The 57671-nt window shown below is 41.4% G+C and carries 54 protein-coding genes, 1 tRNA gene, 1 other RNA gene and 3 pseudogenes (2 of these 59 running past the window's edge); 44 read left to right on the top strand and 15 right to left on the bottom strand.

The features are described 5' to 3' along the window. The 8 genes from hisIE to MUO15_RS19530 all read left to right on the top strand — a co-directional run. On the top strand, positions 1 to 214 hold the final stretch of the coding sequence (gene hisIE / locus MUO15_RS19495; RefSeq protein ID WP_245031963.1) for a bifunctional phosphoribosyl-AMP cyclohydrolase/phosphoribosyl-ATP diphosphatase HisIE. The gene continues 416 nt to the left of window position 1, outside the view; 214 of the gene's 630 nt are visible here — the last part of the coding sequence; its start codon lies beyond the left edge, outside the window; its stop codon occupies positions 212 to 214. A 333-nt stretch (positions 215 to 547) separates the two neighbouring features. Continuing rightward, a complete protein-coding gene (locus MUO15_RS19500; protein WP_245031965.1) occupies positions 548 to 1564 on the top strand; it encodes a tetratricopeptide repeat protein in 1017 nt (338 codons plus the stop codon). Positions 1565 to 1645: 81 nt separating this feature from the next. Then, positions 1646 to 2596: a thioredoxin-disulfide reductase gene (trxB, locus tag MUO15_RS19505; protein WP_245036105.1), complete on the top strand. Its 951-nt coding sequence runs from the start codon at positions 1646 to 1648 to the stop codon at positions 2594 to 2596. Between the two features lie 273 nt (positions 2597 to 2869). Continuing rightward, positions 2870 to 3337: an 8-oxo-dGTP diphosphatase gene (locus MUO15_RS19510; protein WP_245031968.1), complete on the top strand. Its 468-nt coding sequence runs from the start codon at positions 2870 to 2872 to the stop codon at positions 3335 to 3337. Positions 3338 to 3353: 16 nt separating this feature from the next. Further along, positions 3354 to 4238: an RNase adapter RapZ gene (gene rapZ, locus MUO15_RS19515; protein ID WP_245031970.1), complete on the top strand. Its 885-nt coding sequence runs from the start codon at positions 3354 to 3356 to the stop codon at positions 4236 to 4238. 3 nt (positions 4239 to 4241) lie between these two features. Continuing rightward, positions 4242 to 5195 (top strand): gluconeogenesis factor YvcK family protein, encoded by a 954-nt coding sequence (locus tag MUO15_RS19520; RefSeq protein WP_245031973.1) that lies wholly within the window; start codon positions 4242 to 4244, stop codon positions 5193 to 5195. Positions 5196 to 5484: 289 nt separating this feature from the next. Next, positions 5485 to 6441 carry a DNA-binding protein WhiA gene (gene whiA, locus MUO15_RS19525; RefSeq protein WP_245031975.1) on the top strand — a complete coding sequence of 319 codons (957 nt, stop codon included), beginning with the start codon at positions 5485 to 5487 and terminating at the stop codon, positions 6439 to 6441. A gap of 136 nt (positions 6442 to 6577) precedes the next feature. Beyond that, positions 6578 to 6829: an HPr family phosphocarrier protein gene (locus tag MUO15_RS19530; RefSeq protein ID WP_245031977.1), complete on the top strand. Its 252-nt coding sequence runs from the start codon at positions 6578 to 6580 to the stop codon at positions 6827 to 6829. Between the two features lie 132 nt (positions 6830 to 6961). Here the strand turns inward: MUO15_RS19530 and clpP are convergent, their stop codons facing one another. Beyond that, a complete protein-coding gene (clpP, locus tag MUO15_RS19535; RefSeq protein ID WP_245031979.1) occupies positions 6962 to 7552 on the bottom strand; it encodes an ATP-dependent Clp endopeptidase proteolytic subunit ClpP in 591 nt (196 codons plus the stop codon). Positions 7553 to 7838: 286 nt separating this feature from the next. Between clpP and MUO15_RS19540 the strand changes: the two genes are divergently transcribed. The 11 genes from MUO15_RS19540 to MUO15_RS19590 all read left to right on the top strand — a co-directional run bounded on the left by MUO15_RS19540 (position 7839) and on the right by MUO15_RS19590 (position 17372). Next, positions 7839 to 7912: transfer RNA gene (locus tag MUO15_RS19540), tRNA-Arg, on the top strand. Positions 7913 to 8072: 160 nt separating this feature from the next. Next, entirely contained in the window at positions 8073 to 8300 is a 228-nt protein-coding gene (locus tag MUO15_RS19545; protein ID WP_245031981.1) for a hypothetical protein, read from the top strand. Between the two features lie 228 nt (positions 8301 to 8528). Next, a complete protein-coding gene (locus MUO15_RS19550) occupies positions 8529 to 8762 on the top strand; it encodes a glutaredoxin family protein (RefSeq protein ID WP_245031983.1) in 234 nt (77 codons plus the stop codon). Positions 8763 to 8905: 143 nt separating this feature from the next. After that, positions 8906 to 9934: a sugar-binding transcriptional regulator gene (locus tag MUO15_RS19555; protein WP_245031985.1), complete on the top strand. Its 1029-nt coding sequence runs from the start codon at positions 8906 to 8908 to the stop codon at positions 9932 to 9934. 35 nt (positions 9935 to 9969) lie between these two features. After that, positions 9970 to 10977 carry a type I glyceraldehyde-3-phosphate dehydrogenase gene (gene gap / locus MUO15_RS19560; RefSeq protein ID WP_245031987.1) on the top strand — a complete coding sequence of 336 codons (1008 nt, stop codon included), beginning with the start codon at positions 9970 to 9972 and terminating at the stop codon, positions 10975 to 10977. A 176-nt stretch (positions 10978 to 11153) separates the two neighbouring features. Beyond that, the gene (locus tag MUO15_RS19565; protein ID WP_245031989.1) at positions 11154 to 12335 is read left to right on the top strand and encodes a phosphoglycerate kinase; all 1182 of its coding nucleotides are present in this window, start codon (positions 11154 to 11156) and stop codon (positions 12333 to 12335) included. A 20-nt stretch (positions 12336 to 12355) separates the two neighbouring features. Further along, on the top strand, positions 12356 to 13117 hold the full coding sequence (gene tpiA / locus MUO15_RS19570) for a triose-phosphate isomerase (protein ID WP_245031991.1): 762 nt from the start codon (positions 12356 to 12358) through the stop codon (positions 13115 to 13117). After that, positions 13110 to 14645 carry a 2,3-bisphosphoglycerate-independent phosphoglycerate mutase gene (gpmI, locus tag MUO15_RS19575; RefSeq protein ID WP_245031993.1) on the top strand — a complete coding sequence of 512 codons (1536 nt, stop codon included), beginning with the start codon at positions 13110 to 13112 and terminating at the stop codon, positions 14643 to 14645. The genes tpiA and gpmI overlap by 8 nt, the downstream gene beginning before the upstream one ends. A gap of 16 nt (positions 14646 to 14661) precedes the next feature. Further along, a complete protein-coding gene (gene eno, locus MUO15_RS19580) occupies positions 14662 to 15948 on the top strand; it encodes a phosphopyruvate hydratase (protein ID WP_245031995.1) in 1287 nt (428 codons plus the stop codon). Positions 15949 to 16186: 238 nt separating this feature from the next. Then, complete coding sequence (locus MUO15_RS19585; RefSeq protein ID WP_245031997.1) at positions 16187 to 16768, top strand: YdcF family protein; 582 nt, start codon at positions 16187 to 16189, stop codon at positions 16766 to 16768. A gap of 13 nt (positions 16769 to 16781) precedes the next feature. Next, the gene (locus MUO15_RS19590; RefSeq protein WP_245031999.1) at positions 16782 to 17372 is read left to right on the top strand and encodes a nitroreductase family protein; all 591 of its coding nucleotides are present in this window, start codon (positions 16782 to 16784) and stop codon (positions 17370 to 17372) included. An 8-nt stretch (positions 17373 to 17380) separates the two neighbouring features. Here the strand turns inward: MUO15_RS19590 and ytzI are convergent, their stop codons facing one another. From ytzI to MUO15_RS19620, 6 genes are all read right to left on the bottom strand, one after another. Beyond that, on the bottom strand, positions 17381 to 17545 hold the full coding sequence (gene ytzI / locus MUO15_RS19595; protein ID WP_245032001.1) for a YtzI protein: 165 nt from the start codon (positions 17543 to 17545) through the stop codon (positions 17381 to 17383). Positions 17546 to 17620: 75 nt separating this feature from the next. Then, positions 17621 to 19339, bottom strand: coding sequence for a phosphoenolpyruvate--protein phosphotransferase (gene ptsP / locus MUO15_RS19600; RefSeq protein ID WP_245032003.1), 1719 nt, complete (start codon positions 19337 to 19339; stop codon positions 17621 to 17623). A 4-nt stretch (positions 19340 to 19343) separates the two neighbouring features. Next, positions 19344 to 19610, bottom strand: coding sequence for a phosphocarrier protein HPr (locus MUO15_RS19605; protein WP_245032005.1), 267 nt, complete (start codon positions 19608 to 19610; stop codon positions 19344 to 19346). Between the two features lie 57 nt (positions 19611 to 19667). Then, on the bottom strand, positions 19668 to 21557 hold the full coding sequence (locus tag MUO15_RS19610; RefSeq protein WP_245032007.1) for a PTS fructose transporter subunit IIABC: 1890 nt from the start codon (positions 21555 to 21557) through the stop codon (positions 19668 to 19670). Beyond that, positions 21544 to 22485, bottom strand: coding sequence for a 1-phosphofructokinase (gene pfkB / locus MUO15_RS19615; RefSeq protein WP_245032009.1), 942 nt, complete (start codon positions 22483 to 22485; stop codon positions 21544 to 21546). Before pfkB ends, MUO15_RS19610 begins: the two co-directional genes overlap by 14 nt. Further along, complete coding sequence (locus MUO15_RS19620; protein WP_245032011.1) at positions 22482 to 23231, bottom strand: DeoR/GlpR family DNA-binding transcription regulator; 750 nt, start codon at positions 23229 to 23231, stop codon at positions 22482 to 22484. Before MUO15_RS19620 ends, pfkB begins: the two co-directional genes overlap by 4 nt. Before the next feature lie 324 nt (positions 23232 to 23555). On the opposite strand from MUO15_RS19620, the gene secG reads away from it, so the two are divergent. From secG to rnr, 3 genes are all read left to right on the top strand, one after another. Further along, positions 23556 to 23789 (top strand): preprotein translocase subunit SecG, encoded by a 234-nt coding sequence (gene secG / locus MUO15_RS19625; protein ID WP_245032013.1) that lies wholly within the window; start codon positions 23556 to 23558, stop codon positions 23787 to 23789. A gap of 480 nt (positions 23790 to 24269) precedes the next feature. Further along, a complete protein-coding gene (locus tag MUO15_RS19630; protein ID WP_245032015.1) occupies positions 24270 to 25013 on the top strand; it encodes an alpha/beta hydrolase in 744 nt (247 codons plus the stop codon). A 40-nt stretch (positions 25014 to 25053) separates the two neighbouring features. Next, the gene (rnr, locus tag MUO15_RS19635; protein ID WP_245032017.1) at positions 25054 to 27342 is read left to right on the top strand and encodes a ribonuclease R; all 2289 of its coding nucleotides are present in this window, start codon (positions 25054 to 25056) and stop codon (positions 27340 to 27342) included. Positions 27343 to 27377: 35 nt separating this feature from the next. On the opposite strand, the gene MUO15_RS19640 is transcribed toward rnr, so the two are convergent. Beyond that, a complete protein-coding gene (locus MUO15_RS19640; RefSeq protein ID WP_245032019.1) occupies positions 27378 to 27767 on the bottom strand; it encodes a hypothetical protein in 390 nt (129 codons plus the stop codon). A 41-nt stretch (positions 27768 to 27808) separates the two neighbouring features. Then, positions 27809 to 28240 (bottom strand): GNAT family N-acetyltransferase, encoded by a 432-nt coding sequence (locus tag MUO15_RS19645; protein WP_245032021.1) that lies wholly within the window; start codon positions 28238 to 28240, stop codon positions 27809 to 27811. A gap of 155 nt (positions 28241 to 28395) precedes the next feature. Here MUO15_RS19645 and smpB point away from each other — a divergent pair, with 155 nt between their 5' ends. The 7 genes from smpB (at position 28396) to MUO15_RS21760 (ending at position 34410) form a co-directional block, all read left to right on the top strand. Further along, positions 28396 to 28860 (top strand): SsrA-binding protein SmpB, encoded by a 465-nt coding sequence (gene smpB, locus MUO15_RS19650; RefSeq protein ID WP_245032023.1) that lies wholly within the window; start codon positions 28396 to 28398, stop codon positions 28858 to 28860. 91 nt (positions 28861 to 28951) lie between these two features. Beyond that, positions 28952 to 29313, top strand: a transfer-messenger RNA (tmRNA) gene (ssrA, locus tag MUO15_RS19655). 236 nt (positions 29314 to 29549) lie between these two features. Beyond that, complete coding sequence (locus MUO15_RS19660; RefSeq protein WP_245032025.1) at positions 29550 to 30344, top strand: DUF2935 domain-containing protein; 795 nt, start codon at positions 29550 to 29552, stop codon at positions 30342 to 30344. Between the two features lie 230 nt (positions 30345 to 30574). Next, positions 30575 to 33568, top strand: a complete 2994-nt coding sequence (fdhF, locus tag MUO15_RS19665) for a formate dehydrogenase subunit alpha (protein ID WP_245036107.1) — start codon at positions 30575 to 30577, stop codon at positions 33566 to 33568. Then, complete coding sequence (locus tag MUO15_RS19670) at positions 33543 to 34034, top strand: helical membrane plugin domain-containing protein (RefSeq protein WP_245032027.1); 492 nt, start codon at positions 33543 to 33545, stop codon at positions 34032 to 34034. The genes fdhF and MUO15_RS19670 overlap by 26 nt, the downstream gene beginning before the upstream one ends. Before the next feature lie 21 nt (positions 34035 to 34055). Beyond that, a complete protein-coding gene (locus MUO15_RS19675; protein ID WP_245032029.1) occupies positions 34056 to 34292 on the top strand; it encodes a heavy-metal-associated domain-containing protein in 237 nt (78 codons plus the stop codon). Then, positions 34285 to 34410: a hypothetical protein gene (locus MUO15_RS21760; RefSeq protein ID WP_256464151.1), complete on the top strand. Its 126-nt coding sequence runs from the start codon at positions 34285 to 34287 to the stop codon at positions 34408 to 34410. The genes MUO15_RS19675 and MUO15_RS21760 overlap by 8 nt, the downstream gene beginning before the upstream one ends. Before the next feature lie 301 nt (positions 34411 to 34711). On the opposite strand, the gene MUO15_RS19680 is transcribed toward MUO15_RS21760, so the two are convergent. From MUO15_RS19680 to MUO15_RS19690, 3 genes are all read right to left on the bottom strand, one after another. Next, the gene (locus MUO15_RS19680) at positions 34712 to 35071 is read right to left on the bottom strand and encodes a DUF2512 family protein (RefSeq protein ID WP_245032031.1); all 360 of its coding nucleotides are present in this window, start codon (positions 35069 to 35071) and stop codon (positions 34712 to 34714) included. 4 nt (positions 35072 to 35075) lie between these two features. Beyond that, positions 35076 to 35588, bottom strand: a complete 513-nt coding sequence (locus tag MUO15_RS19685) for a DUF3231 family protein (RefSeq protein WP_245032033.1) — start codon at positions 35586 to 35588, stop codon at positions 35076 to 35078. 133 nt (positions 35589 to 35721) lie between these two features. Next, positions 35722 to 35883: a spore coat protein gene (locus tag MUO15_RS19690; RefSeq protein WP_245032035.1), complete on the bottom strand. Its 162-nt coding sequence runs from the start codon at positions 35881 to 35883 to the stop codon at positions 35722 to 35724. Between the two features lie 624 nt (positions 35884 to 36507). Between MUO15_RS19690 and MUO15_RS19695 the strand changes: the two genes are divergently transcribed. Continuing rightward, positions 36508 to 37344: a manganese catalase gene (locus tag MUO15_RS19695; protein WP_245032037.1), complete on the top strand. Its 837-nt coding sequence runs from the start codon at positions 36508 to 36510 to the stop codon at positions 37342 to 37344. Positions 37345 to 37423: 79 nt separating this feature from the next. On the opposite strand, the gene murB is transcribed toward MUO15_RS19695, so the two are convergent. Further along, the gene (gene murB, locus MUO15_RS19700) at positions 37424 to 38344 is read right to left on the bottom strand and encodes a UDP-N-acetylmuramate dehydrogenase (RefSeq protein WP_245032039.1); all 921 of its coding nucleotides are present in this window, start codon (positions 38342 to 38344) and stop codon (positions 37424 to 37426) included. Between the two features lie 335 nt (positions 38345 to 38679). Between murB and MUO15_RS19705 the strand changes: the two genes are divergently transcribed. The 14 genes and pseudogenes from MUO15_RS19705 to hpaB all read left to right on the top strand — a co-directional run bounded on the left by MUO15_RS19705 (position 38680) and on the right by hpaB (position 56777). Further along, a complete protein-coding gene (locus MUO15_RS19705; protein ID WP_245032041.1) occupies positions 38680 to 39510 on the top strand; it encodes an MIP/aquaporin family protein in 831 nt (276 codons plus the stop codon). Positions 39511 to 39583: 73 nt separating this feature from the next. After that, entirely contained in the window at positions 39584 to 41077 is a 1494-nt protein-coding gene (gene glpK, locus MUO15_RS19710; protein WP_245032043.1) for a glycerol kinase GlpK, read from the top strand. A 230-nt stretch (positions 41078 to 41307) separates the two neighbouring features. Beyond that, a complete protein-coding gene (gene ilvD / locus MUO15_RS19715; RefSeq protein ID WP_245032045.1) occupies positions 41308 to 43002 on the top strand; it encodes a dihydroxy-acid dehydratase in 1695 nt (564 codons plus the stop codon). A 69-nt stretch (positions 43003 to 43071) separates the two neighbouring features. Then, entirely contained in the window at positions 43072 to 43647 is a 576-nt protein-coding gene (locus tag MUO15_RS19720) for a histidine phosphatase family protein (RefSeq protein WP_245032047.1), read from the top strand. Positions 43648 to 43932: 285 nt separating this feature from the next. Continuing rightward, positions 43933 to 45285 carry an aspartate aminotransferase family protein gene (locus tag MUO15_RS19725; RefSeq protein ID WP_245032049.1) on the top strand — a complete coding sequence of 451 codons (1353 nt, stop codon included), beginning with the start codon at positions 43933 to 43935 and terminating at the stop codon, positions 45283 to 45285. Positions 45286 to 45290: 5 nt separating this feature from the next. Further along, on the top strand, positions 45291 to 46814 hold the full coding sequence (locus MUO15_RS19730; protein ID WP_245032051.1) for a pyridoxal phosphate-dependent decarboxylase family protein: 1524 nt from the start codon (positions 45291 to 45293) through the stop codon (positions 46812 to 46814). Then, complete coding sequence (locus MUO15_RS19735) at positions 46811 to 48610, top strand: IucA/IucC family protein (protein WP_245032053.1); 1800 nt, start codon at positions 46811 to 46813, stop codon at positions 48608 to 48610. Before MUO15_RS19730 ends, MUO15_RS19735 begins: the two co-directional genes overlap by 4 nt. Positions 48611 to 48626: 16 nt before the next feature. Next, positions 48627 to 49165 (top strand): annotated as a pseudogene (locus tag MUO15_RS19740) (GNAT family N-acetyltransferase). Next, a pseudogene (locus tag MUO15_RS19745) lies at positions 49152 to 50506 on the top strand (lysine N(6)-hydroxylase/L-ornithine N(5)-oxygenase family protein). Before MUO15_RS19740 ends, MUO15_RS19745 begins: the two co-directional pseudogenes overlap by 14 nt. Next, positions 50485 to 52284: an IucA/IucC family protein gene (locus MUO15_RS19750; protein WP_245032055.1), complete on the top strand. Its 1800-nt coding sequence runs from the start codon at positions 50485 to 50487 to the stop codon at positions 52282 to 52284. The pseudogene MUO15_RS19745 and the gene MUO15_RS19750 overlap by 22 nt, the downstream one beginning before the upstream one ends. Positions 52285 to 52360: 76 nt before the next feature. After that, positions 52361 to 53293 carry an aldo/keto reductase gene (locus MUO15_RS19755; protein WP_245032057.1) on the top strand — a complete coding sequence of 311 codons (933 nt, stop codon included), beginning with the start codon at positions 52361 to 52363 and terminating at the stop codon, positions 53291 to 53293. 342 nt (positions 53294 to 53635) lie between these two features. Next, positions 53636 to 53764, top strand: a complete 129-nt coding sequence (locus tag MUO15_RS21765) for a hypothetical protein (protein WP_256464152.1) — start codon at positions 53636 to 53638, stop codon at positions 53762 to 53764. Positions 53765 to 53904: 140 nt separating this feature from the next. Continuing rightward, positions 53905 to 55199 (top strand): annotated as a pseudogene (gene aceA / locus MUO15_RS19760) (isocitrate lyase). 132 nt (positions 55200 to 55331) lie between these two features. Next, the gene (hpaB, locus tag MUO15_RS19765; RefSeq protein ID WP_245032059.1) at positions 55332 to 56777 is read left to right on the top strand and encodes a 4-hydroxyphenylacetate 3-monooxygenase, oxygenase component; all 1446 of its coding nucleotides are present in this window, start codon (positions 55332 to 55334) and stop codon (positions 56775 to 56777) included. Positions 56778 to 56792: 15 nt separating this feature from the next. On the opposite strand, the gene MUO15_RS21770 is transcribed toward hpaB, so the two are convergent. Together MUO15_RS21770 and MUO15_RS19770 are read right to left on the bottom strand one after the other, a co-directional pair. Next, a complete protein-coding gene (locus tag MUO15_RS21770; protein WP_256464153.1) occupies positions 56793 to 56927 on the bottom strand; it encodes a hypothetical protein in 135 nt (44 codons plus the stop codon). A gap of 61 nt (positions 56928 to 56988) precedes the next feature. Then, positions 56989 to 57671: the 3' portion of a zinc-dependent alcohol dehydrogenase gene (locus tag MUO15_RS19770; protein ID WP_245032061.1), read on the bottom strand. It continues 454 nt past the right edge of the window; only the last 683 of its 1137 coding nucleotides appear in the window; its start codon lies off the right edge, out of view; the stop codon is at positions 56989 to 56991.

Here is a 57671-nt window from a genome sequence, read left to right on the forward strand (position 1 = left end):
CACATCACAGCTTTTTCAGGAAGGTGTGGACCGGATTGCCAAAAAGATTGGGGAAGAAGCAGGAGAGGTAATCATTGCAGCGAAAAACGATGATCCAGAAGAACTTTCAATGGAATCAGCTGATTTATTATTCCACCTGTTGATGCTGTTGACGGATCGAGGAGTAAGCCTGGATCAAGTCTTAGCTGTGTTAGAAAAGCGTCATCAATCATAGATACAGGCAGGTTGGTCATCCCTAACTAATTTTGTAGTTAGGGATATTTTTGTCCTGAGTAGAGGAAAACTTATTCTGCCCAACTGCTTCGTAATTCTTTCCAAAATTGATAGGATTCTCCCCGAAATTCTACAATTCTATCGAAACTCTTAAGTATTCTATCCAAATCTCAAAGAATTCTCACCAAACTCCAAATGATTCTTCCCATCAAATAATTCTGCAGAAATTTCTCCATTAATCTACGAAAAAACAAAAAATTCTTCTATTTCATCAAGCCTTTCTATGTTATACTGCTTAATTAGTGAGAATGGACGCTGAAATAGGGGGACAGTCATGACGACATCAACGAATCCTACTGCAAGGAATGAAAAGACAAATGTGATCCCTTTTTTACCAACAGGGAATTTTTACTTTTCTCATGGGATCCATGCCTTTAAAAAGCGGCGGTTTAATGCTGCCGTTAAATGGTTAAGAAAAGCCATTGAGATGAGTCCGGATGAACCACTTTACTCCTGTCAACTCTCAGTCGTCTATACTGAAATTGGCTCTTATCATGCTGCAAATCAGCTGTTAAGTGAAGTGATTATTAATTTCGGGGACCAATATACGGATTGCTATTATCTTATGGCCAACAACTATGCACATCTTGGCCTATTGAATGATGCAAAAAAATATGCTGAAAAATATTTGGAACGAACGGATGACGGAGACTTTGAAGAAGCTGCTGAACAACTTCTTGGTATGCTTAATTCCTTAGAAGAGGAAGATGATGAAGATGAGTTTGCCTTCGATGATGAAGATGAACTTCTTATATACCAGGAAACGGCTTTTTATCATTTAGAGCATGAGGAATGGGACCAAGCTTTGCCTGTTTTGCAGGAAATGATGGAGCTGTTTCCGGAATTCAACCTTGCTAAGCACAAGTATGCTTATGCCTTGTTTTATAGCGGGGAAGAAGATGAAGCCATTGAATTGGAAAAAGCGTGGCTAAAGAAAGACGAAAAAAATATTCACAGTCTTGTGAATCTAGCCTGCTTTTATCTTGCCAATCAACAGGATGAGCAAGCGAAACTGTTAATTGATCCATTAAGAAATGTATTTCCAATGCATGAACAACAAAAGCTGGCTATAGCTGAAACGTTGGCACGTGCCGGGCAATATAATGAAGCAGTGGAGCGTTTCCGTGCCTTAAAGAATAAACAAGTAGTCGGTAGAAGAAACTACTATAAATGGTTTAGTATTTCGTGTTATCACACAGGAAATCCTGCCCGCGCGCTTCAACTTTGGGAAAAGGGCTGTAAGCAGTTCCCGAAGCTAAGTGAAGAGGGCGGGCCTTGGATTCGCTCTTAAGCACATTAATGGACGGTTTTGAATAGATTTACTATGATGTTTACAGGATAAGCTAGAGTGAAACAAGGAGTTGATGATTCAATGACGGAAGAACGAATTTATGATGTCATTATTGCAGGCGCCGGACCAGCCGGGATGACTGCAGCCGTATATACATCAAGGGCGAACCTTGATACTTTGATGATTGAACGTGGTATTCCAGGCGGTCAAATGGCGAATACGGAAGATGTTGAAAACTATCCTGGTTTTGATCATATTCTGGGGCCGGATCTCTCAAATAAAATGTTTGATCATGCCAAAAAGTTCGGAGCAGAGTATGCTTATGGCGATATTAAAGAAGTAATTGAAGGAAAAGAATATAAAACGGTTATTGCCGGTAATAAACAGTATAAAACACGGTCATTAATCATCACGACAGGTGCTCAATACAAAGCGCTAGGCGTGGATGGTGAAAAAGAGTTAGGTGGACGTGGTGTATCCTATTGTGCAGTTTGTGATGGGGCATTTTTCCGTGATAAAGAACTTGTCGTCGTAGGCGGCGGAGATTCAGCCGTTGAAGAAGGGGTTTATCTTACACGCTTCGCCAGCAAAGTAACGATTGTTCACCGTCGTGATGAACTCCGTGCCCAGAAGATTCTTCAAGACCGTGCTTTTGACAATGATAAGATTGATTTCATTTGGGACACGGTCGTGAAAACGATCAATGATAAAGACGGAAAAGTGGGCAGTGTTACACTTTATAATAATAAAACAAACGAAGAGTATGAATTTGAAACAGATGGCGCCTTTATTTATATCGGTATGATTCCGCTCAGTAAACCGTTTGTAAGCCTTGGAGTTACAAACGAACAAGGCTATATTGAAACAGATGAAAAAATGGAAACTAAAGTACCAGGTGTTTTTGCAGCAGGAGATATTCGTGAAAAAGAGTTACGCCAAATCGTAACAGCGACAGGTGATGGCAGTATTGCTGCCCAGTCTGCTCAGCATTATATTGAGAACTTGTTAGAGGAGCTAAAAGCAGTTAAATAAAAAGTAACTCCATCTTAACTCTCCTGTAACACGCATGAAACATTGATGGGGTACAATATAAGTGATTAATTGACCCCCTTTTAATAGATAAATCTCTATTAAGACACAGGTGTTTATCACCTGTGTCTTTTTTTTGTGTGCTTTTTGATGAGCTGAATTCAACATACCAAGCAAGCACGTGTTTTTTCAAAGAGGCATAACATTGTAGCGATAGACGTATTCATTGTATAATAGACAAAGAATGCCCTCTAGAGAAAAATGAGGTGACAAGACGTGCAACGTGTTGCAAATTGTATATTACGAATAGATAACCAAGTTTTAATGTTAAAGAAGCCGAGGCGTGGATGGTATGTCGCTCCTGGCGGTAAAATGGAAGCAGGAGAGAATATCAAAGACTCCGTCGTACGTGAATTTAAAGAAGAAACTGGATTGCAAATTAAAGATCCCAAGCTAAAAGGGTCATTCACCTTTATCATGAGGGAACAGGATAAAACGGTTCAAGAATGGATGATGTTTACCTTCCATACTACGGATTATCAAGGAGAGCTTTTAGAAGTGAGTGAAGAGGGTCAGCTTGAATGGGTAGCTGTAGAAGAGGTGCTTAATAAGCCAATGGCAGAAGGGGATCGTTATATTTTCAAACACATTTTATCAAGTGAAGAACAAGTGTATGGAACATTTGTGTATACGACAGATTTTAAACTGATAGATCAAGACCTTGATCCGTCTCGACCTATGTAGTAAGGAGCGAAGGCTAATGGCAGAAAAAGAAAATAATACCCAACTCGTTATCATTACTGGAATGTCTGGCGCAGGAAAAACCGTTGCGATACAAAGCTTCGAGGATTTAGGCTTTTTTTGTGTAGATAATCTGCCGCCGGCTCTTTTACCTAAATTTCTGGATTTAATGAAAGATTCAACAAATAATATCAAAAACGTGGCTCTTGTAATGGATTTAAGAGGACGTGAATTTTTTGATGCGTTATTTGATGCATTAGACCGTTTGGGCAAAGAAGAATGGCTGGATAGTCACATTCTTTTCCTGGATGCAGAGGATCAATCGCTCGTTTCCCGTTATAAGGAAACGAGACGTTCGCATCCATTAGCTCAAGATGGACTTCCGCTAGAAGGCATTCGTCAGGAGCGGAAGATGCTGGATGAACTCAGGGGTCGCGCACAAACGCTTATTAATACATCAAGCTTGAAACCAAAGGAATTAAGAGAACGAATTCTCGACCGTTATAAGGCCCAAAAGCATCAAGTGTTTTCCGTGCAGATGGTTTCTTTTGGATTTAAGTATGGTGTCCCAATTGATGCAGACTTAATGTTTGATGTACGCTTTTTGCCTAACCCGCATTACGTTGAAAATATGCGTCCGCTGACAGGACTGAATACAGAAGTATCCTCGTACGTATTCAAGTGGTCAGATACTCAGAAGTTTCTTGAAAAGCTTAAGGATCTGCTGCAGTTCATGCTTCCACAGTATAAACGAGAAGGGAAGAGCCAACTCGTAGTAGCGATTGGGTGTACGGGTGGACAACACCGCTCCGTTGCATTAGCTGAGTATCTCTCTAACTATTTTTCAAGTGACTTTGTGACACATGTTACGCATCGAGACATCGACAAAAGAAAGGGTTTGTAAACCATGGATCGTCTTAAAAAGCCCAGGGTTGTAGTCATTGGCGGAGGAACGGGGATGCCTGTTTTATTAAGGGGGCTTAAATACTTCCCTATTGATTTATCTGCCATTGTGACCGTTGCAGATGATGGGGGGAGCTCAGGGAGATTAAGAGATGAACTTTCCATCCCTGCACCCGGCGATATAAGAAACGTTCTGGCGGCCTTGTCGGATGCAGAACCTATGCTGCTTGATTTATTTCAACATCGTTTTGCAAACGGTAATGGACTGTCCGGCCACTCGATGGGAAACCTGCTATTAGCTGCTATGACGTCAATGACGGGCGACTTTTACCACGGTGTTAAAGAAATTTCACGTGTGTTAAATGTGAAAGGGAATATCTATCCGATTGCCAATCACTCTATGAACCTTCATGCAGAAATGGAAGATGGTACTCTTGTGACAGGTGAATCAAACATTCCTAAAGTGAATAAGCGCATCAAACGCGTGTATGTCAGTCCTTTACCTATTCAACCTCTCCCAGAAGCAATGGAGGCAATAGCATCGGCTGATTTAATCGTTATTGCACCAGGAAGCTTGTACACAAGCATATTACCAAATATTATTATTCCTGAGATTGGTCAGGCGCTAAGGGAAACAAACGCGAAGGTGACATACGTTTGCAATGTGATGACACAAGCGGGAGAAACATCAGGTTACACAGCGGCTGATCATGTGAAAACCTTACATGATCATGTAGGAGAAGGCTGTATCCATTCAGTTATTGTTCATAATAAACCGATTGGGCAAAATATGAGAAAAGTTTACGCTGAAGAAAATGCAGAGCCAGTCCATTATGATATGGATCGTATTAAAGCAATGGGGTTGAGAATTATTGAAGAAGACATCATTGATAGAAGTCAGTCAACGATCCGTCATGATACAAATAAACTAGCTCATTTGCTTCATTCATTATTATAGATTTTCTTTTGTAAAAGTAAAAAGTCTGCGTGTTGTGGTTTTAATGACCCTTCACGCTTTTCAAATGTATAGCCTAGAGGCACAAAGACCTTCTAGGTATAAGCGATTCAACCGTAGCTCTACAAGGTGTGTTAAGTAGGGGCGGTATGTTTTTGTGGGGACAGACCTTACACAACATAGGGCCGTTTGTGTTGAAACATCTCCGACACACGCGCCCATCTTAGTCGAACTTTCATAAAACGTGTCTACAAGGTCGCTTGCAATTTTCTTAAATAGGGGGTGTACATCCGTGTCGTTTGCATCAGAGATTAAAAAGGAATTAACGAACGTTGAAGCAGATGAGAGCAGTAATGAATCAGAATTGGCAGCTCTTGTCCGTATGAATGGGACATTTTCATTATCAAATCAGTCCTACTTGTTGGATATCCAAACAGAGAACGCCGCCATTGCCAGGCGTATTTATACATTGTTGAAAAAGTTGTATCCATACCCAGTCGAACTCTTAGTCCGTAAAAAAATGCGTTTGAAGAAGAATAATGTGTATATTGTTAGAATGAAGGATAATGCGGAAAAGGTATTAAAGGATTTAGAAATCTTGAATGGACCTCTTTCCATCAATCCAGAAATTCCGAAGAAATATTTAAAATCAACTGGCGGTAAGCGTGCTTACTTGCGTGGAGCCTTTCTGGCCGGAGGATCAGTCAATAATCCTGAGACTTCTTCTTATCATTTAGAAATTTACTCGTCTGATGAATCCCATAATGAAGCATTATGTGAGCTAATGAACGGTTTTGATCTACATGCAAGGACATTGGAGAGAAAAAAAGGTTTTATTACTTATTTAAAGGAAGCAGAGAAAATTACAGAACTAATTAGTAATATTGGGGCTCACCAGGCTTTATTCAAATTTGAAGATGTACGTATTGTTCGGGATATGCGTAATTCAGTAAACCGCCTCGTCAATTGTGAAACAGCTAATTTAAATAAAACAATCGGTGCAGCATTTAGACAAGTAGAAAATATCAGGTTTATTAAAAAGTCCGTTGGTTTAGATGCATTGCCTGACAAACTTCAAGAAATCGCCACTTTACGCCTGCAGCATCAAGAGGTATCACTAAAAGAGTTAGGTGAGTTGGTCTCAGGAGCACCGATAAGTAAGTCAGGTATTAACCATCGTCTACGAAAAATTGACGATTTTGCGAACAAAGTTAGGCGTGGAGAAGTGAAGGAAAGTAATCAAAACTAATGTAATCTTAAATATTTCATGCTATAATGATTTAAAATTAAGGAACGCTTTCAACCGGGGAGCGTTCTTTATTTAAAGGGATTGTATGCGCTTTCTGAAAATAATCGAAGTGACAATAGAGAGAGGAGAATGATTGGTGATTGAACAGTCGATAACCATTGAACTAGAAACAGGATTACAAGCGAGACCTGCTGCACAATTTGTACAACAGGCTAACCGCTTTTCATCCCACATATTTATTGAGAAGGATAAAAAGCGTGTGAACGCTAAGAGTATCATGGGTCTTATGAGTTTGGCAGTAGGTCATGGTGAAGAAATTACACTAATAGCAGATGGTACCGATGAAGAACACGCTGTAAATCAGTTAGCTGATTTTGTTAAAGAATAGTAGACATTTTCATGTGAATATATGAACAATTTGTGAATGATAAGACATAAGGGAACGTTCTCATATGATGTACTTCGATAAAAGCAATAGTAAAAGCCCGCTGGTTCCGCCAGCGGGCTTTTACTAAATAAATTATTTATCGCTCGTCTTTTCCATGACTTTATCAATTAAACCGTACTCAACGGCTTCGTGTGCAGACATGAAGTTATCACGATCAGTATCGCGCTCAATTACTTCAAGAGGTTGACCTGTGCGTTCAGAGAGGATCTGGTTAAGTTTCTCGCGCATCTTAATAATGCGCTTCGCATGAATTTCGATATCGGATGCTTGGCCTTGTGTACCGCCAAGTGGTTGGTGAATCATAACTTCACTGTTAGGTAATGCATAACGTTTTCCTTTTGCACCAGCGTTAAGAAGGAAAGCACCCATGGAAGCTGCCATACCTGTGCAGATTGTAGATACGTTAGGTCCAATAAACTGCATCGTGTCATAGATGGCCATACCAGATGTAATGGATCCACCCGGAGAGTTGATATAAAGTGAAATGTCTTTCTCAGGATCCTCAGCAGCTAAGAATAATAGCTGTGCGACGATTGAGTTGGAAACATTATCATCAATAGGACTGCCTAGCATAATAATCCGATCTTTTAATAAACGGGAATAAATGTCATAGGCGCGTTCTCCGCGATTTGTTTGCTCAATTACTGTTGGGATTAAATTCATTTGTAATTTCCTCCTTTTCATCATTACATATATGATGGAATATGTTTTTATCATACAGTTAAGGTCAGGAAAGGTCAAACGAAAAGATTGTTCCATTTTGACCTATTTCCTTGGTACTTAGCCGAACTTTTTCAGAGTCCGTTTAACCGAACTTCCCTATACCATCATACCCTAATTCATTAGGGATAAACCTATGATTTATAATGAAAATTAGTTAGATTCAAATACAAATGGTCTTGATTTTACTCACAAACAACCGTATAATAGATTTTGCCTTTCGTAATTTGCGCCCGTAGCTCAGTTGGATAGAGCGATAGATTCCGGTTCTATGTGTCGGGGGTTCGAATCCTCTCGGGCGCGCTACTGTAATAGTTGATCTGGCTTTCTCCCACACTGTTTAATTTTGCAGGTGGGAGTTTTTCAGTTGAATACTTTAGTCTTTTTCAGTAGTATTAACTATTATCAAGCATGTTGATTGTGTATAGATAAGCCGCTTGCTCTTCCACGAAAAGGAGATATTATGACAACTATTATTCGTTTCAAAATCATATCAACAGAACAGATTCCAGAAGATCGCAGAATTCATGTTTTTGATATACAGAGACAGAAAAGGCTGTCATTTAATTTAAAATCACTTTACCGTTCTCTTGAGCGCAGCGAAAGTGGGATAGAATTAAAAGAGTTTTTGGAAACGAAAAAATTTAAAATTGAACATGGGTTTTACGATTACAAGAGTCACGTTTCCTAACGTGGCTCTATTTATTTATAGAAGTTGTTCAAAAAGTCACCAAATGATAAACGGCGAATTTCTTCGTTGCTCGGTTTTTCCGGTCCTCACGTATTAGAAGCATACGCTGTGGTCCTCAAAACTTTCGCGCCTCAAACTTCTTGTTTCTCATTTGGCAACTTTTTGAACACTCACTTATAATAATAATAGGAAAATGGTACATTTTAATTATTAGAGGGGGAGAAAGTATTGAATACATTAACACTCTACAGAAAGAATAACTGTTCATTATGTGATGAGGTAAAAGAACTGGTTGACTTTCTTTCCATGGAATATCAGATAAAAACTACCGAGGTTGATATTGAAGAAGACGAAGAGTTGCTCCAGGCTTATTTTCTTGAGATTCCCGTACTATTTATTAATGGAGAAAAAATTGACTATCGTCAAATTGATGTTTTTTCTTTAAGAGAGCGTTTACAGTAAGATTTTTGAGTTGCACAGCTTGATAGGCACTGGTAGTATATAGGGTGAAAAGGATATTTTTTTGCTCCGAGTGGGACGGATTGTGACTACCTGGGACATATCTATCCCAATGAATATACTTTTCAATATAAAGGAGCTTTTTCATGAGAGCTTTAATTGACTTACAAAAGAAATTATTTCCTGATGTTCTTGAGATTATGCAACGACGCTATCAACTACTTCACTATATTCGACTTATGCAGCCTGTGGGAAGAAGAGCATTATCTGATAACAGCCAGCTTGCTGAGCGAACGGTAAGAAGCGAAGTGGATTTCCTTAGTAAACAAGGGGCCGTAGAGATTACCTCAAGAGGTATGCATTTAACTTATGAAGGGCAAACCATTCTTGAACAGCTTGCCGAGTTTATAAAAGATGTTACGGGCATAAAGGTTTTAGAACAGCAGTTAAAGGAAAAATTAAAACTAGATCATGTTGTTGTTATCCCCGGGGATAGTGATGAGTTAGATTGGGTCAAACAGGAAATGGGTAAAGCTTGTGTTGAATACTTGAAAACACATTTAGATACAGGAGAAACGGTCGCCATTACCGGCGGATCGACCATGGCTTCCGTAGCGGAGATGATGACACCTCTTGAAAAAGCTAATCATTGTATGTTCGTCCCTGCCCGTGGAGGTCTCGGAGAGCGGGTAGAGAATCAGGCAAATACGATTTGCGCTGAAATGGCAAAAAAAGCACGGGGTGATTACCGGCTGCTTTATGTTCCAGATCCTCTAAGTGAAGAATCTTATCAGACGATCATCGAAGAACCTTCTATTAAAGAGATTCTTAATATGATTCGTAATGCAAGCATTGTTATTCATGGAGTGGGGGATGCTATTACAATGGCAGAGCGTCGTAAAACACCACAGACTCAATTAGAGATTATTAATGAGAGACAAGCTGTAGGAGAAGCCTTTGGATATTATTTTAATCAGACCGGCGAAATTGTTCACAAAGTACGAACAGTCGGCCTGCAGTTAGAAGATTTACCATCTGCTGGTGATGTGATTGCCGTGGCCGGCGGGAAATCCAAAGCACAGGCGATTGCTTCTTATTTTCAACCAGGTCAAAGTAATGTTCTAATCACTGATGAAGGTGCTGGATTAGAGTTAATAAGGGATTATCCCCTTTAAATAAAAAATGTTAACAATTCAAGGAGGAATTAAGCATGACTGTAAGAATTGGTATTAATGGTTTCGGACGTATAGGACGTAATGTTTTCCGTGCTGCACTTAAAAATAATGAGGTGGAAGTGGTTGCAGTAAACGATCTAACGGATGCAAATATGCTAGCACACCTGCTTCAATATGATACAGTTCACGGTAAACTTGATGAAGAAGTTACTGTAAATGGTGACAATCTAGTAGTAGGCGGGAAAGAAGTTAAAGTTCTTTCTGAAAAAGATCCTGCTAACCTTGGCTGGGGAGATCTTGGAGTTGAAATCGTTGTTGAGTCTACTGGACGTTTCACACAACGTGACGATGCGAAGAAACACCTTGATGCCGGCGCGAAGAAAGTTGTCATTTCTGCACCTGCGAAACAGGAAGATCTAACAGTGGTTATGGGTGTAAACGAAGATCAGTATGACAAAGATCAGCACCACGTAATTTCCAATGCTTCTTGTACAACAAACTGCCTTGCACCATACGCAAAAGTATTAAACGATAAATTTGGTCTTAAACGTGGAATGATGACAACGGTTCACTCTTACACAAACGACCAGCAAATCCTTGACCTGCCGCACAAAGACTATCGTCGTGCCCGGGCAGCGGCTGAGAACATCATCCCAACAACTACAGGTGCTGCTCAGGCCGTAGCGAAAGTTCTTCCTGAGCTTGATGGCAAGCTTAGCGGTATGGCTATGCGCGTTCCAACATCGAACGTATCTATCGTTGACCTTGTAGCTGAACTAGATAAAGATGTGACTGCGGAGGAAGTGAACGAAGCACTTAAAGCAGAAGCAGAAGGCAACCTTAAAGGAATTCTTGACTATAGTGATGAGCCGCTTGTTTCTACTGATTATAATGGAAACACTCACTCTTCTATTATTGATGGTCTTTCTACACTTACACTTGAAAACAATATGGTTAAAATTGTTTCATGGTATGATAACGAAACAGGATACTCTAACCGTTGTGTAGACCTAGCTGTATATCTTAAGAGCAAAGGACTATAATACGAGTATCACTGCTTAACAATTTCATGTATGCTAAATGATAAAGGGGGAGGTCCAAGCATGTCCTCCTCCTTTATCCATGTTTTGAAAGGTTCCTGGTTAGGCGTTTCACAGTAGAGGAAACGTACATAGTGGACAGGAACTAACCTGACCAATTTAAAGGAGGTTGTCCATTCATGAATAAGAAAACAATTCGTGATGTAGAAGTTCGGGGAAAAACCGTGTTTTGTCGCGTGGATTTTAACGTGCCAATGAGCGGAGGAGAAGTTTCTGATGACACTAGAATAAAGGCAGCATTGCCAACCATTCAGCATCTAACTAGCAATGGTGCCAAAGTGGTTCTTTCAAGTCACCTCGGACGACCCAAAGGGCAGGTCGTGGAAGAACTTCGCCTTGATCCAGTGGCTAAGCGATTAAGCGAGCTAATCGGTCAAACCATTACGAAGACCGATGGAGTAGTTGGCGAAGAAGTAAACACGGCGCTCTCTGAAACACAGGGTGGCGATATTCTCCTAATAGAAAATGTCCGCTTTCATCCTGGTGAAGAGAAAAATGATCCAGAGTTAGCTAAGGCCTTTGCCAATATGGCTGATTTGTATGTGAATGATGCGTTTGGGGCTGCACACCGTGCTCATGCATCAACGGCAGGTGTAGCTGAGCATATTCCTGCAGTAGCCGGCTTTTTAATGGAAAAAGAGATCAACGTATTAGGTAAAGCGTTATCGAATCCTGACCGGCCATTCACAGCGATTATCGGAGGGGCTAAAGTTAAAGATAAAATTGGCGTCATCGACAACCTCATTGATAAAGTAGATCATTTAATCATTGGCGGCGGATTAGCTTATACATTCGTGAAGGCGCAAGGTCACGAAATCGGCAAGTCGCTGCTTGAAGAAGATAAAGTTGAGCTTGCTAAAGAATATATGGAGAAAGCTGAGCAAAAAGGTGTCGATTTCTTAATGCCTGAAGATGTCATTGTTGCTGACGATTTCTCTGATTCTGCTAGTACGAAAGAAGTCGCGATCGATAACATTCCTGCAGATTGGGAAGCACTTGATATTGGTCCAAAAACGAGAGCTAACTATGCTAAAGTGATAAAAGATTCCAAGTTAGTCATTTGGAATGGCCCAATGGGTGTATTTGAACTAGAGACATTTGCGAATGGGACAAAAGATGTAGCAAAGGCTCTCGCAGATACAAAAGGCTATACAGTTATCGGCGGCGGGGACTCGGCTGCTGCTGTAGAGAAATTCGGCTACGCTGATGATATGGACCACGTATCGACTGGCGGCGGCGCTTCCCTAGAATTTATGGAGGGGAAAGACCTTCCTGGTGTCGCTCTGTTAAACGATAAATAATTTTTGGAGAGGTGATTAATATGCGTAAACAAGTGATTGCAGGTAACTGGAAGATGAACAAGACTCACACAGAGGCTGAAGAATTTATTCAAGCAGCAAAGAATGAAGTTCCATCTGCAAATGAAGTGGAATCCGTCGTTTGTGCCCCATTTCCATTTCTTCAAAAAATGGTAGAAGAAACAAAAGGAACGGCACTTGAAGTAGGTGCTCAAAATATGCATTTTGAGGAAAGCGGTGCGTTCACTGGTGAAGTAAGCCCGGTTATGCTCAAAGAACTTGGTGTCTCCTATGTTGTTCTTGGACACTCTGAACGTCGGGAAATTTTTAAAGAAACTGATGAAGAAGTAAACAAGAAAGTTCATGCAGCATTTAAGCATGAGTTAACTCCGATTGTTTGTGTTGGCGAAACCCTTGAACAGCGTGAAGCGGACCAAACGATGGATCATGTGGAGGCCCAGGTGAAAAAAGCATTGGAAGGTTTGTCAGATGAACAAGCATCCAACACCATCATTGCTTATGAGCCAATTTGGGCGATTGGGACAGGCCGTACAGCCACTTCTGAGCAAGCTAATGAAGTCTGTACACACATTCGCAAGGTTGTGGGCGACTTTGTTAACGCGGATGCAGCTGAAGCTGTACGTATTCAGTATGGCGGCAGTGTAAAGCCAGCTAACGTGGACGAGCTTCTATCCCAGTCTGACATTGACGGAGCATTAGTTGGAGGAGCAAGCTTAGAGGCTGATTCATTCTTAAAACTTGTGGAGGCAGGTAAGCATGAGTAATCAAAATTTAGCTGCTCTCATCATTCTCGATGGTTACGCCATTCGAGATGAAGAGATGGGGAATGCAGTTAAACAAGCAAATACTCCAAACTTTGATCGGTACTGGAGTGCCTTTCCACACGCACAGTTACAGGCCAGCGGTGAATCTGTCGGCCTTCCCGACGGTCAAATGGGGAATTCCGAAGTGGGTCACCTGAATATCGGTGCAGGCCGGGTGGTTTATCAAAGCTTAACCCGCATCAATTTATCGATTCGTGAAAAAGAGTTTATGAAAAATGACAAACTCATTAACGCAGTGACTCATGCGAAAGAGAATGATAAAGCCCTTCATATTTTCGGTCTGCTGTCTGATGGAGGCATTCATAGCCATATTAATCATATGTATGCACTTCTTCAGTTGGCGGCAAACCATGGTCTCGAGAAAGTGTATGTACATGGTTTTCTTGACGGGCGGGATGTCGATCAACAATCTGCCCTTACCTATATCCAACAAGCACAAGAGAAAATGCAGGAGCTTGGGGTTGGCCAGTTTGCCACGATTGCAGGCCGTTATTATGCAATGGACCGGGACAATCGCTGGGACCGCGTGAAAAAATCTTATGATGCGATTGCCTACGGTGAGGGTCCAGCTTATGCAGATCCCCTCGAAGCCGTTAAAGAATCCTATGAAAAAGAGATTTATGACGAATTCGTTGAACCTATTGTGATCACAGATGATAATGGTCATCATATAAGGTCGATAGAGGATGAGGACGCTGTTGTATTTTTCAACTTCCGTCCCGACCGCGCCATTCAAATTTCTCGTTCTTTTGCAAATAATGAATTTAATGATTTTGACCGTGGAGAAAACGCACCTAAGCATCTTCATTTTGTGAGTATGACACAGTACAGTGAGGCAGTAGATAGTAAAGTAGCTTTTGCACCGAATGAATTGAAAAATACGGTTGGGGAAGTATTAGCTGACAATAACATGAAGCAGCTGCGAATTGCTGAAACAGAGAAGTATCCACATGTTACGTTCTTTATGAGCGGCGGCCGCGAGAAAAAATTTGAAGGGGAAGAGCGTATCCTCATCGACTCTCCTAAGGTTGCTACTTATGATCTTCAGCCTGAAATGAGTGCACATGAAGTAACGGACGCTCTATTGAAGGAACTGGACGCAGATAAGCATAATGCGATCATATTGAACTTCGCCAACCCAGATATGGTTGGGCATTCCGGAATGCTTGAACCAACCATTAAGGCCATTGAAACTGTGGATGAGTGCTTAGGTAAAATCGTCGATAAAATCCATGATAAAGGCGGACATGCTATTATAACCGCTGACCACGGAAATTCTGATGAAGTGACAACCCTTGAGGGCAACCCGATGACGGCCCATACGACGAATCCCGTACCTGTTATCGTTACAAAAGAAGGCATACACCTTCGTCAGGACGGGATTCTAGGTGATCTATCACCAACCCTGTTACAACTGCTAAAGGTCCAGCAGCCAAAAGAAATGACAGGAAACTCATTATTTAAATAAAAAGGAGAGATTTTTAATGCCATATATTACAGACGTGTATGCACGTGAAGTACTAGATTCACGTGGTAACCCAACGGTTGAAGTTGAAATTTATACAGAATCTGGAGCCTTCGGAAGTGCTCTTGTGCCAAGCGGTGCTTCCACTGGTGAGTATGAAGCTGTAGAATTACGCGATGGTGACAAAGACCGTTACCTAGGAAAAGGAGTTCTTCAGGCAGTGGAGAACGTAAATGAAAAAATTGCTCCTAATCTATTAGGTATGGATGTAACACAGCAAGTCATCATAGATCAGCTTATGATCGAGCTTGATGGAACAGAAAACAAAGGGAAGCTAGGCGCTAACGCTATTCTTGGCGTATCTATGGCTGTTGCTCACGCTGCTGCTGACGTTGTAGGTCTTCCTCTCTATAAATACCTTGGAGGCTTTACGGCAGCGACCCTTCCAACGCCAATGATGAATATTCTAAATGGCGGGGAGCATGCAGATAACAATGTCGATATTCAAGAATTCATGATCATGCCTGTTGGTGCCCCAACCTTTAAGGAAGCTGTTCGCATGGGGGCAGAAATTTTCCACTCCTTGAAAAAAGTATTGAAAGCGAAGGGCTACAATACAGGTGTTGGTGACGAAGGCGGATTCGCTCCTAACCTGCAATCAAACGAAGAAGCTCTGTCAACGATCATTGAAGCCATTGAAGAAGCGGGTTACAAGCCTGACGAAGAAGTGAAGCTTGCCATGGACGTAGCCTCTTCTGAAATCTACGAAGATGGCAAATATAACCTTAAAGGTGAAGGCGTTGTTCGCACATCTGAGGAAATGGTGGATTGGTATGAAGAGCTCGTTAATAAATATCCAATCGTTTCTATTGAAGATGGACTTGACGAAAATGATTGGGAAGGTACGAAGCTGTTAACAGACCGTATTGGTGACCGTGTGCAGCTAGTTGGAGACGACTTGTTCGTTACAAATACAACGAAACTTGCGCGTGCGATTGAAGAGGGAATCGGTAACTCCATTCTGATCAAAGTAAACCAAATAGGCTCCCTTACAGAAACATTTGAGGCAATTGAAATGGCGAAGCGTGCAGGTTACACCGCAGTAATCTCACACCGCTCTGGTGAAACAGAAGATGCAACCATTGCTGACATCGCTGTGGCTACGAACGCTGGCCAAATTAAAACAGGTGCACCGTCACGAACAGACCGTGTAGCTAAGTATAATCAGCTACTTCGTATTGAAGATCAATTGCTTGGTACGGCCACTTATGCTGGCGGAAAAGCATTTTACAACTTGAATAAGTAATGGGAAGATAAGTCTTCCTTACATTGAGACCACTGGCTAATGTGCTAGTGGTCTTTTTGGTTGTCAGCGTAAACCGAACTGCCCCACGTCAGCATAAAAGTTAGGAACAGAATCTTCCCCTGTCGTGTTTACCGGCGTTCTTGCGCTTTTGTTCTTGGATAAAATTGCATTCAAGGAACTCTTATTCTGTGTTATCATGGACAGTAGTTGTAAGATTAGATAGTAGGAGAGCAAAAGCATGAAGAAGTGGATAGTCATTACCATTTGGCTGATCGTTTGCTATGTAGCTTTTACAGGCTATTCGATTTGGACATATGGGGAAAATCAAGCTAACAAACAAGCTGAAGCAGCCATTGTATTAGGGGCAGCTCAATGGAATGGAGAGCCAAGCCCTGTTTTTGAAGGACGATTGAAACAAGGGATTGAACTTTATAAGGACGGCCAGGTAGACTATTTAATTTTTACCGGTGGTTCAAGCGAGGAAGCTGTTGCTTCAGAAGCTGAGGTGGGACGTGAATATGCACTAGAGAAAGGTGTCCCTAAGTCAGATATTCTCATTGAAAGTACTTCACAAGTTACGAAAGAAAACTTAAGTAATGCAAAGCAGGTGGCAAAAAAGGAAGAGGTGAATTCCTTTTTAATTGTCAGTGATCAGTATCATTTAAAAAGAGCTGTAGCTATGGCAAGGGAAAATGGAATGAAGGCAATAGGTGTTCCCACGGACTATTCCGCCTATCAAACACTAGAAACAAAAATGCCATTTTTCTTAAGGGAATGGGTATATTTTCTTGGTTATAAACTTCTCGATCCTTTTGTTTGAAAGAGGGAATGTAATGAAATTAATAGAAGCAATGAAAGACCGGCGCTCTATCCATGACTTCAGAAAAGAGCTTGTTGATGAAGCAACCTTGGAAGAGATATTTAGATTAGCAAGCTGGGCACCAAACCATCGGTTAAAAGAACCATGGGAAGTGATGCTGTTTCAAAATGATGCGGCGCGAGATTATGCGGAGTTAGTGATTGAAAGCTATATAAAAGAAGGATTTGCCGCAGGGTATGATTCAGTTAAAACGAATAAAATGATGCAAGGGATTAAACAGTTTATGATTGATATCCCGCATCATGCCCTGATCTATATGGAACATGATACAGACTTTCACAAATTTGAAGAGGATTATGCCGCTGTTTGCGCCTTTATTCAGAATGCACAATTAGCTGCTTGGGAAAAAGGGGTTGGTGTTCTCTGGACAACCAGCCCATACATACATGACCATGATTTTATTGAAGGGATAGGGCTTGATCCAGTGTATCATAAAGTAGCAGGGGTCTTACAGATGGGTTATCCTGCTCGTGTCCCCAGGCCAAAGCCCAGATCCCCCGTGGATGTCACCTTTCGTAACGATTCTTTTAATAAAAAAATCTGATGCCCAATTTAGCGGGCATCAGATTTTTTCTGTTCTTCATTCCTTTGCTTCTCATCAGGCAATGGATCAACCGTGTGTTTATAATTATATCCCTTTGAAATAGCTGCCGCAGAGGCGCCAGCGACTCCAAGGACAATAACAATACAGATAGTCATAACGATCGTAAATGTCATGGGAACACTTCTTTCCTGTTACATTTGAAAAGGGATCTATTCATTGACCATTTTGCCATAGATTAATGAGAAATTCTATACTAGTTTGGCTTTTTCTTTGATGAAAGCAACAACTTCTTCTGATGTACCCATTGATAGAATCTCATCTTTATAGGAAGCTAGTTCCTGTTTAGAAAGGGATTTAATTTGTGTACGTGCAGGAAGAATGGATGTTGCACTCATACTGAACTCATCTAATCCAAGTGATAGGAGGAGCGGGATCGCAATCTCGTCACCGGCCATTTCTCCACACATGCCGGCCCATTTGCCTTCAGCGTGTGCTGACTCGATCACATTGTTTACTAAATTCAAGATAGCTGGGTTATATGGCTGATAAAGGTAAGAAACGCGTTCGTTCATACGGTCTGCAGCCATTGTGTATTGAATTAAATCATTTGTCCCAATGCTGAAGAAATCAACTTCTTTGGCGAATTGACGTGCAATGACTGCTGTCGCAGGAATTTCTACCATCATTCCTACCTCAATTTGACCAGAGACGTCTTGTCCTTCTTGAACGAGCTTGTCCCTCTCTTCATCAAGGATGGTTTTCGCTTGGCGGAATTCCTCCAGCGTTGCGATCATTGGGAACATGATTTTTAGGTTGCCGTGAACACTGGCACGAAGTAAAGCACGCAACTGTACACGGAAAATGTCATCACGTTCTAAGCAGAGACGAATCGCACGATAGCCAAGGAATGGATTCATCTCTTTTGGAAGTTCCAAATAATCCAGTTCTTTGTCTCCGCCGATATCGAGTGTTCGAACGACCACAGGTTTATTTCCCATTTGCTTGAGTACAGAGGAGTAAGCGTCATATTGTTCTTCTTCTGTAGGAAGTTGATTTTTCCCCATATAAAGGAACTCTGTGCGGTACAAACCTACACCTTCTCCGCCGTGACTTAATACGCCGTCCACATCTTCAGGTGTGCCGATGTTAGCAGCGAGCTCCACATGTTCACCTTCAGACGTGATCGTTGATTCATCTTTAAGTTTGGCCCATTCTTGTTTCTTCTGTTCATAATCAATGTGTTTTTGCTTGTACGTTTCAATTTCATCAGCGGAAGGATTAAGAATGATGTCTCCATCGATTCCATCGACAATGATCATGGTATCGTTCTCAGCCTGGCTTGTCACGTTCTTCGTTCCGACTACGGCTGGGATCTCAAGAGAGCGGGCCATAATAGCCGAATGGGACGTTCGACCGCCAATATCGGTTGTAAAACCTTTCACGTATTGTTTATTTAACTGGGCTGTATCAGAAGGTGTGAGATCATCAGCGACAATAACAACTTCTTCATTGATCAATGCTGGGTCAGGGAACGTAACTTGAAGTAAATGTGCCATGACACGCTTCGTCACGTCTTGAATATCAGCCGCACGTTCTTTCATATATTCATTGTCCATATTTTTAAACATATCAATAAACATATTGGCCGTCTCATCAAGAGCTGCCTCAGCATTTACATCATCCGATTTGATTTTATCTTCAATCGGGTTTATTAATTCTGGGTCACTTAAAACGAGCAGATGGGCAGAAAAGATTTCGGCATGTTCATCACCTAATGTTTTTTTTGTGTGGTCCTTAATTTTTTCAAGTTCGATCTTAGAAATCTCAAGTGCTTCGTGGAGCCTGCTTATTTCCTCAGCAGGCTGGTCAATTTTCGTCTTGTTGTAAGTAAGGTCTGGAGCTTCCAGACGGTACACCTTAGCAATGGCAATTCCGCTGGAAGCTGCGATCCCTTGAAGTTGTGTCATACAATTATTCCCCCAAGCCTTCATTCTTCATTGTGCTTGCTAAGTGATCGATGGCTTCTTGCTCGTCACTGCCTTCAGCTGTAAGTTTAACTTCAGCACCAGCCGGGATGCCAAGGCTCATAATGCCCATAATGGATTTCAGGTTTACGGACTTCTCTTTGTAATGAAGATTTATATCAGACTCGTACTTCCCTGCATTTTGTACAAGTACTGTTGCTGGACGAGCATGAACTCCGTCTGCTGATGTAATGTTAAATGTTTTTTCTACCATGATAATTCCTCCTTGATAAATAGGTACTAAGTGCAAAGATACCCTAACTATACTATTTTAAGCTTTTCTGAGGTCCTTTTTCAAGAATCCTACAATAATTGCACCGACAATCGAGCCAATTGCGATGGCTAAAATGTAGAGCAATGCTTGGGTCAAGCCGCCTTGAACTAATCCAATTACCACGATACCTCCGTGTGGGGCAGTAAGATGAATGCTGAACAATGTCGTCAGCATGCCTGTTAATGCTGAACCTACGACCATTGAAGGAATAACTCTGGCTGGGTCAGCTGCAGCAAAAGGAATGGCACCCTCTGTAATGAAAAAGGCTCCAAGGGCATAAGCTGTCTTCCCTGTTTCGCGTTCTTGCTCTGTATATTTATTTTTGAAAAGTGTTGTTGATAATGCCATTGCTAATGGAGGAACCATACCTCCGGCCATTACCACTGCTATAAATTCATAGTTACCAGCTTCAAGTGTAGCTAATCCAAAGGTATAAGCTGCTTTATTAATAGGGCCGCCCATGTCAATAGCCATCATTCCACCTAAAAGAAGTCCAACGAGAGCGATGTTCGCGCCGCCAAGTCCTTCAAGCCAGCTCAGCAATCCAGTATAAATACTAGTCAAAGGCGGGTTAATGAGTAACATAATCATCCCTGTAGCAAAAATGGATAAAACAGGGTAGAAGAGAACAGTTTTTAATCCATCAAGTACATCAGGCAATCCTTCAAGCATCTTTTTAATGCCAAGTGTAAGATAACCAGCTAAGAAACCAGCAATTAAACCGCCTAAGAAGCCGGAACCTGTGCCGTCAGTGCCCGAAGTAATCGCAATTAAACCACCAACCATACCTGGGGCAAAACCAGGGCGATCAGCAATACTTGAAGCGATAAAACCAGCTAATACCGGTACGAGCAGGAATAATGCATTGCCACTTCCGATAGTATTCAACATTTCGGCGAAGCGGTTGTATTGATCACTGGCTGGATCGGCTGAGTTGATACCAAAGAAGAAAGAGATCGCAAGTAGGATACCACCACCGACGACAAATGGAAGCATGTTTGAGACACCATTCATTAAGTGTTTGTAAAAACCTGTACGTTGATTCTTCTCACCAGAGGAAGCTTCCGAGTTACTTCCATCACTTTTGTAAATGGGAGCATCCTTGTTGACAGCTTTATTTATAAGCTCTTTCGGTTCATGAATGGCTTTTGCAACAGGAACTTCAATAACTGGTTTGCCATCGAATCCACTCATATCAACTTTCGTATCAGCCGCTACGATGATCGCGTCTGCCTGTTCTATATCATCCGCTGTTAAGCGGTTTTTAACTCCGCTTGAACCGTTCGTCTGGACCTTAATCGTAATATCCATTTCTTTGGCTGTATCTTTCAACTTATCTGCAGCCATATACGTATGGGCGATACCAGTAGGGCAAGCAGTTATGGCAAGGATTTTGCCGCTAGGAGAACTAACTTCTTCGTCCTCATCTTCCTCTGCTTCTTTTTCATTGATTGCTTCAATAACATCACTTTCCGTTTTAGCAGTTTCCAGCTTAGCGCGGAAATTTTTATCCATTAGGAAAGAGGACAACCGTGATAGTGTTTCTAAATGGGTTTGATTCGCTCCTTCTGATGCGGCAATCATGAAAAAGAGATTCGTAGGCTGCCCGTCTAAGGATTCGTAATCAAGTCCTTCCTGTGAACGACCAAAGGCAATAGCAGGCTCTGCGACTGCAGAAGTCTTTGCGTGTGGGATGGCAATCCCTTCACCAATTCCTGTTGTACTTTGTTGCTCACGTGCTTCAATCGCTTGCTTGTACTCATCCCGATCGGAGAGCTTTCCTGCTTGGTCTAACTTTCCAATCAACTCATCAATTGCTTCTGGTTTTGAAGAAGCACTCATATTTAAGACGATCGTATTTGTTGTTAATAGATCAGTAATTTTCATTGGTAATTCCCTCCTTGAATAATGGGATAATCTTAACTTGATTAAGCAGTTCATCTACGTCCGATTGCTGACATAAGTCATCTTGGAAAGCAGTGGCACTTCCTGCAGCAACACCATATCTAAATGCTTCTTCCAGCTTTTTGTTTAAAGTAAGTGCGGATATAAAACCTGCGACAACAGAATCACCTGCTCCCACTGAATTTTTAACTTTACCCTGAGGGACAGTCGCAAACAGCTGCTGATGTTCGTTTACATAAACAGCTCCTTTGCCGCCCATTGAAACGATGACATGCTTGGCTCCCTGCTGAACGAGCTTTTGAGCATAATGGGCTGCTTCTTCTTTTGTTTTAATCGTTGTATTAAACAATTCACCAAGTTCATGATCGTTTGGTTTTAATAAGAAAATCGACTTTCCGACAAGCTGTGTTAAGGCTTGACCTGAAGTGTCTGCAACAAGTAAAACTCCGTTCGCTGTACATAAATCCGCTATTTTTAAGTAAAAATCCTTTGGTAAAGAGGAAGGAACACTTCCAGCCAAGATGAGAGTATCATCGGCTTTAAGTTGTTTGATTTGTGTAAGCAATTCATCAAGTTGACTTCTTGATATCTCTGGACCGGGTCCATTTATTTCAGACTCCTCGTCGCCCTTTAGCTTTACATTGATCCGTGTATATTGACCTGTATCAACAAAGTTGTGCTTTATCCCTTCTTTGGCTAAAAAATTGGTAATAAATTGACCTGTAAATTTACCAAGGTAGCCGAGGGCAATGGATTGAACGGTAAGTCTTGCCATAACTCGGGAAACGTTAATTCCTTTTCCGCCAGGGTAATATAATGCTCTATCCGCCCGATTCAGTTCACCTATATTGAAGTCATTCACGTGCATGACATAGTCGATAGAAGGATTTAGTGTGCAAGTGTAGATCATGTTGTCACAACCTTTAAGCTAGTTTTTTCATTGTAAGATGTATATAAAATTCCTTGATAATTGGTAATAATATTGGCTTCTTCTAATTCGGCAATTTTTGAAAAAGCTACTTCCTCGAACTTAGAATGGTCAGCAAGCACAAACCTTTTTTGAGAAAGGGATAAGGCCAGGCTTTTAATAGCAGCTTCTTCCGGGTCTGGAGTCGTAAAGCCATCTTCAAGGGTAATGCCGTTCACTCCAAGAAAGCACTGGTCGAATCGATATTGTTCTAAGTTTTTAAGAGCGCCTGTACCAACGACGGCTCTTGTTCTTTGTTTTACATAGCCTCCAAGCACATAAGTATCTATGGAGTAATCTGTAAGCACATCTAAATGATTTAGACCATTCGTTACGACCGTGATATCTTTGCCAGATAAATATGAGATCATTTCATAAGTAGTTGAGCCGGCATCGATAAAAATGCAATCCCCTTCTTTAACCAGTGACGAAGCTAAGCTTGCGATCATATTCTTCTCCTGTTGGTGCTTTGTTGTTTTCTCGCCCATACTAGGTTCTTCGCTAGTTCTCTGTCTTATAGAAGCACCACCGTGTACCCGTTTAAGCTTCCCTAATTGTTCCAACTGATCCAAATCACGTCTGATCGTCGATTCAGAAGCTGCTGTACGTTCAACAAGTTGTTTTATTTTCACAGTGTGATGATCATGTACCGTTTCAAGTATTAACCGATGTCGTTCAGGAGTTAACAAGAATTCCCCTCCTTTCTTAGCTCTTTATCCCTATTGTAAAGTAAGCCCTTACAGAATTCAATCATAAAAAGTCATTTTTAATCAAAAACGGTCAATTATGCGTCAAAAACTATCAATTTCTGCTGCAGTAAATGACTGATCACATTTTAAATTCCCAAACAAAATTCATAGATCTAACTATAGATATTTAGATCTCGAAGGTATCCCAAATGTCCCCGGAGGTCTACTTAGATTGAACTAGTTTAAATTTTCTTGCTGAATGTAGTGTTTTATGCTACATTTAAGAATAGTTATTTGTACGTCTTTAGGAGGTGTTGGCACATCATGGAAACACTTGCAATTACTTTACTAGCCGTTGATACGATTGCATTAATTGTTCTTGTGCTATTGCAATCAGGGAAGAGTGCTGGTTTATCTGGAGCGATCTCTGGGGGAGCTGAGCAGTTGTTTGGTAAGCAAAAAGCCCGCGGTATCGATGCTGTTTTGCATCGGGCTACCGTCGTGACAGGAGTACTTTTCTTTGTACTTGCTTTTTTAGCCACCTACGTTTTAGGATAATTCTATAATGGATTAAAGAAGCCGTGCTGTAGGACAAGCGCGGCTTTTGTTATGGCTTAGGAAATTATAAAAAGCAAGACACGAAAGACTAGTCAATCGCCTCCGTGGCCCACAGGAAGTGGGGTCGTTCGACGTTGAAACAGGATGTTTCGAACTTAGTCGAACATCCTTGAAATCTCCTCCACTGCGCCGCTCATCTTGGGCCCGCAGGACGCGGGTCAGTTTGACGTTGGCACATGCCCCACAGGACGTGAGGTAGTTCGGTGTTGGCACAGGACGTGCCGTTCTTAACCGAACTTCCTTGAACCCGGTCTTAGTCGAACTTCCTCTGTCGTGTCTACCAGGGCGCCCCGGCGCTTTTGTTATGGGAAAACAGGATTTAATGTGATTGATGACTGAATTTGGTAAGATAGAAACATTGCGAATGAAGAATGAATTTTTTAAATATGGAAATAGTTGAAGTAAGGAGAGCAAAAGGATATGAAAATAAAACAACCAGAACCATTCACATTTGAAGGAGGAGAGCGTGCGGTACTCTTGCTCCACGGTTTTACAGGGCATTCTGCGGATGTTCGTATGCTAGGGCGCTTTCTACAAAAGCACGGCTATACAACCCATGCTCCGATTTACCGCGGACATGGGCAAGAACTGGAAGCACTGATCGACGTGACACCTGAACAATGGTGGGCGGATGTTCAAGATGCGATGAATCACTTGCGTGAGCTAGGATATGAACAGATTGCGGTAGCCGGACTCTCGCTCGGTGGGGTTCTTGGACTGAAACTTGCATACTCAGAGGCAATTAAGGGTATTGTGACGATGTGTGCCCCGATGTTCTTTGATAATGAAACACAATTGACACAAGGTTTTCAATTCAAAGCTAAGCAATACAAGCAGCTTGAAGGTAAAGATAAAAAGACGATAGAGAAGGAAGTACAGCAATTATTAGCTCAATCAGAAGATATGTTTAAGCAGCTTGGTAAACTTATTACAAGCGTTCATAATGAAGTGGATCAAATTTACACGCCTGCTTTCGTCGTTCAGGCAGAACAAGATGAAATGATTAACACGGAAAGTGCGAATTATATCTATGAGCAAATTGAGTCGGATCAAAAAGATATCAAATGGTACAAAAACTCTGGCCACGTGATCACAATGGACAAGGAAAAGGAACAGCTTCATGAGGACATCCTTACTTTTCTGGAATCCCTTGATTGGTCCTGAGCCTAGGGTCTTGTGCTTTACTTGAAGGAGGTAAGGCAAGATGAATACAGAACTAAAACAGCAGATACGTGACTATTTTAACGAAACGGCCTCAAAGCCATTATCTGTACAGGAGCTGGAAGAAGCCTTGGAACTTACAGATAAGAATGAATTTAAAGATCTTATGAAGGCTTTAAATTCTCTGGAGGAAGAAGGAGAGCTTGTCCGAACGAGAAAGAACCGTTTTGGGCTCCCGGAAAAGATGAACCTCATACGTGGTAAAATTCAAATGCATGCCAAGGGATTTGCGTTCTTAATCCCCGAGGATGATGACAAGGATGATGTGTACATACATCACTCTGACTTACATTCAGCCATGAATAACGATAAGGTTCTCGTCCGGGTAGAAAAGCGAGATGAAAATGGACAGCGGCCAGAGGGAACAGTGATTCGAATTGTTGAGCGTGCGACCACACGAGTCGTGGGGACATATGAATCAAGCCGAAACTTTGGCTTTGTCGTTGCGGATGATAAACGGATTCCAAATGATATATTCATTCCCAAAGGACAAACAAACGGAGCAGCAGATGGGCATAAGGTCATTGTATCGATTACCAAGTTCCCTGAAGAGCGAATGAGTGCAGAAGGGGAAATCGTTGAAATTCTTGGCCATAAAAATGATCCAGGAATTGATATTATTTCGATTATTCATAAACACGGAATTAAAACGGAATTTCCCGAGGAGGTACTTGGACAGGCAGGGGAAGCCCCAGACCAAATTTCAGAAGATGAAATTAAAAATCGCCGGGACCTCCGTGATGAAATGATCGTCACGATTGATGGGGCTGATGCCAAAGACTTGGATGATGCCGTAACAGTAAAACAGCTTGATAATGGAAATTATAAATTAGGTGTCCACATTGCCGATGTTACTTATTATGTCGAGGAGAATTCCGCGATCGATAAAGAAGCTCGCGAGCGCGCAACAAGTGTTTATTTAGTTGATCGGGTCATTCCAATGATTCCACACCGATTATCAAATGGGATTTGTTCACTGAACCCACAAGTAGACCGTTTAACCCTATCGTGTGAGATGGAAATCAACAGCCGTGGTGACGTAGTAGGCCATGAAATTTTTCAAAGTGTAATTAAGACAAATGAACGAATGACCTATAAGGATGTTAATTCGATTTTAGAAGATAATGACGAAGCATTAATCGAGCGGTATAAAGATCTTGTGCCCATGTTCCGTGAGATGGAAGGATTGGCGGCAACCCTTCGTAACAAACGTTTTGGTCGTGGGGCAATTGATTTTGACTTTAAAGAAGCGGGCGTTATTGTAGATGAAGAGGGTAAAGCTGTCGATGTCAAATTGCGTGAGCGATCTGTAGCAGAGCGCCTAATCGAAGAGTTCATGCTGGCAGCCAACGAAACAGTTGCTGAGCACTTCCACTGGATGGATGTGCCGTTTATCCATCGTGTTCACGAAGATCCAGATGAGTCAAAATTACAAAACTTCTTTGAATTTGTAGCCAATTTAGGTTTTTCCGTGAAGGGAACTGCTGATAACATTCATCCCCAAGCACTGCAAAAGGTACTTGAAGAAGTTAAAGAGACACATGAGGAAATGATTATTTCAAAACTCATGCTTCGCTCTATGCAACAAGCAAAATACGATCCGCAAAGTCTCGGTCACTTCGGCTTATCAACAGAGTTCTATACCCATTTCACCTCACCGATTCGTCGTTATCCCGACTTAATTGTGCATCGATTAATTCGAACCTATCTGGTGGAAGACCGCTTAGATTATAAAACACGGAAGCATTGGAAGGATCAATTGCCTGAAATAGCCAAACATTCTTCAGAGATGGAAAGAGCCGCGGTTGATGCTGAACGCGAAACAGATGACCTGAAAAAGGCAGAATATATGGAAGATAAAATAGGTGAAGAGTTTGATGGTGTGGTTAGCTCAGTAACTAGCTTTGGATTGTTTGTTGAACTGCCGAACACAGTGGAAGGACTCGTTCATGTAAGTACGCTGACAGATGACTACTATAACTTCCAAGAAAAGCAATTTGCTATGATTGGGGAAAGGACCGGCAACATCTTCAGAATTGGTGATGAAATTACCATAAAAGTCGTCAATGTGAATTTGGATGAGCGGGTAGTAGATTTTGAAGTGGTTGGAATGAAGCCAAGAAAAGAACGAGAACGTAAAGCTCGTCCTAAGCAAATACAGTCAGAAGCACCCGATAAGAAAAAAAATAAGAAAAAGACTAAACAAAAGGGGAACAAACCTTTCTTTCGCAACAAAGGAGTGCCAAAAAAAGGCCGCAAGAAGAAAAAGTAACAAAAAAGCGCGCGGAATTACCTCCCGCGCGTTAGTTATTTCCATGTGCCATAAAGGACCCAAGGATCTTGAACCTCATATGGTGCCAAGTCAGGGATGTTTTTGAAACCTTGATTAGAGAAGTCAATCCAACAGCCATAGTTGTCGGGATTTTTCCGCCAATGGTCAAGAATGGTATCAAAGAAGCCTGGCTGCTCATAATGATCATTCCAGAAATATTTTGTGTGAGAATACTGATCCTTTTTTTGATCATTCTTTATCAAAACAAACCTGGATTGACCAGGATTCACGTACATACTTGCATCCTCTAAGTATCCATCTGTAAAAAAGGCCTTGTCATATGGAAAAGAGTAATAGCATTCATATGGGAATAATCCGAGTTCATTATCTGACAGATTGAGTAAAAGCGAACGCTTTTGAGTCACATCATGCACTTCTTCCCATACAGGCCCAGGCATATGGCCTTTTAAAAGATCGGGGCTGTCAGTGTCAAGTAATGGATGGTCGGACCAGATTCTAAGCCTATCTTCTCAAGAACCCTGCGAGTCGGAAGATTATGGACATGCGTATTCGCTCCGATCCATTTAACATGGGATGAGGAGTGGAGTTCCTCCATTACTTGAATGAGAAGCTCTGTGGAATACCCTCTGGATTGATACCTGCGATCACTTCTCAATCGTCCGATCATTGCGAATTTTTTATTGCCAAATAAGCTGTACCCTCCAATAGATACCAGCTTTTTATCTTGAAATAACCCGAATAACTCTTGAGTATTTGAGGCTATTAACCGGTCATAAATTCGAATAATATAGTCATCGTCAATCCCAGTATTCATTTGCTCTAATGCGGTAAGATCTTCGAGGGTTAATTTTTTAACATGCATAACTTGTGGTTCCATATGCTTAACTCCCTTTGCTAATATTTGTAAGGACATAATCTCATTTTAAACGTGCAGTGTCCACTGAGATTACTTCTTTGATCTTATTGACTTCAAATTGGAAAGACAACGTATATTTGGTACAATTAAATTCACGTAATAGAGGAGGAACCGCTATGCCAAGAGGAAATGGGAAAACGATCGCACAAAATAAAAAAGCAGGTCATGACTTTTTTATAGAAGAAACGTATGAAGCGGGAATCGTACTGCAAGGAACTGAAATCAAATCAATCCGGGCAAGTCGGGTCAATTTAAAGGATAGCTTTGCGCGAATTCGAAACGGAGAGGTTTACCTGCACAACTTGCATATTTCCCCATACGAACAAGGCAATATCTATAACCACGATCCTACCAGAAGCCGTAAGCTGCTGCTTCACCGTAAACAAATCAATCAGCTGATTGGGCAAACTCAGCAAAAAGGATTTTCTCTTGTCCCGCTTAAGATTTATATTAAAAACGGTGTAGCCAAGGTACTAATCGGTCTTGGAAGAGGGAAAAAGAAATATGATAAACGGGAAGACCTTAAGCGTAAGCAGGTCAATCGTGAAATTGACCGTGCGATAAAAGAGAGCTTGAAATAAGTGGACTTGACTTTTATGGCTATTTTGATATAATGACTATGTTGCATTAAAACTGAATAAAAAAGCTTGATGCACTATCCTTAATCCTAACGGGGACGTTACGGATTCGACGGGGATAGGTCGAGCTTGGGTTGCAAGTCGAGGCGACGACTCGTAAAACGTCATTTGCCTATAATAACTGGCGAATCTAACGATAACCTAGCTGTAGCTGCGTAAGTAGTCTATAGCTGATCCTTCCTGGCATCGCCCGTGTGCTAGATGAAGGGTCTCAAACTGAAGCGGGCTACGCGTTTTTCCACCGCCTGAGGAAAAATGAAGAGACTAATCAGGCTAGCTGCTCGGAAGCCCGTTGATAGGCTGAAGAGACAGTGAAATATAATATATCAACTACGCTTGTAGAAGCCCGAGTGCCGATATCTCCGGACGTGGGTTCGACTCCCACCGTCTCCACCAATACATAAATTGGTGGTTTTTTTGATTCATTGCCATGTAAAGCGTATTGAATTAAACTTTAACAGATACAAATTGAATGATGATACTAGAGGTACACTACGGATCACCAAGTAGTGTACCTCTTTTTAATTGAAATTTTAAGCAGTCAGTAGCTCCTGTGACTTCCCTAAAGTTGTCATATTTCATAATAGACAAAGATATGTTTTTAAGAGTATGTAACAAAGGGGAGAAACTCAATGGCGGATTTTGAAAAAACAGCGAAATTCGAACATGGTTTTTGGCTGCAAGTATTGGGGGACCATGCCCGCTTTATTCATGATTCACTCGCTCCACAACAAAAGCAGGAAATTGACCTTGCTAAGTACTTTATCCAGACATTTGATCAGCTGCTCGCAAGGGTTGAGGTTGACAATCTGATGGCATTAAGTGAAAAAGCCGAGGAAGAGGGAAACAGATTACGAGAATTTAAGCTTCATTTAATTGAACAGCATTTAGTTGGGAAAATTACAATGGGATTAGGCCCAACCTTCATCAATCATATGGTAAATGAATTGGAGGAGTATTTGCGGATCTTAACCTATTTGAAAGAAGGAGAAGTTCCACCAATCTTCCATGAGCTTCATCACCACTTACTATGGCTTTTGGATGCAGCAGGCCATGCAGGGGCAATCTCGGACAACATGGATAGAATTGAAAAGAAGATCAAAGCGAAAAGTGATCATTTTACAAAAGACTTCGAAGAGTTCTACTTAAAAGCAGTTGAGATGACAGGGTTTCTGAGAGCAAATCTATCCTCGTTTCCTGCTTTAGAAAGGTTTAATAATCATGTGTCTTTAGAAATGAAGCTATTTATGAATTTTCTTAACGAAATTGAAGAATTAGAGTTGAGTAAGGAGGCTTTGGGGACTTTTGCTGCTCTCATGGCTGATCATATGATGAGAGAAGAGTGCTATTATTTAACCAAGTTGGCTGAATCGACCGAAATTCAGCAACCAAATTGTGATCCAACAAAGCAGAGATTACAGGAATAGTGCCTTCAAGTAAAAATATGGAGTGTAAAGCGGACTTTCCACATTTGGAAGGTCCTTTTTGCGTTTGAGCGATGTATTTTCATTATCATGTGCCTCTTGAAGTTTCCTTGCTCTTTGAGTCTTATGGTTCAGTTACCCCCTGTAAACATATATAGCTGCTTCATAATTGCATAGATATCCCACCAAAGGAAATACTTATTTTAAGTAATTTTATAGGTGGTGATTCGGTGATGACGAACGAGAAGACTATTCCAATATCAATAAATGGGGAAGAATTCCATGTAGCAAAGGGAGAAAAAGTTCTGGAAGTTGTTCGGAACAAAGAAATTTATGTTCCAGGCATTTGTTCCACACAGCCTGACCTTGGAATCGGAGTCGTCAAAACATGTGATACGTGTTTTGTTGAAATAGACGGGGAGCTTCAGCGTGCCTGTACGACGGAAGTTAAAGAGGGTATGGAAGTCATTACGACATCGACCAAGGTCAGTGAGGCACAATATGAGGCGATGTCCCGGATCCTTGAGAATCACGAACTATATTGTACGGTGTGTGACAACAATAACGGTAACTGTGAAGTCCATAATGCGGCAGAACATTTGCAGATTGAGCATCAGGAGTATGAATTTGAGCCTAAGCCTTATCCTCCTGACAACTCCCATCCCTTTTACCGTTATGAACCGGACCAGTGTATTTTGTGTGGTCTATGTGTAGAAGCTTGTCAGGATCTTCAGGTGAGTGAGGTTTTGACGATTGATTGGGAACGTCAAGAACCTCGAGTCATTTGGGATAATGATGTACCGATTGATGAATCCTCCTGTGTTTCATGCGGTCACTGTGTATCGGTTTGTCCATGTAATGCCTTGATGGAAAAGTCCATGCTAGGTGAGGCGGGGTACATGACTGGAATGCCTCAGGATGTTCTTGAGCCGATGATCAATTTAACTAAAGAGGTTGAACCTGGCTACAGAGAAATTTTAACGATATCCAATGTTGAAGCAACTATGAGGGAAGATCGAATTAACAAGACAAAAACGGTATGTACCTATTGTGGTGTGGGCTGTAGCTTTGAGGTTTGGACAAAAGATCGTGAAATTTTGAAAATACAACCGGATTCTGAAGCACCAGCGAACGGTGTATCGACTTGTGTGAAAGGTAAGTTTGGATGGGATTTTGTTAACAGTGAAGAACGTCTGACAAAACCACTGATTCGAAAAGGGGAAAAGTTCGTTGAGGCATCCTGGGAGGAAGCTCTTTCTTTAATTGCAACAAAAATGACGGGGATTAAAGAAACGCACGGGAATGATTCGCTGGGATTTATCTCCTCATCGAAATGTACAAATGAAGAAAACTATTTGTTCCAGAAATTAGCTAGGAGTGTATTTGGAACGAATAATGTCGATAACTGTTCCCGCTATTGCCAAACGCCAGCTTCAACTGGCTTAATGAGAACGGTTGGGATCGGAGGAGACGCTGGGACTATTAAAGATATTGAAAGTTCGGAGCTTGTATTAGTTATTGGGGCTAACCCGGCAGAGTCTCATCCGGTACTCGCCACTAGAGTGAAAAGAGCTCAAAAGTTAAACAATCAAAAGCTCATCGTTTTTGATTTGCGAGAGAATGAGTTAGCTCAAAAAGCTGATCTATTTATCAGCCCGAAACCGGGTACGGATTTGGTATGGTTGAATGCTATTGCCAAATATATTATTGATCAAGACTGGCATGATCGTACGTTTATTGAAAATCGCGTGAACAACTTTGATGACTTTGTTGACTCTCTTAAAACATACACACTGGATTATGCAGAAGATAAGACCGGATTGAGTAAAGAACTGCTAATAAAAGTGGCTACCATCATTCATGAAGCAAAAAGTATGTGTGCATTATGGGCTATGGGGGTTACGCAGCATATGGGTGGAACAGATACTAGTACAGCAATTTCAAATTTGCTACTGGTTACTGGAAACTATGGCAAGCCCGGTAGTGGTGGCTACCCGTTGCGTGGACATAATAATGTTCAGGGTGCGAGTGACTTTGGCACGATGCCTGCATGGTTGCCAGGATATGAGCCAGTTGAAGACGACAAGATCCGGGCTAAGTATGAAAAGGCTTGGGGAACTACTCTACCTAAAAAGCCAGGATACAATAACCATCAGATTGTTGAGGCGATTAATGATGGAAAGGTAAGAGGGATGTATCTGTTCGGTGAAGAGATGGGGCTTGTTGATTCAAACATCAACTATGTGCATGGTTCATTTGAAAAACTAGATTTTTTCGTTGTGCAAGATGTGTTTTTTACTAAAACAGCTCAGTTTGCTGATGTGGTCTTACCCGCCGCTCCTAGTCTTGAAAAAGAAGGGACGTTTACAAATACCGAAAGACGGATCCAACGTTTTTATCAGGTGTTTGATCCCTTGGGAGACTCGAAGCCTGACTGGCAAATTTTTCAGGAAATCGCAAACCAACTAGGTGCTGACTGGAACTATAAGCAACCAGGTGAAATTATGGATGAGGCTGCAAAACTAGCCACGATTTTTGCCGGTGTTAGTTATGATCGTCTGGAGGGTTGGAATAGCCAGCTTTGGCCTGTAAAAGAAGATGGTACAGATACTCCTTTGCTATACAAAGATAAATTCGGTTTTAAAGACGGAAAAGCACGTCTTTTCCCAGTTGAATGGACACCACCCTATGAACCAGGAGAAGAATATGACTTACACCTAAATAATGGTCGTATCTTAGAACACTTTCATGAAGGTAATATGACTTATCGCTCTAAAGGAATTACGCATAAGGTACCTGAGCCGTGGCTTGAGGTGTCACCGTGGTTAGCCGAAAAACGCGGAATCAAGACGGGAGCACTTGTTAGATTGAAGTCGCCTTATGGAGAAGCTGAGGTCCGAGTATGGGTCACGGAGCAAGTGAAAGGGAAAGAGTTATATTTCCCAATGCATACGATGGAAGAGAAAAGTGCGGTTAACCGTCTGACAAGCAGTTATCATGACAAGGTAACACATACACCAAATTACAAAGAAATGAGCGTCAAAATGGAAGTGATTGAACCAAAAGGGAAATCACCTATTCCAGAAGAGAACCATCGTTTCGGAAATCCTCAGCCTCAAATCGGTGTCGAAGTAGAAAGAAAATGGAAGCGGGAAGAGTTCACACCCATTACTGAATTCATTAGGAGGAAGGGGGTCCACCATGGCGAAAGCGATCAGGCAAATTGATAAATCCATTCCTACTCCTGAACAGGAACAGGCACAGGACTTAGAGGAGATCCTTGGAGCCCTTGCGAAAAATAGAGAATCTCTCCTCATCCTACTTGAGATTGTAGAGGAACTGCATAAATCTGGACTGCTTGATATCGCAAAGGGAATGTTAAAAACAAGGCACAAGCTTGGTGTTTTAGCAATGGATGAATTAGATAAACCTGCTGTACACGACTTAGTCAAAAGCGGGATCAGCACCTTTAATTTCTTAACAAAAATAAATTCAGATCAACTTGATGGTTTATTGGATGGGGTGAGCTCTGGACTTGAAGAATCGTCCAAATCATTGCAGACGAATGAAAAAGTAGGAATGTGGGGATTAATGAAGTCCATCAATGATCCCGATATTAATCGGTCTATCACAACATTACTCGGGTTTTTGCAAGGAATGGGTCAGGGGTTAAAAACGAAAGAAGATAAGTGATGATAAGAAGGTGAGACTTTTATGAAAACAGCCACATTCTTTATAAAAGGAATGAATGATGATTCAGACGTCAGTAAGGTTAGTCATGCGTTGCATGATGTTTGGGGGATTCGTAAAGCAGAGGTAAGCCTTAACTTGAATAAAGCAACCCTTTCATATGATGAAGCTGCTTCCTCATTAGAAGACTTTGAACAAGCGATTATGGACAGTGGATTCGAAGCTGAAATGGATAACAGGGAGGGAGGAGTCCATGGCTAGAATTTGCGAAATTTGTGGCCGAATCCAGGAGATAGAGGAGGACAACCTTCCAGAAAAGACATACGATATCCTCGATGTATGTGATACGTGTACAGAAGATCATGGGTTAGGTTATTAAGAAACGCATTGGTTTGAACGTCTTTACCTATGATTAAGGGACCTGCTATAATAGCAGGTCCGCTCACTTAGCTCAAGTAATTTAAGCATCGCATAAACTGGTTATGATTGCTATGCGGGAGGCATGTAAATGAATCAATCATGACGTACAAAATCATGTACAGCTCATTTTTAAGCAACTGGCCAGCGAAACGACCCTGAATCTTCCGTATAAATCTACCAACTACTTTGATGATTCTAAAAGGCAAATAGTTTGCTTAACAAAAAAATACCGAAGCGATTGCTTCGGTATTTTCATTTTGTTAAGCATGTGATTTAACTGTTTTTCTCGCACCTATTAGGTGTTTATGGAGAAAGTATTCACAAACGCCTATGACTAAAGAGGTAATGAGAGCTCCTCCAAAGGTGACCTCAGCGCCTGCAAAGATATTTGAGAATCCCCAAATAATTATAAACGATGTTACAAAATCCAGAATGGTACTTTTCCATAATGAATCCTCATCTTTAAGAAGCATGTATTCCATAACTAACCCAATAGCCATCAGAACAATGGCCACCATGATAGGCTGCCATATTGATCCATATTCCACGCTTTCCAAAAAGTACATAGCTAAAATTAAAACAATTGGTAAGGTTACTACCTTAACTAACAAGCTTGTCATGCATTTATCCTCTGTCTCGTACTTGTTTATGCATCGGCGGCAAGACGAGCCAACCCTTTTCTTTATTCAATCGAAGCATTTTAGCTGCTGTTTGAGCTTTGTTCATGTGGAATTGTCCAAAAAGCATGGCTACATCCTCTCGGGTTGACTGTGCCATGACTGAGCTGCAAGCGACTAGACCTTGGGAAACATTCATAGAAACAATGGCGCTTATTTCCGGGTCATTGAAGCGTGCTCCTACTGGAATATCTTCTACATCGGCTACAGATCGGTCTGGTGGAGATGGTGGCAATGCAACACCGTTGGTTTTAAGAATTTCCTCTACGTCGCGATTTTCTTGACGTATCCCTTGTAATATCTCTTCAATTGTTCTTCGCAAGTCTTTATCACCAGTGTGGTTATAGAGTGTCTGGTAACTCGCATAAGCTCCTTTAGCTGCACTTAAGTAACTCCAAAGGCTGAATACTTCTCCATAATTAAGGGGTTCCTTTTGGGGATTTCCAGATAATATACCCATTTAATCTGCTCCTTTATTTTAGGCTTCATAGAGTATTATTTTATAAAAGCAGATTTTTATTCATTTTTGTCAAAGCAGTAAAAAATGAAAAAGGACTCGTTTAAGGGCCTTTTAGATCTAATTTTTATGTTTGTTAGAACGATGTCGACAGGGCTTTCTTTGCAAAGCTTTGCTCATTTTTCAATAATTCATTAAGATCGTAGGAAGGATAATATCCTCTTTCATGCATAAATGAATAAACTTTGGCGTGCATCTCGATTGTTCGGTTTAAATGCAGGTGTAGTAAGTGTCTCAACTCAGGTGTCGCTGTTTCTACTTATGGCAATCGCATAATTTCTACTGCCTGTTATCACTCTTAGTCAGAGGCCTTTCAAAATCTAGGATGTAGTGGGGGATGAATGACTCTTTTTTATTAACTCAACTTCCACCCCCACTAAAAGTTGAATAAGTATTGATTTTTCAAGGTTCATCACTTTTCTATTTAGGCGGCTTGACCGATCTGTATCCTTTTTTCAAGAAAAGCGGCAACTGATTAAAAAAATTTCTCCAGAAACTGTTCAATCTTTTCGCCCGTCAACAGAAGTTCGGACGATAGTGTCTCACAGAAAAGTCCAGTAAAACCAATAGAGCTTCCGTGTACTTCATGTCCACCAATTCAGCGCAGACCCAATCGCTTTTGGATCAATCTCTTCTCGGGAACTGATGGAAAGCATCAAATATCGTGTAAATACAATGGTTGTATGAGCTACGAGGGCATCATAACTGTAAAATTGTCTTTATACCCTATTCATTAGATGGGCCTACGGACGTTGTCTCATTATATTTAGGCTATTCGTGAATTAAACTATGGTAAGACAAACACCTATCCGTATTCCTTACATATGGTAATGAATGTAGCCCACAAAGAGGAGTGGATTGAATGTTTTATCACGTAAAAGAGTTACAATATGAGGCAAAGGTTTCACGTCCCGATCCGGAGTATGCAAAAAAGCTTCAGGAGGTTTTAGGGGGACAGTGGGGAGAAATATCTGTTATGATGCAGTATCTCATGCAAGGATTTAATGTCAGAGCAAATAAAAAATACCGTGATTTACTTTTGGATATTGGAACAGAGGAAATCGCTCACGTTGAAATCCTGTCTACTTTAATTGCCCGTTTATTAGATGGTACGTCGCTGGAATGCCTTGAAGGGCAAGAGAATGCGTACAAAACCGATCCTGCTGTTGCAGCTGTTCTGGGAGGAATGAACCCGCAGCATGCCATCGTTTCCGGCCTTGGTGCCATGCCATCTGACAGTGTGGGAAACCGCTGGACGGCAGATTACATTATTTCAAGTGGCAATCTTCTAGCCGATTTCCGTGCTAATTTAAATGCAGAATCGCAGGGACGCCTGCAGGTAGCACGCCTTTACACTATTTCAGATGATCCTTTAGTTAAAGATACATTAAGTTTTCTATTAGCTCGTGATACCGCCCATCAAAACCAATGGATTGAAGCCATTCACGAACTTGAACAGGAAGCACAAGATGTCGTTGTTCCAACAACCTTCCCTCGCGAATGTGAGTTGCAGGCGGTATCTTATGATTTCTACAATACTTCAAGAGGTCAAGCAGATGCTGATGGTCCTTGGGCACAAGGAGTAGCACCTGATGGAAGAGGGGCGTTTAACTACGTATCTCAACCTGTCCCTTATGGGGATAAAGCAAAACTATCTCCAGCACCAAAAGATGTTTATGATACCCCGCCTTCTTATTAGAAAAAGATCATAATCGACGCTGGCTAACTAGTGAAGGGATCTAACAAAAAACTGCGCATGGGGTGCGCAGTTTTTTACGTTATTCTATATCTTCACCAATAATTCTAACTTCCCTTTCAAGTTCGACACCAAACTTTTCCTTTACTGTCTTCTGGACGTGTTCAATTAGGGAAATATAGTCTGTTGTTGTTGCATTATCCTTGTTAACGATAAAGCCAGCATGCTTTGTTGATACTTCAGCACCGCCGATATTTGTTCCTTGCAGCTTGCTATCTTGAATCAGCTTGCCTGCAAAATATCCTGGAGGGCGCTTAAACACACTTCCGCATGACGGGTATTCAAGTGGCTGTTTGGACTCTCTTTTATATGTGAGGTCATCCACAATGGCTTTAATTTCTTCATATTTGGCAGGTTTAAGATTAAAAGTAGCCTCAATGACAATGTCGCCATTATCGGGAATGTTACTCGTGCGATAATCTAAATCGAGCTCAGATGCTAATCTTTTTACGATATTACCCTGCTTATCGACAACATAAGCATAATCGAGTACATCTTTGATTTCCCCACCATAAGCACCTGCATTCATGTAAAGAGCACCGCCTACTGTACCGGGGATCCCACACGCGAATTCAAGTCCTGACAGGCGTTGTTCCATGGCATGGAAGGAGGCATCAATGATTCTTGAACCACTTTGCGCGACAAGTGTATTTTCTTCTGAAGAAATCTTATTAAGATGTGTGAGATTAATAACAATTCCGCGAATTCCACCATCTTTTATAATCAAATTCGAACCATTTCCTAGTAACGTAAACGGAATGTTCTCCTCATTTGAGAATTTCACCACATTTTGAATTTCTTCATAGGTGGTAGGGGTAATAAAAAAGTCAGCTTTCCCACCCAGTTTTGTATATAAATGATTTCTTAAATCTTCCTCAGCTTTAATATTTTCTGCTTTCACAAGCTCTAACAATTTATCGTGAGTTTTTTGTTTATTGAACATGAACACCATTCCTATTTGAAGTTTTCTTCATTACTGAAGTTTATAACAAATCCAATCATAATCAAAGTGATTTTTATACAATTATATCGTAGGAGAAGTGAAATAATCCTTGAAAAAAGCAAATTGATTTAAAAAATCTCCTCATTAATTTCGTCGAAACTGTTGACAGCGTTTTCATTATGGTATAAGTTGTAAGTAACAAGTTAACTACGTGACGGAGACATGGAGACTCACACTAATTCTAGCACTTTACTTAAGGGAAGTGCTTGCGATTTAGTGGGGTCTCTTTTTTGTTTTCCAGAATAAGGTTAACTAAAAAAAGGAGTGAGACTACTATGTCGGAATTTGTTGCTGAACTTATTGGTACGATGATCCTCATCATTTTTGGCAGTGGAGTTGTCGGTGGAGTCGTTCTAAAAGACTCTAAGGCTGAAGGTGCAGGTTGGGTTGTCGTTACAATTGGGTGGGGGCTGGCCGTTACTATGGGGGTTTATGCTGTAGGAAGCTTTACAGGGGCCCATATTAACCCGGCTGTTACGCTCGGTTTTGCAGCTGCAGGCGAATTTCCATGGTCAAAAGTTCCGTTATACGTTAGTGCACAAATGATTGGAGCTGCCATTGGAGCTGTCATTGTATTTTTCAATTACTTGCCGCACTGGAAAAAAACGAAGGATCAGGCAGCAAAGCTTGGTGTGTTTGCTACAGATCCGGCCGTACGAAGTCCTTCCTCCAACTTAGTCAGTGAAATGGTTGGAACATTCGTATTGCTAATGGGGCTTATGTTTATTGGTGCGAATGACTTTACCGAAGGATTGAATCCCCTCATTGTTGGTGCCCTAATTGTAGCGATCGGTATGTCCTTAGGGGGAGCAACAGGGTATGCGATTAACCCAGCACGTGATCTTGGTCCGCGAATTGCCCACGCCTTACTTCCTATTCCCGGAAAGGGTGGATCGGATTGGGGATATGCTTGGATTCCGGTAGTTGGCCCCATATTAGGCGGAATCTATGGTGCAGTATTTTACCGTGCGTTATTCTTAGGGGAATTTACAGCTTTGTTTTGGGTTTTAAGCGTGGTCATGGCGGTGATTTTAGTTGGTGCAGCCAGATCCGAGCTAAAAAAAGGTGAAACCATGGCAGATAAAATAGAAGAAAAAGTAGTCTAAAAGCAGTACAAAAACTTGGTGATTCAGCAACTTTTCGAACACGTATTAAAAAACATATATGGAGGCGATTTTTATGAGTGAGAAGTTCATCCTATCTTTAGACCAAGGTACGACAAGTTCACGGGCTATTCTATTTAACAAAAAAGGAGAAATAGTTGAAACAGGACAAAAGGAGTTTGAGCAATTCTTCCCCAAACCAGGCTGGGTTGAGCATGATGCAAATGAAATATGGACATCAGTTCTCGCCTGTATTGCCGATGTACTTAGAAAAGCAGACATCGAGCCTGATCAAATAGCAGGGATTGGCATTACCAATCAACGAGAAACAACGGTCGTGTGGGATAAACATACAGGAAAGCCGATTTATAAAGCGATCGTTTGGCAATCTCGTCAAACGGAGGATATTTGCAAGGAGTTGCGTGAAAAAGGTCATAATGCTCTGTTTAGAGAAAAAACAGGACTTCTACTAGACCCGTATTTTTCCGGGACGAAAGTGAAGTGGATTTTGGATAACGTCGAGGGAGCCCGCGAGAAAGCAGAAAACGGTGATTTATTATTTGGCACGATGGATACATGGCTCGTCTATAAGTTATCAGGAGGTAAAACTCACATCACAGACTATTCCAACGCGTCACGGACACTAATGTTCAATATTTATGATCTTAAATGGGATGATGAATTACTAGATATTTTAAATGTGCCGAAAAGCATGCTTCCAGAGGTGAAACAGTCCTCAGAAGTGTATGCAAAAACGGTGGATTACCATTTCTTCGGCTATGAGGTACCGATTGCTGGGATTGCCGGAGACCAGCAAGCAGCCTTATTTGGGCAAGCTTGTTTTGATAAAGGAATGGCGAAGAATACGTACGGTACGGGTTGCTTTATGTTAATGAATACCGGAGAAGAAGGAGTTACCTCTGATCACGGATTGTTAACAACGTTAGCGTGGGGTGTGGACGGTAAAGTAGAGTATGCGCTTGAAGGCAGTATTTTCGTAGCGGGATCCGCCATTCAGTGGCTTCGCGATGGATTAAATCTTATTGAAAGTGCTCCCCAAAGTGAAGATTTAGCCAGAGCAGTTGAATCTACTGAAGGAGTTTACCTCGTGCCCGCATTTGTAGGATTAGGGACACCATATTGGGACAGTGATGCACGTGGAGCCATGTTCGGGCTAACGCGTGGTACTTCAAAAGATCACGTGATTCGGGCAACATTAGAGTCATTAGCTTATCAAACTAAGGATGTCCTTGATGCGATGATCGCAGATTCAGGGATAGATTTAAAAACATTACGCGTTGATGGCGGTGCTGTAAAAAATAATTTCTTAATGCAGTTCCAAAGCGATATGCTTAGTGTTCCAGTTGAAAGACCTGTTGTTCAAGAAACGACAGCTTTAGGGGCTGCCTATCTTGCTGGATTGGCTGTAGGCTATTGGAAGGATAAAGAGGAAATTGCCCAACAATGGCAGAATGAATATACGTTTAAAGATAACATGGAAGTTGAACAACGGGATAAACTTTATGAAGGTTGGAAGAAAGCTGTTGCAGCAACAAGAGAATTTAAATAAAGAGTGATGAAAAAGGCTCCAAACCTACTAGTCTAGCTGTCTAGTATAGGTTGGAGTTTTTTTCTACTGAAAAATTCCTTACGGATGTAGAAGCAAAGGAAGCGCTTTTCTATTAGGAAAGTTCCATATTTTCTGAATATTGATTGCGAATTTTGTTGCAAATCTGTATCATACTTGTAAATAGTTTTTTGATAATAGTTAGTGCTTTTACATTAGAGAGGATGGGGACAATGGATGAGAAAAAGGATTTGCGTATCCGCAGTAAAGTGATCAGTGAAGGGGTAAACCGTGTGCCTAACCGTTCCATGCTGCGAGCGGTCGGCTTCAAGGATGAAGATTTTAAAAAGCCGATGATTGGTATTGCCAGCACATGGAGTGAAGTAACTCCTTGCAACATACATATTGATGACTTGGCGAAAGAGGCCAAACAAGGAGCGGCTGACAATGGCGGAGCTCCGATGATCTTTAACACGATTACTGTTTCTGATGGCATTGCGATGGGCCATGAAGGCATGCATTATTCACTACCAAGTCGGGAAATCATTGCCGATTCCATCGAAACGGTTACGAATGCAGAACGTTTAGACGGGGTTGTTGCGATTGGTGGATGTGACAAGACTACACCGGGCTGTGTTATGGCCATCGGGCGTTTGAATATCCCTTCCGTCTATGTGTATGGGGGAACAATCCAGCCTGGTAAGTTGAACGGGAAGGATATTGACATTGTGTCCTCCTTCGAGGCTGTCGGCCAGTATCATGAAGGGACGATCAATGATGAGCAACTTCATAAAGTAGAGTGTCACGCCTGTCCGGGTGCTGGGGCCTGTGGCGGGATGTACACAGCAAATACAATGGCCGCGGCGGTTGAAGCATTAGGAATGAGCATCCCAGGTTCGTCTTCTACCCCGGCCGTAAATGACTATAAGGAACAAGAATGTAAACAAGCAGGCGAAATGGTTGTACAGCTGCTTGAAAAAGGGATCTATCCTCGTGACATTATGACGAAAGAAGCTTTTGAAAATGCCATAACCGTAGTGATGGCTCTTGGCGGGTCAACGAATGCGTTGCTTCATTTAACGGCAATGGCTCATTCAGCGGGGGTTGATCTTTCCCTTGATGATTTTGAAAGGGTACGCCAAAACGTTCCCCACATTGCAGACATGAAACCGAGCGGGAAATATGTTATGCAAGATTTATATGAAAGCGGTGGTGTCCCTGCTGTAATGAAACTGCTTCTTGAACATGACCTGCTTCACGGTGATTGCTTAACAGTTACTGGAAAAACGTTAGCTGAAAATCTTGCTGAAGCAGACCCATTAAAAGAGGGGCAGAAAGTGATCGTGCCGTTTGATGAGCCGATCAAACCGAATGGACCACTTGTCTTACTAAAAGGAAACCTTGCGCCTGAAGGGGCTGTTGCAAAAATGTCTGGTCAAAAGATCAGCCGTTTTGAGGGGCCTGCACGCGTTTTTGATAGTGAAGCAGAGGCGACTACAGCCATTGTTGAAGATCAAGTGAAGGAAGGCGATGTTGTCGTCATCCGTAACGTTGGTCCAAAAGGTGGGCCTGGAATGCCAGAGATGCTTTCGATCACATCGATGATTGTCGGGAAAGGTCTTGGAGGTAAAGTCGCTCTATTGACGGACGGGCGATTCTCAGGGGGCTCGCATGGATTTGTGATTGGACATGTCGCTCCTGAAGCGTTCGTCGGTGGGCCAGTCGGGCTTCTGAAAGAGGGCGACAAAATTACAATCGATAGTGATACACAACAAATTAATTTTCACGTAACAGATGAAGAACTAGAGCAACGTAAGAAAGAATGGGTTAAACCTGAGCCGAGGCATAAGACAGGTATGTTGGCAAAGTATGCGCGCCTTGTTTCCTCGTCAGCAAAAGGTGCAGTTACTGACCTTGAACTAGAATAAAAGTAAAAAAGAGCCATTTCGGCTCTTTTTTACTGGAATGATAAAAACGGCAGCACTAGGAGGTTTAACATGACGACACTTGGTCTGATTCGTCACGGAAGTACGCCTTGGAATCAAGAGGGAAGGGCGCAAGGAAATTCGGACATTCCATTAGATGAACAGGGGAGAGGGGAAGCAGAGAAGCTGGCTGAACGTCTGCTTCATGAGAATTGGGAGATCATTTACTCGAGTCCTCTAAAAAGGGCAAACCAAACCGCAGAAGTTATAGCTGAGCAGTTAAACATTGATGAAATTGATTTCGATCAAAGAATTAAAGAGGTAGCCGGTGGTCAAATAGAGGGGACGACGGAAGAAGAGAGAATTGAAAAATGGGGGAGAGATTGGCGTGATCTTGATCTAGGTATCGAAAAACAGCCAAGTGTAATCGAACGAGGCATGTCATTTATCAAGGAAATCGTTGAAAAACATCCGAATCAACGGGTGCTTATTGTGAGTCACGGTGCTTTTATTGGCCATCTTGTAGAATGGTTGGTTACTACTATGAATGAGGATAAGAGGTTGGATAATACATCTGTAACCATTTTAAATAAAACTGAGGGAAAGTGGATATGTGATTTGTACAATTGTACGAAGCATATCGTGTGAATAATTTGGTAAAAAAGACCCCTTTTATAGAGACCAACGAATGGCACAAAACCTAATTAAGTTTTCTAAAGAAAGAGATACGTCTAATGAGGCGTATCTCTTATTTTAATGGGATTTTTGCGGGTTTTAGGGTGGGTTTGATCTGTAAGGGAATATCTGAGCAAAATTTTTAATTTCTTTTATTTAAGTGGTACACAAGTTTCGTTGACACTGATAATCATTATCAACTATGATTGTGTTGCAATCAATTGAAAATAATTATCAATTAGTGGAGGGATTTTTTCCATGCAGACTCAAGCGAAGGATACAAATCAATCATTATTAACGACACAAGAGCTAAGAGAATCTAATGCTCGCTCTTACCCACGCAGGATTCCGATAGCAATCGATCAGGCAAAAGGGATTCATGTTACAGATATGGATGGGAAGCAGTACTATGACTGTCTAGCAGGAGCGGGTACGTTGGCTCTTGGACATAATCATCCAACTGTAGTCGAAGCCATGACGGACATGCTGAAAAGTGGAAAACCTTTACATACGTTAGATCTTACAACACGTGTAAAGGAAACATTTGTAAGTGAATTATTCTCTACCCTGCCACAGGGGTTTGCTGAAAAAGCTAAAATTCAATTTTGCGGTCCTACAGGTGGGGACGCGATTGAAGCAGCTATGAAACTAGTAAAAACTGCAACAGGTAAAGGGGGGATTTTATCGTTTCATGGGGGCTACCATGGGTCTACAAATGGAACGATGGCAATCAGTGGAACGTTAGGACCTAAGGAAAACGTTCAGGGATTAATGCCTAATACTCATTTTCTACCTTATCCCTACGATTATCGTTGCCCATTTGGTGTAGGAGGGGAAGCAAGCCACCAGTTAAGCAGCCAGTATATTGAGAACATGTTAGATGATCCAGAGAGTGGGATTCTGCCGCCTGCAGCCATGATTTTAGAAGTCGTTCAAGGTGAAGGAGGATCGATTCCTGCGAATGTAGAGTGGTTAAAAGAAATGAGACGAATAACAAGGGAAAGAGGCATTCCGCTTATTATCGATGAGATCCAAACAGGTATCGGGCGTACAGGTAAGTTCTTCGCTTTCGAACACGCAGATATCGTACCTGACGTCATTGTTTTATCAAAAGCTATCGGAGGCAGCTTGCCGTTATCCGTAGTTATTTATGATAAAGAGTTGGATAAATGGTCTCCCGGTGCCCATATTGGAACGTTTAGAGGGAACCAATTGGCTATGGCAGCGGGAACCGCCACGATCAAATATATTAAAAAGAATCATTTGGCGGCACACGCTGAAGAGATGGGGGAACGATTGATAAACAAGCTAGCTAACATTCAAGAAAGAGCTCCTGAATTAGGAGATGTGAGGGGCAGAGGATTGATGATTGGGATTGAAATTGTCAACCCAGCGATGAAGCAAGCCGGCAATGGCAGCTATCCTGCCAATCCAGACCTGGCCGGTGCGATTCAGCGTCAGTGCCTGGAACGTGGATTGATCGTGGAAGTTGGCGGGAGACATGGAAGCGTGATTCGAATGTTACCTCCATTAACCATTACGAAAGATCAAATTGATGAAGTAGCGGCTATTATAAATGCATCGATTACCGCTGCACTAGAAATGAGGTAGTTCCAGTGGAATCCATATATCAAACGAAGGATAACAAACCATTCGATGATCTGTTTTTGCACAAAGGACCTAAAGGAATAGAGGCTTATGAAGATGTTGTGAAACAAGTATCAACTAAACTTAAGGAAGTTTTTTCTAATGTTGATCGTCCATACATTGGTAAGAAACCATCTGAAATCCAAAAAGAAATCCTTGGGTTGTCCCAGCTAGCTAAGCGAGGGGAATCATTAAGTGATTTTTTAGAGGCAATAGATGTACCTATTTTAAAAAACAGCCTTCATATATCCCATGAGAAGAGTGTAGCTCATTTACATTGTCCTCCATTACTTTCTGGGATCGCAGCTGAAATGATGATCAGTTCACTTAATCAATCCATGGATTCATGGGAACAAAGTACAGCAGCTACCTATGTAGAAAAAGAAATGATTTCATGGTTAACAAATCGATTTGGGCTTCCCGCTGAAGCAGATGGAGTATTTTCAAGCGGGGGCAGCCAATCCAATTATATGGGGCTTCTATTGGCCAGGGATTCCTTTTGTGAAAAGTATTGGGGATGTACTGTACAAAAACATGGGTTACCTGAAGGCTTTAAAAGGATGAAAATTCTATGCTCTGTGGAAGCTCACTTTACTGTCCAGAAGTCCGCTTCGCAGCTAGGGTTAGGGGCGGATGCGGTCGTAACAATAAAAACAGATGATCATCATAGGCTCAGTGTCCCTCACTTATATGAAAAATTACGTGAGTTAAGGGAAGAAGGCTCCTTACCATTTGCTTTAGTTGGGACTTGCGGGACGACGGATTTTGGCAGCATTGATCCACTTGCAGAACTGGCTGAGGCAGCTCACTCGAATGGGTTGTGGCTTCATGTCGACGCTGCGTTTGGCGGAGCATTGATAGTAAGCCATACTCATGCCTATAAGTTAGATGGGATTCAATCCGCAGATTCGATTACTGTAGACTTTCACAAATTATTTTATCAGCCAATCAGTTGTGGTGCTTTTCTAGTCAATGATAGCCGTTCATTTACCTATACAAACCATCACGCTGACTATTTAAATCCTGAATCAGATGAAGCAGAAGGAATTGTTAATTTAGTAAACAAATCTGTTGTGACTACGAGACGATTTGATGCGTTTAAACTTTTTGTCTCATTAAGAGTTGTTGGCATAGATCGTTTTCGTGAAATGATTGATCACACTTTTTCACTTGCTAAAAAATCCGCACAGCTCATCGATAGGTTAGAAGCATTTAACGTATTAAATGTAAATCCAGAGTTAAATACTGTTATCTTTCGATTTCAACCTGAGGCTGTTCCTGAAGAACAACTAAATACGTTGAATCATTCCATCCAACAACAGTTGCTGCATAAAGGAATAGCTGTTATTGCAAAAACCAAAGTTCAAAAGGCTACGTATTTAAAATTTACTTTGCTTAATCCAAGGACGGAAATTCAAAATATCCAATCTATTATAAAGGAGATAGAATTTCTTGGGGTTAAGGAACTGGAAAAAAGGAGGATGATCCAATGACTGACTCTAGACTAGTGGCAGAGAAAGCCACGATGCAAAGCTTCGTCAATTGCTATCTACGGGAAACAGGTCAATACAAAATAGAAAGCAGCAAGAATTTACCACAGCTAACGATGAACGTAGAAAGAGTTATTGTCTGTGCGTTGCCATACCAAAGCAGGACGCTTCTCTTTCCTGTTGATTATTGGTCGCTTACAGGACGTCATAAATTGATATTTCCACTCTATTTAAAAATATCAGACAGTTATGAACTTGTTTCTCTTGACTATATTTCACTCGTTTCCTTAATTACGAAAGAACTGTCTCTCAAGCATCAACAAGAGGAAGCGCAGGATGAACTTATGCTAAGAGTGATTCTCAGCTGTCAGAACATGAAAAGGTATATCGAATATCGCAGTGCGGAAGCGGAGAAGTTAGTCCAGGAAGACTTTGATTTTATTGAAGCGGAACAATCGCTATTATTGGGGCACTTATTGCATCCGACACCTAAAAGTAAACAAGGGATATCAAAAAAAGAAGACGAGCTCTACTCACCTGAAATGAAGGGGGATTTCCAACTCCATTATTTTAGGGTGAACAAAGATTATATCATTCAAGACAGCAGTTTATGTGATTCTGCGGGTGATCAAATGATAGAACAGCTGAACAGTGATCCCGAAATAGACGTTGAAACCTTAGAGCAAATTCTTGAGGAAAGTGAGAATTCGGTGGTATTCCCAATCCATCCTCTACAAGCTAAGGAAATGCTTGAAGAGGATGAAGTTTTATCTTTGATGGATAAGAAAGAGCTGGTTTATCTAGGCCCAATGGGTTCAAAATACTCACCGACATCATCATTCCGTACCGTGTTTAGGAAAGATTCCAAATACATGTATAAGTTTTCGCTACCCATAAAAATTACGAATTCGTTACGAATCAATCAGCAAAAGGAATTAGATAGAGGGGTTGAGGTTTCTCATCTGTTAAACACAGAAGTTGGAGAGAGTCTATCCAAAGCTCACCCCAATTTTGAAGTGATCCAAGATCCTGCCTATATCAAACTTAAGCTGCCTCACTCAAGTTCGGCCTATGATGTCGTTCTACGTAACAATCCTTTTCATTTAGAAAGTGATCAAATTACGTTGATTGCTGGATTATGTCAGGACCATGCTTATAGTCAACGGTCGAGATTACAAGTAGTCATAGAGAATATTGCCACGACTGAAGGAAGGTCATTAGAAGCAGTCAGCCTGGATTGGTTTAAGCGATATTTATCATTAACCCTGGATCCGCTGATGTGGTTGTACAAAACATATGGAATTGCCTTGGAGGCTCATCAACAAAATTCCTTAGTAAAGTTGGAAAACGGATACCCCGCTCATTTTTATTACCGTGATAATCAGGGGTACTATTTCAGCGAATCGAAAGTGGATCTTCTTAGAGCCTATTTACCAGAATTAAATGAGAAAAGTGATACGATTTGTTCTGATGAAATTGCTGTTGAACGGTTTAGATATTACTTTTTCTTAAATCATCTATTTGGTTTAATCAATAGCTTTGGAATGAATCGGTTAATTACAGAAGAACGTTTACTCGATGTTTTAAGAGAACGACTAGCGTACCATCACGACCAAACAAATGAATCACTAACATTATTGAATTCGCTTTTGAATGACCCGACATTGCCTTGTAAAGCAAATCTGTTAACCCGATTCTATGACATGGATGAATTGGAAGGTACATTAGAAAATCAGTCTGTATATACTCGTGTGGACAATCCTCTTTTTAGAGAGGAGGAAGAAGTATATGGAACATAAGGTTTTTGATCACACGATAAACCAGTCGATTTCATTTAGGCCATTTGATTTAAAAAGGGATTTCCAGTTTGTTTTTAAATGGATGCATGAGAGTCATGTTATTCCATATTGGCAACTCAATTTTTCTAAAGAGGAATTGTTGGAGCATATGGAAAAAGCAATGGATGATCAGCATCAGTGTTTATATATAGGACTACTGGACGGCCAGCCTATGAGCTACTTTGAGTCTTACTGGGTGAAGGGGATGTGGTGGAAGGCAGTTATCCGGCACAACCATTTGATCAAGGCATTCACCTGCTGATTGGTGAAAAAGATTACCTCGGCAAAGGGCTGGCACTTCCACTATTAAGGGCTATGGTAAGCGTCCAATTTAACTATCTAAACACTCAAAGAGTGATTGCTGAACCTGATCATAGAAATAAGAAAATGATCCATGTTTTTGAAAAATGCGGTTTTAAACAAGTGAAACCTATTAAACTGCCTGATAAAACAGCGATGTTAATGTGTTGTGAGCGCGATATTTATGAAAAGAGGTGGGCACATGTCTACTCATGAGGAAGACAAAGAACAGGTTTATGATGTCATCGGAATCGGTTTAGGACCTTTTAACTTAGGGCTTGCTGCGTTATTAGACGACGTAGATGAGATGGATGGAATGTTTCTTGATAAGAAGCAGGAGTTTGATTGGCATCCAGGAATGATGATCGAAGGCACCACACTACAAGTTCCTTTTTTGGCTGATCTCGTAAGTATGGCGAATGTAAAGAGTGAATATAGTTTCTTGAATTATTTGCAGCAGCATGGGCGTTTATATCATTTTTATTTTCTCGAAAAATTTCATATCTCACGTAAGGAATATAACCACTACTGTCGTTGGGTATCCAATCAATTAAGTAGATGCAAGTTTAGTATGGATGTACAATCTGTTCATAAATTTCAACTGGATGATGGAGAAGAAGTGTATGAAGTGCATGTTGAAAATCTTATTCAACAGAGAAACGAGCGATTATTGACGAGGAACCTTGTTGTAGGGATAGGTTCTGTACCTGCTATCCCCTCAAATCTGCACAACAATGTAGGGGAGACACTCTTTCATACCTCAGAATATTTGGTGAACAAGGAAAGGGTATCAAAAGCAGATTCGATTACGGTAGTAGGATCAGGACAAAGTGCAGCGGAGGTTTTTCTGGACTTGCTGAAAGAAAAGGGAGAAGAAACTGAATTACATTGGTACACACGGTCTAAAGGCTTTTTTCCAATGGAATATTCAAAATTAGGTCTTGAATATTTTTCACCAGATTATACTGAGTTCTTTTATAAATTATCCCAACATAAGAAGGATGGACTAGTAAAGGATCAGGATCTTTTATACAAGGGAATCAGTATGGAAACGATCTCAGAATTATACGATTGTCTGTATGAAGGAACGGTCGGAAACCAAAGCATGAATGTTCACTTACAAGCGATGTCCGAAATCATGTCTATTAATCAAGCAGGTTCGAAGTGGACCATGCAAGGACGTCACTCGGTAACAGGGAGGACTTTAAACATGAAAGTGATGTTGTCATCCTTGGAACGGGTTATAAAACGGCGAACCCGCAGTTTCTCTCTCCAATTTCTCATCTTATTAACCGGGATGATCAGGGAAGATATCAAGTAGCACAAGACTATAGAATTTCCAGTGACAATGCGATCTTTGTACAAAACGCTGAAATGCATACACACGGTGTGGGGGCTCCTGATCTTGGCCTGGGTGCTTATCGAAATGCTGTCATTATCAACAGTATCGCCGGAAGAGAAGTCTTCCCGTTGCAGGATCAAAATGTTTTTCAAACGTTTGGGACTGTAAAACAATCACAGAAAGAAGGGGTAGCATGTTATACAAGGATGAGCTAAAAGAAGTTTTGAACAAGGGAAGATGGGGACAAGTGAACAAACAGCTTTTAGCCAAGATGATTTCTGAATATATGTATGAGGATATGATTCAGCCGGAGGTTATTTCTGAGGGTGAGCTTACAGCATATAGACTCGTTATTAATCAATGTAAGTCCTATCAATTTCTCGCGAAAAAGCGGTATTTTGATAGCTTCGATGTTCGAGCAGACTCTGTTGAAGTCGTGGAAGATGGAGATGTGAAAGAGGCAGCAAGTGCGATTGAGTTGCTCCTTGATTTACAACAACTAATTGCCATGTCACCTGAAACGGTTAGTCATTTAATCAAAGAACTAAATCACACATTGTTGGCTGATGCCCATATCTCAAGGGAGGATGCACCAAGCTCTGATCAATTAATACATGAGGATTATGCGTTGCTTGAAGGGGAAATGACGGGGCACCCCTGGATTACGTACAACAAGGGGCGAATCGGGTTCGGTTATGATGACTATTTGGCATACGCCCCTGAACAACAGCAGGAAGTAAAATTACTCTGGATTGCTGTCCATCACAGCAAGGCAAATTTTCATTCTGTCCAGAGCCTTTCTTATGAAACCCTTATCGATCAAGAGCTATCCACTGTTGAAATTGAGCGATTTACGAATGAGATAAGGAAATACGGAGTTCAACCAGAGGACTACTACTTTATGCCCGTCCACGTGTGGCAATGGAAAAATGTGATTATTCAACAGTTCGCTGAGGAGATAGCAAACAGATATCTTATTCCATTAGGGGAGGGAAAAGATGACTATCTACCACAGCAATCGATTAGAACATTTGTTAATCAAACGGATCACAAGAAAAATCATGTCAAACTGCCGATGAGCATTTTAAATACACTTGTATATAGAGGGCTCCCATCTGAAAGAACTGTCATTGCCCCACAAATAACAGAATTTATCAAAGGTATTTATGAAAAAGACTCATTTTTAAAAGATGAATGCCAGGTGATTCTGCCAGGTGAAGTCGCTAGTATTAATGTCGATCATCGTTATTATGGTCAGATCAAGCAAGCTCCTTATCAATACCATGAAATGCTAGGTGTCATTTTTAGAGAAAGCATTTATTCATACCTTGAAGAAGGGGAGCAGGCTATCACGTTAGCTGCCTTGCTTCATGAAGATAAACAGGAAAAGCCTCTTATACAAAGTTTAATCGAGAACTCTGATCTTCCTGCAGACAAGTGGATTGATGACTTGTTCCAAGTAGTGATGGATCCACTTCTCCATTTTCTGTATCAATATGGGACGGTATTTTCCCCGCATGGTCAAAATACCATACTTGTTTTAAAAAATTATAAACCACATCGGTTAGCTGTGAAAGATTTTGTTGATGATGTCAATATTAGTGACCAGCCTTTTGAGGAGTTGAATGCGCTGCCAGATGAGCTTAAGCAAGTACTAAGAAGTGAACCGCCGGAAGGCCTGACTCAGTTTATTTTTACAGGGTTATTCATTTGTCATTTACGATACTTGGCGTCCATTATGGACAACCATCAGTTATTGCCTGAAAGAGAGTTTTGGGATAAATTAGCTGGTGCGATTATTGATTATCAAAACAAATTCCCGCATTTAGAAGACCGTTTTCGTTTGTTTGATTTTTTTAAGGGGGAGTTTACTAAGCTGTGTTTAAATCGTAACCGCATGGTTGACTATGGATACGAAGATGGCGAGGATCGTCCGCACGCTTCAGAGTTTGGAAAAGTTACCAATGCTTTGGCTCGTTTGACGATAAAATAGAAGCAAAAGGTTTCGTTTTTGTTAAAAAGTGGTAGAACGTATTATGTGTCATATTATCTCTGAAAGGAATGAAATAATGGTACAACATATACGTTTAGGTAAATCTGATCTGAAAGTGAATCCTATTGGTCTTGGCACAAATGCGGTCGGCGGACATAATTTATATCCTGATTTGGACGAGGAAGCAGGCAAGGATGTTGTTCGAACAGCGATTGAACATGGCATGAATTTTCTGGACACAGCGTTTATTTATGGTCCGGAACGTTCAGAAGAGCTGACAGGACAAGTGGTGAAAGAGCATGGGAAACGTGATGAGATTGTCCTCGCAACAAAAGGAGCTCACCAATTTAAAGGAGATGATGTTGTGTTTAATAATTCTCCTGCCTTTTTAAAAGAAGCGGTCGATGCCAGTCTGAATCGGCTGCAGACGGATTACATTGATTTGTTCTATATTCATTTTCCTGATGAAAATACACCTAAGGATGAAGCTGTGGGCGCGTTGAAGGAATTGAGGGATGCTGGTAAAATACGCTCGATTGGGGTGTCCAACTTTTCTGTGGACCAGTTGAAAGAAGCGAATAAAGATGGTTACGTTGACGTAATCCAGTCGGAATACAATTTGTTCAAACGTGAAGCAGAACAGGAATTACTTCCCTATACAGCGACGAATGATATTACTTTCGTTCCCTATTTTCCGCTGGCATCAGGTTTGTTAGCAGGTAAGTATGATAAAAACGCAACATTTGATGACATTCGTGCGGAGAACCCTCTTTTTCAGGGAGAAGAGTTTGTACGGAACCTGGAAAAAGTAGAGAAAGTCCGTGATATTGCTGAATCTAAAGGAGCCGAGATAGCACATGTTGTCCTTGCGTGGTACTTAACCCGTGATTCTGTTGATGCGATTATTCCTGGGGCGAAGCGGAAAAGTCAGGTTGTCGATAATCTTCGGACAATGGACGTTAAGCTTACGGATGATGAAGTGGAGCGGATTGATCAGATATTCTCATAGTAAGTAGACAGCCTGCCCTTGATTGGGCGGGTTTTTTTGATAGTGAACATGAAAATAGGCGAGAATTGTAAATACGCATTTATTGGCCTCAGATCGTGCATAAAACGAGTTAACTACGAAAAAACTCCCTGAAATACGCAAATACCTCACTAAATCGCGCATAAAAATTTGATGCTTCTAAAAATGGCCGCTTCACTACCAGGAGGCGGCCATTTTTTATAGCATAGATCACCTAATTTTAGAAAAATTCAAATTAATGGTTGCATTTCCACCTCATCCATCGTAAACTGTTTTATAACAGATAGAGAAAATAAAATCTGTTATAAAAAAGGAGGAAGCAAAATGAAAACGAATCAAACGCGTCAAACAGTTGGAATACCTTGCCCGCAGTGTGGTGCGGAGATAGAGGGGAGCAACTACACATATATGATGGAGTGTAATCATTGCCTAGCTAAGAAAGAAGAAGAATAATTTTTCGTCATTGTTGTTATATAACATTATTAAAAAATAACTTATAATATATAACAGTGAAGGGCTGGGCAATACAGATTAAATCAGCAGGGTATGAACTTAATTAGGATTTTAGTGAAAAATTACAAGGAGGAATTGCTATGGGGAATGAGCGCGTTGAAAGCTTGCGTCAACAATGGGAACAATCAGACAGATGGGAAGGAGTAACAAGGCCCTATGAAGCGGAAGATGTGATTCGCCTAAGAGGATCTATAGATATACAACACACATTAGCTGAAAAAGGGTCAGAAAAACTGTGGAAACTGCTTCATGAAGAAGAGTTTGTTCATGCACTTGGGGCATTGACCGGAAATCAAGCTATGCAGCAAGTTAAAGCAGGGTTAAAGGCAATTTACTTAAGCGGCTGGCAGGTAGCGGCAGATGCCAATTTGTCTGGACACATGTATCCAGACCAAAGTTTATATCCGGCGAATAGTGTCCCGCAGGTGGTCAAACGTATTAACCAGGCTCTGCAGCGCGCGGATCAAATTCATCACATGGAAGGAAACAGCGAGACCGATTGGTTTGCCCCGATCGTTGCTGATGCAGAAGCAGGGTTTGGCGGGCAGCTGAACGTTTTTGAACTAATGAAGGGATGATTGAAGCTGGGGCAGCTGCTGTCCATTTTGAGGACCAACTTTCCTCTGAAAAAAAATGCGGGCACCTTGGTGGAAAGGTGCTTCTGCCAACACAGACAGCTGTCCGGAACTTAATCTCAGCCAGATTTGCCGCTGATACCATGGGGGTACCAACCATTATCATCGCCCGGACGGATGCCAATGCAGCCGACTTGATTACGAGTGACGTTGATCCAATTGATGAGGAATTTATGACAGGTGAACGGACACCAGAAGGATTTTTCAAAACAAAAGCAGGCATTGATCAAGCAATTGCTCGCGGATTGGCCTACGCCCCTTATGCTGACTTGGTATGGTGTGAGACATCTGAGCCGGATTTAGAGGAAGCTAGACAATTCGCCGAAGCGATTCATGAAAAGTTTCCAGGAAAGCTCCTAGCCTATAATTGTTCGCCATCCTTTAACTGGAAGCATAAACTTGATGATGCTACAATCGCTCATTTTCAGCAAAAGTTAGGTGAAATGGGCTATAAATTCCAGTTTGTCACATTGGCTGGATTCCATGCACTTAATCACGGAATGTTTGAGCTTGCTCGTCAGTATAAAGAGCGGGGAATGGAGGCTTATTCTGAGTTGCAGCAAGCTGAGTTTGCCAGTGAGCGTTACGGCTATTCCGCGACTCGTCACCAGCGTGAGGTAGGCACAGGCTATTTTGATGAAGTGGCCCAAGTGGTTACAGGTGGAACCTCTTCAACCACAGCATTAAAAGGATCAACGGAGTCTGAACAATTTAAAAATGAGACAGTAACGCAATCCTAAGCAATAAGGCTCACCGACTTTGAGGTGGGCCTTATTTGCTGCCTCTTCCTGCCGCATCATCTTAGGCACACTCTATCCACCAAATCATAAAATGATAACGAACTTCATGGGATCGAACGAAGGGGTGATGGTATGGGAGTGCGAACAGGAAAGCAGTATAAGGAAAGAATAAATCGACTGAAGACAGACGTATGGATTAAAGGAGAACGAGTGAAGGGGAAGATTTCCGAACATCCAGCTTTTAAAGGAATCATAAAAAGTCAGGCCGAATTATATGACTTACAACACATAACGAGACTACAGGATAGGATGACATATGCTCTTAATTCTGATGAAGAACGTACAGGAATGTCCTATTTAATTCCTAAATCACGGGCTGATCTGGAGCGGCGAAGAGAAATGATTCAAGTATGGGCCCGCCATTCAGCGGGGTTAATGGGCAGAAGTCCAGATTATATGAATACGGTGTTAGCTGCCTTTGCGAGTTCAGTGCATGTGCTAAAGGGTGAACCAAATTGTTTCCCAGAGCGTTTAGAAAGGTTTTATGAGTATGCCTGTACACATGATCTATCCTTCACACATACATTCGTAAATCCTCAAAATAATCGTTCAAAATTGGCATTTATAGAAGAGGATGTAACCAATGCGCGAGTGGTTAAACGAATCGAGGAAGGACTCGTAATCAGTGGAGCAAAGCTATTGGCAACTCAAGGGGGGATCACTGACGAGATCATTGTATTCTCAGCCCCGGGAGTACAGGATAAAGCTCATGCGTTTGCTTTTTCTATTCCTAGTGATACAGAAGGCTTGAAGTTTATCTGTAGGAAATCGTTTGTAAGTGATGATTCCAGCTATAATTCACCGCTTAGCTCACGATTTGAAGAGATGGATTCAATCGTCCTATTTGATGAGGTGGTTGTGCCTTGGGAACGCGTGTTTTTTTATGACAATATTAAAGCAGCGAACGAGTTTTATACAAAAGGAAACTTTGTACCCTTTACCCTCCACCAAATTGTCTCAAGGCAAGTAATTAAGGCAGAGTTTATTCTTGGTTTGGCGCAAATGATCGTCGATACAATTAATATAAGTGAATATCAGCATGTCCAAAGCAAAGTGGCAGAGATTATTAAGGGGCTTGAGTCTTCAAAAGCATTACTGCTTGCCTCAGAAAAAAATGCTACGCGTAATGCCCAAGGGATCATGATTCCCAAGCGGATGCCACTTTACGTAGCTGTCAATCAGTTCCAAGAAAGTTACCCGAGATTTACTGAGATCATCCAATTGCTTGGAGCGAGTGGGATGGTTACGATCCCAGAGGAAGCACAATTTCGATCATCGATTGGAAGTAAGCTGGATCATTATTTGCAAGGGTTTGAAGTCGGAGGGCGTGAACGTGTCCAATTATTTACTTTAGCTTTTGATCTATGTATGAGTGGGTTTGGTTCAAGACAGTCGTTATATGAAAGGTTCTTTTTTGGTGATCCGATCAGATTATCACAAATCATTTATCAAACCTATCAAACAGAGGCACATACCACTTTTGTAAAAAAGATGATGGAAAAAGAACAAGCTGACTAAGAAAGTCAGCTTGTTCTACTTTGTATTTCGTCTTTTAGCACGTTGCTCTAACTGTGAATCAGGCTGTTGATCTGCGACATCTTCCGTTAAGCCTTGTTTGTTTACCGTAGGGTCAACTTTTCTTTTGTCTGAATTACTTTTCTTGCTCATAAGCGACACCTCCATTGATTAGTCTGGCTTACTAAGCAAACGTTTATCCGCATTTTATCTCTTACGGCTGCAAGATAACTTTTATACAATCGTCATGCTTTTCATCAAAGATATCGTAGCCGTGCTCCGCTTTGTCAAGCGGCAGACGGTGTGTAATAATATCGGTTGGATCAAATTCCTCATTTTTAATTTTTTTATATAATTCGGGCATGTAATGGATCACTGGTGCTTGACCCATTTTTAATGTGATGTTCCTTGCAAAGAAATCACCGAGCGGGAACTGATTATAACGTGTTCCATATACCCCAACGAGGCTTATCGTTCCGCCTTTTCGCACGATTTTACTTGCCAGCTGAATAGCGCCCATTGCTCCACCTTGGAGTTTCAAAGCACTTTCAACCATCTCAGCAACATTTTTCTTTCCGTCCATTCCCACGCAATCAATGACGGCATCAGCACCGCCGCCCGTAATCTCTTTGATGTGGGAGCCAAGGTCTTTTGTTTTTGAGAAGTCAAATACTTCTACCTTGTTTGTGCGCTTAGCGTGTTCTAAACGATATTTTACATAATCAATGGCAATAACCCTTTTTGCTCCTTTCATCCAGGCGAATTTTTGGGCTAACAACCCAACAGGACCGCAGCCGAGGACTACGACCGTATCATCTTTTTTGACTTCTGCTTGTTCAATGCCCCAGTAAGCTGTCGGAATAATATCAGATAGGAAAAGTAACTTCTCATCTTCTA

It is taken from the genome of Halobacillus amylolyticus (assembly GCF_022921115.1).
Classification (GTDB): Bacteria; Bacillota; Bacilli; order Bacillales; family Halobacillaceae; genus Halobacillus_A; species Halobacillus_A amylolyticus.

What these genes read in the sequence shown, in the direction of transcription:
- MUO15_RS19500 (WP_245031965.1), top strand. Translation starts at nt 548, where the DNA reads ATGACGACATCAACGAATCCTACTGCAAGGAATGAAAAGACAAATGTG.
- trxB (WP_245036105.1), top strand. Translation starts at nt 1,646, where the DNA reads ATGACGGAAGAACGAATTTATGATGTCATTATTGCAGGCGCCGGACCA.
- rapZ (WP_245031970.1), top strand. Translation starts at nt 3,354, where the DNA reads ATGGCAGAAAAAGAAAATAATACCCAACTCGTTATCATTACTGGAATG.
- MUO15_RS19520 (WP_245031973.1), top strand. Translation starts at nt 4,242, where the DNA reads ATGGATCGTCTTAAAAAGCCCAGGGTTGTAGTCATTGGCGGAGGAACG.
- clpP (WP_245031979.1), bottom strand. Translation starts at nt 7,552, where the DNA reads ATGAATTTAATCCCAACAGTAATTGAGCAAACAAATCGCGGAGAACGC.
- MUO15_RS19545 (WP_245031981.1), top strand. Translation starts at nt 8,073, where the DNA reads ATGACAACTATTATTCGTTTCAAAATCATATCAACAGAACAGATTCCA.
- MUO15_RS19555 (WP_245031985.1), top strand. Translation starts at nt 8,906, where the DNA reads ATGAGAGCTTTAATTGACTTACAAAAGAAATTATTTCCTGATGTTCTT.
- gap (WP_245031987.1), top strand. Translation starts at nt 9,970, where the DNA reads ATGACTGTAAGAATTGGTATTAATGGTTTCGGACGTATAGGACGTAAT.
- MUO15_RS19565 (WP_245031989.1), top strand. Translation starts at nt 11,154, where the DNA reads ATGAATAAGAAAACAATTCGTGATGTAGAAGTTCGGGGAAAAACCGTG.
- tpiA (WP_245031991.1), top strand. Translation starts at nt 12,356, where the DNA reads ATGCGTAAACAAGTGATTGCAGGTAACTGGAAGATGAACAAGACTCAC.
- gpmI (WP_245031993.1), top strand. Translation starts at nt 13,110, where the DNA reads ATGAGTAATCAAAATTTAGCTGCTCTCATCATTCTCGATGGTTACGCC.
- eno (WP_245031995.1), top strand. Translation starts at nt 14,662, where the DNA reads ATGCCATATATTACAGACGTGTATGCACGTGAAGTACTAGATTCACGT.
- MUO15_RS19585 (WP_245031997.1), top strand. Translation starts at nt 16,187, where the DNA reads ATGAAGAAGTGGATAGTCATTACCATTTGGCTGATCGTTTGCTATGTA.
- MUO15_RS19590 (WP_245031999.1), top strand. Translation starts at nt 16,782, where the DNA reads ATGAAATTAATAGAAGCAATGAAAGACCGGCGCTCTATCCATGACTTC.
- ytzI (WP_245032001.1), bottom strand. Translation starts at nt 17,545, where the DNA reads ATGACATTTACGATCGTTATGACTATCTGTATTGTTATTGTCCTTGGA.
- ptsP (WP_245032003.1), bottom strand. Translation starts at nt 19,339, where the DNA reads ATGACACAACTTCAAGGGATCGCAGCTTCCAGCGGAATTGCCATTGCT.
- MUO15_RS19605 (WP_245032005.1), bottom strand. Translation starts at nt 19,610, where the DNA reads ATGGTAGAAAAAACATTTAACATTACATCAGCAGACGGAGTTCATGCT.
- MUO15_RS19610 (WP_245032007.1), bottom strand. Translation starts at nt 21,557, where the DNA reads ATGAAAATTACTGATCTATTAACAACAAATACGATCGTCTTAAATATG.
- pfkB (WP_245032009.1), bottom strand. Translation starts at nt 22,485, where the DNA reads ATGATCTACACTTGCACACTAAATCCTTCTATCGACTATGTCATGCAC.
- secG (WP_245032013.1), top strand. Translation starts at nt 23,556, where the DNA reads ATGGAAACACTTGCAATTACTTTACTAGCCGTTGATACGATTGCATTA.
- MUO15_RS19630 (WP_245032015.1), top strand. Translation starts at nt 24,270, where the DNA reads ATGAAAATAAAACAACCAGAACCATTCACATTTGAAGGAGGAGAGCGT.
- rnr (WP_245032017.1), top strand. Translation starts at nt 25,054, where the DNA reads ATGAATACAGAACTAAAACAGCAGATACGTGACTATTTTAACGAAACG.
- MUO15_RS19645 (WP_245032021.1), bottom strand. Translation starts at nt 28,240, where the DNA reads ATGGAACCACAAGTTATGCATGTTAAAAAATTAACCCTCGAAGATCTT.
- smpB (WP_245032023.1), top strand. Translation starts at nt 28,396, where the DNA reads ATGCCAAGAGGAAATGGGAAAACGATCGCACAAAATAAAAAAGCAGGT.
- MUO15_RS19660 (WP_245032025.1), top strand. Translation starts at nt 29,550, where the DNA reads ATGGCGGATTTTGAAAAAACAGCGAAATTCGAACATGGTTTTTGGCTG.
- fdhF (WP_245036107.1), top strand. Translation starts at nt 30,575, where the DNA reads ATGACGAACGAGAAGACTATTCCAATATCAATAAATGGGGAAGAATTC.
- MUO15_RS19670 (WP_245032027.1), top strand. Translation starts at nt 33,543, where the DNA reads ATGGCGAAAGCGATCAGGCAAATTGATAAATCCATTCCTACTCCTGAA.
- MUO15_RS19675 (WP_245032029.1), top strand. Translation starts at nt 34,056, where the DNA reads ATGAAAACAGCCACATTCTTTATAAAAGGAATGAATGATGATTCAGAC.
- MUO15_RS21760 (WP_256464151.1), top strand. Translation starts at nt 34,285, where the DNA reads ATGGCTAGAATTTGCGAAATTTGTGGCCGAATCCAGGAGATAGAGGAG.
- MUO15_RS19680 (WP_245032031.1), bottom strand. Translation starts at nt 35,071, where the DNA reads ATGACAAGCTTGTTAGTTAAGGTAGTAACCTTACCAATTGTTTTAATT.
- MUO15_RS19685 (WP_245032033.1), bottom strand. Translation starts at nt 35,588, where the DNA reads ATGGGTATATTATCTGGAAATCCCCAAAAGGAACCCCTTAATTATGGA.
- MUO15_RS19695 (WP_245032037.1), top strand. Translation starts at nt 36,508, where the DNA reads ATGTTTTATCACGTAAAAGAGTTACAATATGAGGCAAAGGTTTCACGT.
- murB (WP_245032039.1), bottom strand. Translation starts at nt 38,344, where the DNA reads ATGTTCAATAAACAAAAAACTCACGATAAATTGTTAGAGCTTGTGAAA.
- MUO15_RS19705 (WP_245032041.1), top strand. Translation starts at nt 38,680, where the DNA reads ATGTCGGAATTTGTTGCTGAACTTATTGGTACGATGATCCTCATCATT.
- glpK (WP_245032043.1), top strand. Translation starts at nt 39,584, where the DNA reads ATGAGTGAGAAGTTCATCCTATCTTTAGACCAAGGTACGACAAGTTCA.
- ilvD (WP_245032045.1), top strand. Translation starts at nt 41,308, where the DNA reads ATGGATGAGAAAAAGGATTTGCGTATCCGCAGTAAAGTGATCAGTGAA.
- MUO15_RS19720 (WP_245032047.1), top strand. Translation starts at nt 43,072, where the DNA reads ATGACGACACTTGGTCTGATTCGTCACGGAAGTACGCCTTGGAATCAA.
- MUO15_RS19725 (WP_245032049.1), top strand. Translation starts at nt 43,933, where the DNA reads ATGCAGACTCAAGCGAAGGATACAAATCAATCATTATTAACGACACAA.
- MUO15_RS19735 (WP_245032053.1), top strand. Translation starts at nt 46,811, where the DNA reads ATGACTGACTCTAGACTAGTGGCAGAGAAAGCCACGATGCAAAGCTTC.
- MUO15_RS19750 (WP_245032055.1), top strand. Translation starts at nt 50,485, where the DNA reads ATGTTATACAAGGATGAGCTAAAAGAAGTTTTGAACAAGGGAAGATGG.
- MUO15_RS19755 (WP_245032057.1), top strand. Translation starts at nt 52,361, where the DNA reads ATGGTACAACATATACGTTTAGGTAAATCTGATCTGAAAGTGAATCCT.
- MUO15_RS21765 (WP_256464152.1), top strand. Translation starts at nt 53,636, where the DNA reads ATGAAAACGAATCAAACGCGTCAAACAGTTGGAATACCTTGCCCGCAG.
- hpaB (WP_245032059.1), top strand. Translation starts at nt 55,332, where the DNA reads ATGGGAGTGCGAACAGGAAAGCAGTATAAGGAAAGAATAAATCGACTG.
- MUO15_RS21770 (WP_256464153.1), bottom strand. Translation starts at nt 56,927, where the DNA reads ATGAGCAAGAAAAGTAATTCAGACAAAAGAAAAGTTGACCCTACGGTA.